Genomic DNA, 57,671 nt, shown 5'->3' with positions numbered 1-57,671 from the left:
TGAGGCTCCTCTGTGGCAGGCTCAGTTGGTGGAAACTTATTTGTTGAATGCGATAAATTATCAAACTTTGATTGCGACGCGGGCTGCACGGCTCCGGGATGTGGCGGGCCCTGACGCTAAGTTGCTGGAATTCGGGACGCGCAGGGCTTTTGGGCCGCAAGCTGCTGTGTGGGCGGCGAGGGCTGCTCTGGCTGCTGGGTTCGACGGAACTTCTAATGTTTTGGCTGCTTTGAAGTTGGGCCGCAAACCTGTAGGTACTATGGCTCATGCTTTGGTAATGGCTGTGGCAGCCCTCGAAGGTAGCGAGAATCAGGCGTTTGCAGCTTTTCACCGCTGTTTTCCGGGGGCACCACTCCTGATCGATACTTATAATACTGTGGCAGCGGCGCGGATCTTGGCCGATCGAGTAAACAGCGGTGAAATGCAGTTGGAAGGCGTGCGGCTGGATTCGGGTGATTTGGCGGTGCTGTCTCGGGAAGTTCGATCGATCCTGCCTGGGGTTCCAATTTTTGCTAGCGGCGATTTGGACGATCGAGAAATTGCTAAATTAAAAAGTGCGGGTGCTTGCATTGACGGTTACGGTTTGGGAACCAAGTTGGTGAGCGGTTCCCCTGTGAACGGTGTTTATAAGTTGGTGGAAATTGACGGGATTCCGGTGATGAAAGAGGCAAGCGACAAGGTAACATATCCCGGAAAAAAGCAAATTTTTAGACATATTGAAAATGGGCAAATTCTCGGAGATTGTTTGGGATTGTCGGGAGAAAATATTAATAATTGCGATTCTCATATACCATTAATGAAATTGGTTGTCAAGGACGGCAAACGAGTGCAAAAGCCTGAAAGTTTGGACGATATCGCGAAACGAACTGCTGCTTCTGTCGCCAGTCTTCGCCCCGAAACTCGCCAACTTGACAACCCGATTTCGCTGCAGGTGGAAATTTCTACAGATTTGCATAGTCTCACCCAAAAAACGAAAAAGAGTCATTAGTCATTAGTCAGTAGTCAGTAGTCATTAGTCAGTAGTCATTAGTCAACAGTCATCAATCAACAGTCAACAGTCAACAGTCAACAGTCAACAGTCAACAATTACCGATTCCCTATGCAGAAGATTGCTCTTTTTGGAACCAGTGCCGATCCACCCACAGCAGGACACAAAACAATTCTGAGTTGGCTTTCTCAACATTTTGATTGGGTAGCAGTTTGGGCATCGGACAATCCTTTTAAGTCGCACCAAACTTCTCTAGAACACCGATCGGCAATGCTGCTGTTAATGATTCAAGAAATTAATTCGCCGAGACACAATCTTTGCTTGCATCCAGAACTCAGCAGTCCGAGGACGGTGGAAACCGTGGAACAAGCAAGATTGCTGTGGCCTAATGCAGATTTGACACTGGTAATCGGTTCTGATTTAGTGGGGCAACTGTCTCGCTGGTACAAATTTGAAGAATTGTTAAAACAAGTTGATCTGCTGATAGTACCGCGACCCGGTTATCCATCAGAGCAAATAGATTTGTGGCAGTTGAGGCGCATGGGTGCAGAGGTGGCGATCGCATCTTTGAGTGGTCCCAATGTTTCTTCTACCTTCTATCGCGAAACAGGAGACACCCAAGCCCTGACTCCGACCATCGAAGATTACATAAATAGGGAGCATTTGTACGCATGGCACGAGGCACAAAAAAGAGCGAAGGTTGCTCATTAGCTGACTTTAAAGTAGGAGTAGATAATGTGATTTTCTCCGTCGATACCGTGCAGAACCGCTTGTTGGTGCTGTTGGTAATGCGGCAAGACGAACCGTTTATCGACTGTTGGAGTCTTCCCGGTACTTTGGTGCGACACGGAGAGTCTCTCGAACAAGCAGCTTACCGAATTTTGTCTGAAAAAATCCGGGTTAAAAATTTGTATTTGGAGCAACTGTATACTTTTGGAGAAGCGGGGCGCGATCCTCGGGAATTTACCAGGGGCGATCGCTATCTTTCGGTGAGTTATTTTGCTTTGGTTCGGTTTGAAGAAGCTGAATTAATTGCTGGGAGTGTAGTTGCCGGTGTCAGCCACCGCGTCGGCGGCATTGCTTGGTATCCCGTCCAACAAGTTCCTAAGCTAGCTTTCGATCACAATCAAATTCTCGAATACGGATACCGGCGACTGCGTAACAAACTTGAATACAGTCCCGTAGCTTTTGAAGTTTTGCCGGAGCTTTTTACCTTGAGCGATTTGTATCAACTCTATACTACTATTTTAGGAGAAAATTTTTCGGATTATTCTAATTTTAGAGCTAGATTGTTGAAATTGGGTTTTTTATGCGACACCAAAGTTAAAGTTTCGCGGGGGGCCGGCCGCCCTGCTAGTTTGTACCGCTTTGATGCGGCAGCTTTTGCTCCTTTCAAAAATAAGCCACTGGTGTTTATCTAAATGTTTCTTGGATGACAAAGCCCAAAAACGACAGCCCCCGACTTATAGCCTTTTTCAAAAAGGTGAGAAGTATTTGTATGGTGTGTGGCTATCCAAAATTATGCCGTTCGTAATGCGGGCGACCGTCCGCACTGCGAACCTTTAGGAACCTTGCTGATTGCGGTCAATCGAACGGACAGGATATTACTTATCGGGAAGAATAAACGAGCCTAACAATTGTTTTGTTCCGCGAGTTTTGAAAAATGATATTAAGTAGTGGAAAGCCTAATTTTCAATTCTTGTTCAATGTCCCAGATTCATCTATGGAATCAATCTAAAATTCTTCAATCTAAAATCTAAAATAGACTGACATTCGGGGATCGATTTAGTAAGATAAGAATAGAAGCTATGAAGGAGTGACGGTTATGAAAGACCCTGATGAATGCGCCAATATTCACGAAGTGCGGGAGGAAATCGATATTATCGATCGAGAAGTGATCGACGCTTTGAGCAAGAGATTTAAATACGTCATCGCAGCAGCAAGGTTCAAAACGAGTGAAGCTAACGTTAGAGCAGCCGATCGCTTTCATGATATGTTACAGCAGCGGCGCGAGTGGGCTAAAGAATCGGGTTTGAACCCTGATGTGGTAGAAAATATTTACCGCGATTTGGTAAATTATTATATTGAAGAAGAGTTGAAACATTACAAGTCTGACTAATGCTTCCCTAAATTCACATCTAGAACTATTAGGAAATTGAGTCCGCGCCGGCGGACTGTTAGCAATATTTATGAGGTGAATTGGTAATATGAAAATTGCGATCGCACAACTCAACCCTACTATTGGTGATATCTTGGGCAACTCCAATCTAATTCTGGAGTGTGCGAAAAAAGCCAGGGTGGAAGGTGCAAATTTATTGCTAACACCGGAACTTTCTCTGATTGGTTATCCGCCGCGCGATTTATTGATCGAACCGAGTTTTATTGCAGCCGCCGCCGCACAGTTGCAGCACCTGGCGCAGAATTTGCCGCCGGATTTGACGGTTGTAGTCGGTACTGTCGTACCTAATGCTCATGCTGTTCAATTAGGCGGAAAAGCATTGTTTAACAGCGCTGTTTTGTTGCAAGATGGTGCTATTAAACAAGTTTTTCATAAACGCTTGTTGCCTACTTATGATGTATTTGATGAAGATAGATATTTTGAACCGGGAGAAAGTAGCAATTACTTTACTATTGGCGAGTTGAAAATTGGCGTGACAATTTGTGAAGATTTGTGGAACGATCGGGAGTTTTGGGGTAAACGCAGTTACTCGGGCGATCCGATTGCTGATTTGGCAAAAATGGAGGTGGATTTGGTGGTAAATTTGTCGGCATCGCCATATTCTGTTGGGAAGCGGAAAGTGCGATCGGCGATGTTGCAGCATAGTGTCATTCGCTGGGGAATACCGATTGTTTACGCTAATCAGGTAGGGGGAAATGATGATATTATTTTTGATGGCAGCAGTTTGGCGGTGAATCGAAAGGGTGATTTGATTCAGGTGTTGAATTCTTTTGAAACGGATTTTGCCGTGCTGGAATATCACGAAAAAAAACAAGATTTAATTAGCAGCGGGAAGGGGCAAAATTCCAGTTTTGCAACTGATTTAAGTTTCGATCCGCCCTTGGAAGATCCAGAAATTTGGGCTGCTTTGGTTTTGGGAGTGCGAGATTATGTTCGCAAGTGCGGTTTTTCTAAGGTTGTACTCGGTTTGAGTGGCGGGATAGATTCGGCTTTGGTTGCGGCGATCGCCAGTTGCGCGATCGGGCCCGAAAATGTTTTAGGGGTATTAATGCCTTCTCCTTACAGTTCGGATCATTCGGTTAATGATGCTTTGGAATTAGCCCGAAATCTGGGTATGGCGATCGAACTGTTGCCGATCGGCGACTTGATGAAATCCTACGATCGCACTCTCGCCGATTTGTTTGTCAATACAACTTTCGGGATTGCTGAGGAAAATATTCAATCCCGGATTCGAGGTAATCTGTTGATGGCAATTTCTAATAAGTTCGGACATTTGCTGCTTTCCACTGGTAATAAATCAGAAATGTCGGTGGGTTACTGCACTCTCTACGGCGATATGAATGGCGGATTGGCGGTAATTTCTGACGTGCAGAAAAGTCAAGTTTATTCGCTTTGTCGGTGGCTGAATGCTGGCGGATATGCAGGGAAAGTGCCTCCATCTCCTTCCCCTAATAAAAAAATAATTCCGGTTAATATTATTAGTAAAGCCCCTAGTGCTGAACTGAAACCTGGACAAGTTGACCGAGATTCTTTGCCGGATTATGATATTTTGGATGATATCTTGCAGCGATCGATCGAATATCACCAATCTGTCTCAGAAATTGTGGCGGCGGGACACGATGCAGCGGTGGTTAAATTTGTAGTAAAATTAGTCAGGCAATCGGAGTTTAAACGGCGACAAGCAGCCCCTGGCTTGAAAATTAGCGATCGAGCTTTTGGTACCGGTTGGCGAATGCCGATCGCCAAAGCTTCCTTTTATTAAAGCCATCATTAAAAACTAAATGGTTAACATCGGCGGTACTTTCGGCTTCGATTTTCTCCTAGGAAGCCCCAGCAGCGATACGATTAGAGGATTTGCAGGTAATGATACGATTCAAGGTTTGGCGGGAAATGACCTGATTTTTGGCGATCGCGACAATGACTTGCTCGCGGGAAATGAAGGTGCTGATACCCTGTTCGGAGGTCTTTCAAACGATACAATCTATGGAGGACAAGATTCGGATTGGATTAATGGCGATCGGGGTAGCGATTTACTAATCGGCGGTGAAGGTAAGGATATCTTGACAGGAGGCGCGGGCGATGATTTATTTGTGATTGACACAACTTCCGCCGCACCTACTATTAATGAAGCTGATGTAATTACAGATTTTGGCAGCGGCAATGATAAAATTGTCTTGACTGATAACATAAAGTTTAGCGATTTGAACATTTTTGTTTCAGACAACCAAACTGTTATGCAAAATAAAAATTCTGGCAACTATTTAGGAGTTGTTTCGGGAAACCCTAATCTGACTGAATCCAACTTTATTGCGCTGTTTGGCGGACTAGATATGGGTCAGCTTTTGCCAATTTCGGTTAACACGATTATAGCCGATCGCGCGATCGGACTGGAAGTGGCGAAAACTCCCCAAGAACAAGCGACAGGTTTAATGTTTCGCACAGAATTGCCAGACGACAGGGGAATGCTTTTCCCCATCGAACCCGCGCGAAACGTGCGTTTTTGGATGAAAAACGTGTTTATTGAGCTCGATATGGTTTTTCTGCGGGAAGGCGTAGTGCAGGCGATAATTCCTAACGTACCGCCGTGTTTGAGCGAAACCTGCCCCAACTACGGCCCGGATGTTCCCGTTGACGGAGTTATTGAACTCAGAGGCGGAAGGGCGGCCCAATTGGGACTCAAAGTTGGCGATCGGATTCCCAATTTACCCTAAAAAGCATATTATTTTACACAGCATTCAACATTATGTGCGTCCCATGAATCCTATTGAATTAAAAATCATCCCCAATCAAACTCAAGACGGTTTAGCTTACCAACATTTGCGTTTGCGAATTGCCACTCAAGATGGTATTATCACACCCGATGATTTACAAGGTTTGAAAATTCCCGAAGGCGTTCAATTCAGCCAAGGAATTGTCATTGAAGGTAGAGGAGCTATTTGGCTGTACGGGTATTTAGTGCACGAATGCCATCCTGCAGCTTGGGTTGGATGTTACGATCCGCGATTGGAAGGTGCGGTGGTGGTAGCAACTCACAAGCACGAAGTATTAGTCGGACAGGTATTGAAATTGAGTTTGCCAAATTAATAAATTAGATAATGTTGGGTAAATTACCCTTAGTATTTATAGGGGCGGGTTTTACCAACAATCTTTCAATCACATCCACAATGTTTATTAACCCGCCCCCTCTCCCCACCTCATGTTAATTATTTGTAATAGCCTACTTACTAAACTGCTGTAATTAAAATTTATCCTTTCACCGGCAAAACGATCGCAAATTCAGTCCCAATTCCGTGTTCCGCACTCACCTCAATGCTGCCGCCATGTTTTTCTACCGCAATCTGATGGGCAATGGTCAACCCTAATCCAGTGCCTTTTCCGACGCATTTCGTCGTAAACAAATGGTCGAATATATACTTTTTAATTTCCTCTTGCATCCCAGTGCCGTTATCAGCAATTTTAATTTGAATCTGTCCTTCCCCTAGTACCTCAGTGCAAATAGTGATGCGGTTGGGATTGGTGGCAATTTCGCTAAAACTGCGTCCTAAGTTTGACTCTTCTAAGGCATCAATCGCATTGGCCAGCAGGTTCATAAAAACTTGATTTAATTGACCTGGGAAACATTGAATTTTAGGGAGATTGCCGTATTTAGTTATTACTTCGATCTGCGGGCGGCATTCGTTGGCTTTGAGGCGGTGTTTCAAAATTAAAATAGCGCTATTAATGCCATCATGAATATTAAAAGGAACTTTGTAGTCTTTGTCTCCTCGGGAAAAGGTGCGGAGGCTGGTACTGATGCTAGAAATGCGATCGCACCCGACTTGCATTGAATCAATCATCTTCGGTAAATCTTCCAAAAGATAATCGATGTCTACCTCTTCGGCATGATTAGCCTTCTCCGATTTTGGTGCATCGGAGCGATACAATTCTAAATGTTCTATAACATCTGCCAAGCTTCTTTTAGCTTCGCTTAAATTGCCAGAAATAAATCCAATTGGATTGTTGATTTCGTGGGCGACTCCGGCGACTAAATTGCCCAAAGCCGACATTTTCTCGCTTTGTACTATTTGCAGTTGCGCTTGCTGCAAATCTTTTAAAGTTTGTTCTAGTTGTTGATTTTGCTTTTGCAAAAGTTCATCTGCTTGCTTGCGACCCGTGGCATCAACACCCAAGCCAATAATCCCAACCGTCTCGCCTTGGGAATTTTTTAACTGCACTTTCGTGACTTCTATATAGTGTTGTTTGCCGTCAACTAATGTGAGAGTTTCACTGGAGTAATGCGGTGAATCTTGGACAAGACAGGCGGCATCTGAAACCAAACAGTTTGCTGCATTTTCCCCCAATATATCTTTGTAATGCTCGGCAGCTAAAAAAGCGCTTAGAGGCGCGCCGACATCTTGACAAAAAGTATTGTTAAAAAAATGTACTTTACCCTTCGGATTCACCATCCAAATCCAAATCGGAGCGACATCCAGTATCGCTTGCAACATTTGTTTCTGCTCGGCAAGCTGATTTTCAGTGCGGCTAAATTTTGTTAGCAATCGCTCTAATTGTTGACCGTAATCTTGAGATTTTTGATGAAGTATAGCGTTTGATAAACTGATTGCTGCTTGGGAACACAGGAGATTGAGAAATTGCAAGCGATCGCGCGTAAAAACTCCTGCTGTTAACCGATTTTCTAGATACAAGATGCCGACTAAGTTGTCTCGATCGAGAATCGGCCAACATAACAGGCTCTGCGGTTGGTATTTCTGGATGTAGGAGTCGGAATCGCGATCGCAATTTTCAGCAATGTTCCGCACAATCACAGGTTTCAACAAGTTTTTAACGCAGTCAACAATTTTTAGGGGCAGGATATCGCTGTTTTTATCGAGTGCTGCTGATGGTAAGCCGATCGCCCTTTCGACGCCCAAATTGTCGATCGCGCTTGCTGCAGCCACTTCCCATTTACTGCCGTTTGGTAACAGCAGCGCTACTTTGTCAGCTTCTATATTTGCGATCGCCAGTTGCATCAGTTTGGCAATCAGCCGATCGAGTTCAATTTCACTAGAAAGCGCTTGACAAGCTTTTAGCAGAGTTGAAAAAACTCCGAAATCCGACAGGTGACGCGACACAGATGAATGAATAAATGGATGCACCGAGTGATGTTGATTAGGAGATATGACGACAGTTGCTAATGGATTTACAGCGACTGTTGCTGGCGGCAAAATCGGCGATAACAATTGAGGATAGCGTTTTTTTAAGTCTTCAATTTTGACTGCATCTCCGCAGCGAGCATAGCAATCGCAGGCATCTATCATGTAGACTAGGGCAATTTTTTCTCTACCGTGGGAGAGGTAAAACTTAGCAGCGAGTTCGCAGGCGAGAGCTTCTTCATTAACATATTCATTAGCTTTAGCTCCAGCAATAGCTCGATCGTACAATTCCATTGCTTCTGCTTTCTGCCCCAAAAGGCCCCGCAATTCTGCCTCAACCAGATCGAACTTGTGCTGGTAATCTATCGGGGTAAGGTGCGCGGATTCTTTGAGTTTTTTCTGACTCGTCTCAACGCGCTTCAGGATTTGTTGGCGCTCCGTCGGTGCGGCCTCTGTATAGGTTGCCAAATGTGCCAGCGCATCGTAAAAGTCGTGCATCATTGTTACTAGCATCACAACAAAATTTTCCAAATAAAGTTTGTCTGCATCCCCCCTATCGATCTGCTTCGGATTACGGCGACAATATATCGCGCATCTTTCGCATTTTTTAAACCGATTTTATACCGCTCTATCTGGCTGACAAGAGTCAAGATAAATTGAAATATTTGGAGGTTTCATATATTAGTAAATGACTCTGATTTTTTCTAGTTAATCTAGAATTTCTGTTTGCTTAAGGACTATTTTGAGCAATGCAATTAACAACTGCGATGCAACTCAGTTTTGCATTTATAGTCCGAACACCTCAAGAATTCGCGTATTTTACAGATTGCGAGATCCCGAGGGCACTGTAAAAAAATGCTTCTTGCAAAACACAGATGCTCCCGTTTGCTGCTAGCCGGTTGCGAGTGTTTTTCGGGTGCCGCCGAGACAGCAGCCGATCGACAATCGGCGTATAATTGCGCGATCGGGCAATCTCCGGGCATTACTGTCAAATTTACTACCTCTACTGTTGCAGCCATTTTGACCGCTCCCAGTCGAGAGTTTAACTTTACCATAGTTAATGTATCTATCTTAGGGTATAAACAGCATAATTTTCTAGTTGCCGATCGCAAATTATAGTTATCTACCAAACAACATTTTATACTTAGGCGATCTAAATTGGAGCCTTTTACTTACGTATAAATTGCTGCTATCAATCTCAAATACAGTTAAATTAGCGCAAAAACAGTAGGAATACGGAAATATAGCGTCTTGAAAAATACAGTGTATAATTAAGTAAGTTTAATATAGTTCGATCGTGAAATCAGTAAAATGGCTCCTGCAAAAAAATACAGCGTATCCCAGGTTTATATGAGGTGTACATCATAAACCTGGAACACGCTGTATATTGCTGGTTCTTTGCGAACAACGAAGCAATCTCCAAAAGATAAATATTGCTTCGTTTCTCAACGTTATTTGAAATTAGTCTATCGCGTCTGCCGCTCGTTGAGTTCTGTCAATATCTCGATTCACTTTCGAGCGAAAATTGTCCGAGGCATCTTCAGTGTTCTATTTTGCATTTCGCGCTGCATCTGTGACATTCTCTTGGCCGCCGCTGGTATTATATCTCAGAGACTCAGTACCCTCTGCTGCTCTTTCTTTTGCTCCCTGGGTGGCTTCTTTAACAATCTCTTTTGCTCCCTTCAAGCCGTCGCGAGTGTTTTCTTTCAGGTTAGCAAAGCCTTCCTTGGTTTTGTCGCCAAAGTTATCAGCTTTGCGCTGAACCGTGCGAGAATTCTTATTCACCTTGTCGCCAATTTCGTCAAGTTTGTCAGACGCGTCTTCTTTTACCCGCCGCACATTTTCGCCCACATCGCTGCTAGATTTGGTGTCGATGCGACGCTGGGCTTCATCTTTGAGAAGCTGAGCTTTTGCTTCTGCTCCTGTAACAGTTGTGTTTCTTGGATCGTCATCGCTGTATTGATTCTGGCCGCCTTTATATACCGAAGTTACAGCCTCAGAAGGCACTTCTTCTCTAATTTGGTCGGAGGTTTTTGCTGCCATCACATCAGTTTTTGTTGCGCTCCCATCAGTTTTTGTTGCGCTCATATCAGGGCTACTGCAGGCCGTACTCACTAATACTAAAATGCCAGCCAGAAACACTGTTAAAATTTGTACAGCTCGAATTTTTTTCAGAAATGCAGTTAGTCTGTTCATAAAAATGATCCTTTCTATTTCTATTGTGATATGCTCTAATTCCTGGTAGTTGTGTAGATGGCTAGCATTACAAACTAGAGGAACTTAAACACTTTTTAAAATATATAAATAATAACAGGATCTTTTCATCTACCTCAAGTTAGATTCCTCAAGTTGTAGCAGGTATAGATGGAAGATGGAAGATCGAAGATGGAAGATCGAAGATGGAAGAAGAAAGATGGAAGATGGAAGATGGAATATTTGACAGCAGACAGCAAACAGTTGACAACTTGGCCGAAAAGCCCGTCGTTAGGTTGACAGTAGATTGATACAAGAAGCAAGATGGAACAAAAAACGGACAATCCTCCATCTCATACCAATTATTAAAAATCGTAGTTGTGTGCGCCGGATACGGCAATGCCTTTTCCCTGCTTGGCTGAGCGTTTGGCGGGAAGTGCGCGCTGGGTTGAAAGGTTTTGCGTTTTATGAGTAAAAAAAACCTTCTGGTCAAGAACCAGAAGGAAGGAGGTGTATGATCTCAAGTACAACAAGGTCTTTAATCCCAATTGTGGCGACACGGGGCGATCGCCCGCATCTGTCTAATGGCTGAAAGTATTTGCACAGTTGCTATCATTCAATCGCTGTTTTTAAGCTCTTGCAGAATTCGCCTATTGCTGCTAAACCCTCTTCTGGAGTGCCTTGGGCCAAGCGTTTAACAAAAGCACTGCCAACAATCACAGCGTCTGCACCCCATTCTTTGACTTGTCGAGCGTGTTCCGGTGTCGAGATACCAAAACCGACACCGATGGGTTTGTCGGTGATGCTGCGAATTTCTTGCAGCAACTCTTTTGCTCGCGTTTCTAAACCTTCGCGCACTCCCGTAACCCCGGTTACGCTGACTAAGTAAATAAATCCTTGAGACTGGCGGGCGATCGCTTCTATGCGATTTTTGGGACTTGTCGGAGCAACTAATAATGTTAGTTCAATCCCTAATTTGTTGGCAGGTTGGATGAGACTGTCAGCTTCTTCTAAGGGCAAATCGGGTACAACCAATCCCTGAACTCCAGCACTTTTGATTTGCTGCAAGAACGTTTCTATACCTCGGTACAAAATCGGGTTGTAGTAGGTGAATAGAATAATGGGCGATCGCAAATTCGGACTAACTTTAGCTACCATTTCCAGCACCGGATCTAACCGCGTTCCCCGCTGCAGGGCCCTAGTAGCGGCGGCTTGAATCACCGGCCCGTCAGCTAGCGGGTCAGAATAGGGAACGCCAAGCTCGATCGCATCTGCACCGTTATCATCCAAAACTTGCAGCGCTTTAGCCGTTGTCTCCAAATCTGGGTCGCCAGCAGTAATAAAAGGAATTAATGCACATTTGTTGCTCTTTCGCAACGTTTCAAAACAATTAGAAATAGTCATTAGGCAGTTGGCAGTTGGTTGTTGGCAGTTGGTTGTTGGCAGTTGGTTGTTGGCAGTTAGTTGTTGGCAGTTGGTTGTTGGCACTTGGTTGTTGGCAGTTGGTATTAGCTAATAACAACTAATATCATGTCCGAGCGATTAACCATAATATCCCGGTCGGGGCGGGTTTTTGAGATTGTCAATTATTAGCAGGTATTGTTGGTGAACCCGCCCTTACAAAAATCGCGGTTGCTCGACCGGACATGATACAACCACTGACAACTGACAACTCACCACTAACCACTGACAACTGACAACTAACCACTGACTAATTATCTTTTTCCTGCTCAATTTCGGCTTGAAGTTTGGCTAACTCTTCAGGAGTGAGTGCATCTAGCTGCTTCTGCAAGACAGCATCTTTGTACTCTTTCAGTTGCTCGCTGTAGGTCATACTTTGAGTCAGGGCTCGAAATAAATAAGTCACCAGCCAGCCAATCAAGCCGGCAACCAAAAATAACTGACTCCAAATGCCTGCATTCATGCTGTCGAGTCCGGCGAATTGCAGTAGCAAGTAGACCAAGCCACCTGCTACAAAAAAGCCGAGACTGATTCCAATTACGTCAATACGTCGCATTTAGGCTTCAATCTGCCGCCGCTTGGGGCGAAAGTTCAAAAAGGGAGCTAGGAGAAACATACCGGGGAAGAAGAAGAACATCAAGAAGTACATGAAGCCGCGCTCAAAAGACGTGGCCACGTACCAGCGGCTGTTCAGGTAAGCGTAGGTGGCGGCCGGTACTACCAGGAGGTAGGCTCCTGCTAACACGGCGTAAAGCAGCAAGGTAATATACATAGATTTGCTTTAGGGGAATAATAACAGCGGTAAGGGGGCACAGACGCTCCGCTAGCTGGTTAACTATTGTACCGCTTGGGGAGATGCAGCGCGAGTTTTGAGAATTTTTAGATTAGGGGTTGCGTAAATTGGGGTTTTGGTTGTAGAATAAAAGGCTGTTGCTGTCAGTGAATCAAATCCACAGCAATTTGACTAAAGGGGGGTGTGGCGGAATGGTAGACGCTACGGACTTAAAATCCGTTGACCCGAAACGGTCGTGTGGGTTCAAGTCCCTCCACCCCCATCAAATTTAGGTTGAAAGTGCGATACACGCCGATTCTCGACTTCTGAAAAAAATCGTGAATTTGTGTGTATCGTATTTTAGGCAGCCACAAGCAAAGCAATCACAAATTCCGCACCCTGTCGGATTTGGGGATGGATCTCAATTTTGTCTTGATGCTGGGCAAGAATTGCAGAGGAAATCGATAAAAAATTTTACCTGGCAATTAGTATTTTCGCTTAATTAGGGGCTGTGGGCTCAACTATGGGCTGACCTTGTTTTTCGGTTTCTGCCAGTTCTAGGTTCAATTCCAGCAGTTTTGCTAAAATATCGTCGCTGTCAGTAAATCCGTAAGCTGCATTACATTCGCGATCGAGCTTAGCATGGAGTTTAAAGAGCTGACTTGTTGGCTCTTCAAAAAATTTATTGTAAAGTTGAGTAATTCCCCACTGTTTTGCTGACATTTGTTGAGTGCGGTAAAGTGAAGTAGTAAAATGAAGCGCCATAGCCTTACTCATTCCTAAACATTTTCCGTTTTAATACTGTAACAACAGGTTTTAATCATGGTAAAGTCTCAGTATGAGGGATATTCCGCAGGCAAAAAAAGTATCCTACTCCGGGAAAATTTTGGAACTGCCAAAGTGTATGCACAAAATGCACAGTCATTGCTCAACAAAGCGACTGGATTTATCAGCGCTTACGATTTTACGCTAAATCCTTATCGCGGCTGTCAGTACGGATGCAGTTATTGTTATGCTGCTGCTTTTAGCCCTAATTCACAGATGCGGCAGGATTGGGGAAATTGGGTAATTATTAAGAAAAATGCTGCGGAAATTTTAAATAAAGAACTGCAAAGTTGGTCTAAAAAAAATCCCGGACGATCACCTACAATTTACATGAGTAGTGTCACAGATCCGTATCAGCCGATTGAATCTAAAGAACACTTAACTAGGCACTTGTTAGAAGTGATGGTTCCCTATCAACCAACGCTAGTTATCCAAACTCGCAGTCCTATGATAACTAGAGATGTCGATATTTTACAGCAATTTCAGCGGTTGCGAGTTAACATGAGCATTCCCACTGGTAGCGAAAAAGTCAGGAAAGATTTTGAACCAAAATCGCCTAGTATTCCTGCTAGACTCAAAGCTATTGAAAAACTGAGATACAGCTTTCCTTACCGAGAAAATTGCGAAGTCAGATTTTCTATAACTGTGACGCCACTCCTCCCTACCTTACCGGAAGATGAAGCTAATTTTATTAACAAGCTGGAAGTTGTAGATCGGGTGGTGATTCAGGATTTTCATGCCAGCAACGGGCGATCGCTAATTGCGTCAACTCGCGAGGAAGCATTAGCTCTTAAACAAAAGTACGATTGGTGGTACAATAGCGAACAACAGAGTTATCGCAAGTTTAAAAATAAATTAACTGCGATGCTCCCGGATGTTGAGATTATGGAAGGTAAAGAGGGATTTGGCTATGAGTAATCCGCTAGTAAATTGGTGGCGTTCCCATCAGTTTAACGAAGCCGTTAAGAGTCAAAATAATCGACTTGCCAAACAACTGTTAAAACAAATAGAAAATTCCGGGGCAAAACTCTCATGGCAGGAGAAGCTATTTAAAGAGCGTCTACAGCTTGAAAAGTTATTGCAAAAAAAAAATGACCGCATCAAAGAAGGCGATCGGCATTTAGCAGAATTAAAACTGCAACTAAGCTTCGGGCAACTTGACGATTCTCTGGCGCGGATTGATGAATCAACCTTGTTTCCGGACAAAAAGCTTATTGAATATATTTCCAAAGCTTTCAAGTTGATAGAATGCGATGCAAGTATGATTCAATGCACTGGCATTGATGAGAAAGTTTTTAATAATTTTGAACAACATTTGGCTGGCTTTATCAAAAATGAGCTTAATAAGTCTTACCGCGAAAAAAGCAATGTTGATTATTTACTTAAACAAGCTATTGACGACATACAAAAACTGAAAGAAGGACAAGATCCTCAATACAGTTTTGAGCTAAGTCCTCATATTTATTTAATGAGATATTTCCTAGATAACGTCTATTGTACATATCTAGCTTGGTTCCTGGTTTACAAAGCAGGGTTGTTACCAACTAAACTCAATATCCTCGATATTGCGGCGGGGCCGGGTACTGTTGCTTACGGACTTGGTTTGTTGCTACAAAGCAGTAGCGACTTTTTTTCAATGCCACCAATGCACATATCCTACTACTCTTTGGAACAACAAAAAGCTTTTCAATATCGCGGACTCCAGTTTTGGCGGCAGTACATGGAACCCCAAGCGATGAATGCTTACTTTCGTTTTGATACTTCTAGTATCTTTGATGGGGAAAATCAATCTAAAAGACTGCCCAAAAAATTCTTTGATTTTATAGTGATTTCTCACTGTTTTTTTAACGATGAGGAGAGAAGAGAAAAATCCCTTCAAATTTACAAGGATATATTTACAAGCAGTCTGAATGATTTTGGTTACGTTTTGCTAATTATTCAAGAAAAAAAGTTGCTGAAATCGTACAATATTCGTCGAGTTGATGATTGCCAACAAGAGCTAAGTGTAGTACAAAATTTTCTTGATGAGCTGGGATTAAACTTAGTTTGGTATAAATATTTAAGTTCTACTGGCAGCAGGAAATTCCATCCTAGTTTTGCAAAATTTGCTAGAAAAAATCTACATTGCCAGCAATTTATTAGTCCTCTTTTTCGCCAGCACTTTAAGTTACCTTATGATTTAAGTTATGTAGTGGATGACTATGTAATATTGGCTAATAAATAAATTTAGAGAAAAAGTAAAAAACATAAAGTTAGCGACAAACAAGTATCAAATTAAACAATAATTCTAAAAATCTGTGATTCAAAACTCGACTGAACAACCTACAAATAACATTCAAACTGGATGGCACGGCTGCCTCAATTTAGTCTACGCCAACCGCAGCGGCTCAACTCAAATCATCCACAATCAAATGCAAGCGCCCCTCAAGGTGCAGCGCCCGTTTTATCCTGAAGGGAAAGAGGTTTGTCACAGCGTCATTTTGCACACGGCTGGGGGAGTTGTCGGGGGCGATCGCCTTTCCAGCAATTTTCATCTCCAACCCAACACCAAAGCCTTGATTACCAGCGCCGCTGCTAGTAAAATCTATCGCAGCAGCGGACTAAAATCACAACAAAATATCGACATCAAACTAGAACAAGGTGCTAATTTAGAATGGCTACCGCAGGAAACAATTGTTTTCGACGGTGCAATTTACCAGCAAAATCTGCGGGTAGAATTAGCACCGACAGCGAGGATTTTACTCTGGGAAATTACCCGGTTCGGACGCAGTGCTAGGGGTGAAAAGTTCTTGTCGGGAGAATGGCGATCGCACACCGAAGTCTGGCAACAAAACAGCCCTCTGTGGATTGACAGACAAATGCTCAAAGGTGGCTCAGAAATGCTCGAAAGTCCTCACGGTTTAGCAGGAAAATCCGTAGTCGCCACCCTCGCTTGGATCGGCGAACCAGTCACTACAGAAATAGTAAAAAAAGTGCGAAATTTGCCCTCTGAAGCAACAATTTATCCGGGTAATTCCACCGCCGGCGTGACTCGTATTCCTAACGGTTTGCTGTGCAGATATCGCGGTTCATCCACCACCGCAGCGAGAGACTGGTTTGTCAGCATTTGGCACTTGTTGCGCTTATCTTTTTCAGAACGCCCTTGCTGTTTGCCCAGAGTTTGGATAAAATAGGGTTTTCTGAATTCAAAAATTGTATCATTGACAGCTACTTCGATATCAAATTTGATGTATAATTGATAGCCGAACTGGAGCAAATAATGCGATCGCCCTTACCAGAATAAAAATGCAACTCACCCCCCAAGAAAAAGACAAACTGCTGATTTTCACCGCCGCCCTCGTAGCAGAGCGCCGGAAACAAAGAGGCTTAAAATTAAACTATCCAGAAGCACTAGCCTACATTTCCGCCGCAATTTTAGAAGGAGCTAGAGACGGCCTCACCGTCGCAGATTTAATGAGCTACGGGACAACTCTCCTGACGCGGGAAGATGTCATGGAAGGGATACCGGAAATGGTACACGAAGTGCAGGTTGAGGCCACTTTTCCCGACGGCACTAAATTAGTGACAGTGCACGATCCGATTCGTTAAATATTCCACCGCAACAACTCGTAGGAGATAGATATGATTCCGGGAGAAATGATTGTTTTAGCAGGCGAAATTGAATTAAATGCAGGGCGTAAAACAGTGCACTTGCTAGTAGCAAATACGGGAGACAGACCGATTCAAATCGGCTCCCACTATCACTTTTATGAAGCGAACGAAGCCTTGGCATTTAATCGAGAACAAGCAAAAGGAATGCGGCTGGATATCCCCGCAGGTACAGCAGTCCGATTTGAACCCGGAGATGAAAGAGAAGTGCAATTAGTACCGTTTGTCGGCAGTCGTGAAGTCTACGGCTTTAACGGGAAAGTGAACGGTAAGTTAGATGGATGAGACTTGTTTGCCGAGCTTAAAAAGAATAATTAGTAGGATTATAATTCGATATGTCAGATCAAATTAGATTGTGGCAAATATCACAGGATAAATTGAATGAAATTACCGAATCTAAGTTAGACTTAGAATCGCGTTTAGAAACCTGGCTAGAGAATGATATTTCAATCCTAGCAGATGATCTCTTGGTCATTGGTCGGCAAGTGATTACTGATTATGGTGGACAACTTGACCTTTTATGTATAGATAGGAACGGAGATTTAGTCATTGTTGAGTTAAAGAAGGACAAAACATCAAGAGAAGTAACAGCACAAGCCTTGGATTACGCCTCATGGGTTAAGGATTTGTCAAAGGAGAGAGTTACAGAAATTGCCAATGCTTATTTACTGACTAAAAATGGCAGTAACTTAGAAGATGCTTTTTGTGATAAATTTAGCTCAGAATTCCCTGATATCTTGAATTATCAGCACAACATTATAGTTGTAGCTGCACAGATAGATAGTAATTCTGAAAGGATTATTAAATACTTGTCAGAAACTTATGGTGTGAGAATCAATGTCGCAACATTCCAGTATTTCCGTGACTCAAGCGGTAGAGAGTTACTAGCAAGAAAATTGTTGATTGAGGCTGAAATAAAACCTGTAAATACATCCAAAAAAAATCCCAACTTGACCCTAGAACAATTATCTGAAATGGCAGATAGCAATGAAGTTGGAAAAGTGTATAGACTACTTTATGACGAAGTTGTACCAGATATATTTTGGATAAATACAACAACAAAAGGTCTGGCATTGAGAGAAAGATGTCGAAATGGCAAACTTATCTTAAATCTTTTGTTAACTGAAAGCACGCCTAGGGATGGTCTAAAAGTTAAGGTATACATAGAGAGAGTTTCAAACTATTTAAACATTGATGCAGAAGAGTTGGCTAATTTGTTACCTAACTATCAAAAAATATAACCAAATGATTCCTTTGGTTTAATTGCTGAAGGATTCTTTAAAACAGAAGAACAGGTTAACCAGTTTGTGGCAAAATTCAATCAAGTAAGGAGTGCATTAATATGAGTTACAGAATGGATCGTCGCGCCTACGCGGAAACTTTTGGGCCGACAACGGGCGATCGCGTCCGGTTAGCCGATACAGAATTATTCATAGAAGTTGAAAAAGATTTCACAACCTACGGGGATGAAGTTAAATTTGGTGGCGGTAAAGTTATTCGCGATGGTATGGGACAGTCGCCTATTTCTAATGCTGACGGTGCTGTTGACACGGTAATTACTAATGCTTTAATATTGGATTGGTGGGGAATTGTTAAAGCAGATATCGGGCTTCAAGACGGCAAAATTTACAAAATTGGTAAAGCCGGAAATCCTTACATTCAAGATAGAGTAGATATTATTATCGGGCCTGGTACAGAAGTGATTGCCGGTGAAGGAATGATTCTCACGGCTGGGGGAATTGACTCTCACATTCACTTTATTTGCCCGCAACAAATAGAAGTGGCGATCGCCTCTGGAATCACTACAATGATCGGCGGCGGCACTGGCCCCGCAACGGGTACAAACGCCACCACTTGCACTCCCGGCCCTTGGCATATGTACAGAATGCTGCAAGCAGCCGACGCTTTCCCGGTGAATTTGGGATTTTTAGGTAAAGGAAATAGCAGCCAACCTCAAGGATTAGTCGAACAAATATTCGCCGGTGCAATGGGTTTGAAACTCCACGAAGATTGGGGAACTACGCCATCGACGATCGACAATTGTTTGAGTGTAGCTGACGAGTACGACGTGCAAGTTGCAATTCACACCGATACTCTCAATGAAGCTGGATTTGTGGAAGCGACAATTGCTGCTTTTAAAAATCGGGCAATCCACACTTACCACACCGAAGGTGCAGGCGGCGGACACGCACCGGATATTATTAAAGTCTGCGGCCAAGCTAATGTTTTGCCTTCGTCTACTAACCCGACTCGCCCTTATACTGTCAATACTTTGGAAGAACATTTAGATATGTTGATGGTTTGTCACCATTTGGATCGGGGGATTCCTGAAGATGTGGCTTTTGCTGAGTCGAGAATTAGAAGGGAAACGATTGCTGCTGAGGATATTTTGCACGATTTAGGTGCGTTTAGTATGATTTCTTCTGACTCGCAGGCGATGGGAAGGGTTGGGGAAGTGATTATTCGGACTTGGCAAACGGCGCATAAAATGAAGGTGCAAAGGGGGATTTTGAACGGGCAAGATGCCCGTTCCACAGGGAATTTGGACGGGCAAGATGCCCGTTCCACAAGGGGAGAAAATGACAATTTTCGGGCGAAGCGGTACATTGCAAAATATACAATTAATCCGGCGATTACTCACGGAATTAGTCAGTATGTGGGTTCGGTGGAAGAGGGGAAATTGGCGGATTTGTGTTTGTGGCGGCCGGCGTTTTTTGGGGTGAAACCGGAACTGGTAATTAAGGGAGGGGCGATCGCCTACGGGCAGATGGGAGATGCTAACGCCAGCATTCCCACGCCGCAGCCGGTGCATATGCGGCCGATGTTTGGCAGCTTTGGGGGGGCGATTGGGGCGACTTGTTTGACGTTTGTTTCTCAGGCGGCGCGCGATCGAGATATTGCCGCACAGCTCGGTTTGCAAAAGCCAACTGTAGCAGTTTCGGGGACGCGACAAATTAGTAAAAGAGATATGAAACTGAACGATTATTTGCCGCAGATGGAAGTCGATCCAGAAACCTATGAAGTGAGGGCGGATGGGGAATTGTTGACTTGCGAACCGGCAACTGTTTTGCCAATGGCGCAGAGATATTTTCTGTTTTGATTGGGATACCAAATCCGGCTTTGTTATTCCCTCTTCGCAGACTAAAATATCGAGTAGGAACAGGCTTTTCGGCCTGTTCCACAAGCAGTAAATTTAATTGTGGAGTGTCCCGCCCGCCCCGAAAGCCCCATTGAGCGATCGCACGATCGAACCCTGACACACAAACCAAAAATAAAGTGCAATATTAATCCCGCTCAACAACTTCGGAATTCCCTCCAACAAGCTCGAAACAATCTCGTTTTTTAAAGGCAGCGCTTCTGCACAAAAGGCAACAAATAACAACCCAACGCCGCTCAACAGTAAAGGATAGGGAGTTAATTTAATTTGCCTCCTAAAAACCAATCCGTATACAATTGCCAGCACCGCATAAAATATGACAATTGTCACTTTAGGAAAACCCGCACGCCCCAGATGAACGTGGGTGCGAAAAACTTCATTGAACAGAAAGCAACCTGTAAACAGTGCCGAATATAAAATAAATCTATTTTCTGGGCGATTTGGTTGAATAATTCTCAGCAATCCAAAGGTAAAAACGCATACCATTACTGATAAATAAAATAACATTTGAAACGCCAAGAAAAAGAAACCAGCACCCGGATACGTGGTAGAGCAAGGCGGCAAAAATAACCCTTTTACCGAAGAACCGAATAAACTCAAGCATCCAGTCACCAACCCAACTAATAGTAAGGTTAGGCTGTTGAACAAAAAAACTGTTTTATAATTTCCCATGACTCATGAGTAAAAACTACTGTCACGCTCAGCTACTGTGGATTTAAATTGCACCTTGCAGTATGCGTCAGCTAGCTGTTTGACAGCATTGATAAACTAATCGCTGAGCCACCCTAAAAATTACCAATTCCCCTTACCAATTCCCAATTACTATCCGTGCAATTCTCCACTTGGCATAATTGTACCGCGCCACTGAGCTCCCGCTAAATTAGCAGTGCTCAAATCGGCTCTCATCAAATTTGTGCGGTGCAAAATTGCCTCCCGCAAATCTGTTCTAGCCAGGTAAGCATCAGTCATATCGGTTTCAGTCAAATTTGCTTGATTAAAATTAGCTCGACTTAAATCAGCCCTCACCAAATTAGCTCGACTCAAATCAGCCATAACTAAATTAGCATTGCTCAATTTAACATCAGGAAGAAATGCACCGCGCAAATTAGCACCAGCCAATTCAGCATCAATTAAAATAGCTCTTTCTAACTTAGCATTTGTCATAACAGCCCAAGAAAAATTTGTTTCTACCAAAGTTGCTTCAGTCAAAAATGTGCCATTTAAAATAGCTTCGCTCAAATTCGCCTGAGTCAAATTTGCTTCCCGTAGAGATGCTTCAGTCAAATTCGCTTGACTGAGATTAGCTTTAGTCAAATCTGCACCTAGCAAATTGACGCCCCGCAAATCTGCACCTTGCAAATTTGCACTCCGCAAATTTGCACCCTCAAAAATTCGCGGCTCCTTACGCAAATTTGCACCGCGCAAGCAAGCGCCTCGCAAGTCTGTAGCTTGCAAATTGACTCCTCGCATATCTGCATCGCTCAAATTTGCATCGATAAAAATTGCTAAAGAGATGTTGGCTTTGCGAAAGTCTGCACCTTGCAAAGTCGCTCCGTGGAAGTCTGCATCGGACAAATTTGCTCCGCTCAAGTTGGCCTGATTTAAGTTAGCACCGCACAACTTGGCATTAGTTAAATTTGCGCTCTGAAGGTTAATTCTGCTCAGGTATGACATCGTTAAGTTTGCACCCCAGAGGTCAGCACTGCTTAAATTTACGCCAATTAAATCCGCGCCGCTGAGGTATACGCCTCTGAGGTTCATACCTTGAAAATCTAGTTCTCCTGATGTATATCGCCTTAAAATTTCGCTGGCATTCATATTTGTTTTGAATCTGGGTAAAATATGCTATTACTTGAATTTTTGAATTTCAGTCTTTGTCTTGCAAACTTAGTTTTTGTGGCCGCAAACTTCTGTCGGGAGCATCTCAGTTTAGCCTTTTATAGTGCGAGCATCCCGATCTGGGACGCTCGCAGGCTCAACAAAAAAAAGCTTTTTGCCAAACTGAGATGCTTCCATTCTGTCGAGGGAATGTAATGAGTTTAATTCACAAATTCTTGAGTCCAAGCGACTGTTTTGTTGCCTACCTGTCGCCCGTGAATTTTCACGCGAGTCAGATATTTTGATTTTAAAGTACACAGTTTTTTGTGAATGTATGTAGCTGTAGTCTCTTGGTTTGGTGATTCGGCAGACTCTAAAATAACGTGGAGCCAACCATCTTTAAATCCGGCTATAGCGGTAATTCCTTTAGGCTGTAGCAATTGATTGATCAATAGGGCGATCGCCTTTGGCTTGCCTTGTTGTGCCATTTCCACAAGCTGATACTGATTTGGTTTATCTGGGGAATTTGGCGGCTCTGTTGCTGAACTATTTTCGGCAATATTTTCGGAGGTTTCAGAAGGAGAGTACCCGCTTTCTTTTGACTCTACTTCCTTCAGAATTTCAATTAATTTGTCGGTAAATCCCTGAACTTGTTCTACATAATCTCTGAGATTTTTATATTTCAAATACAAACGTTCCTCTGGACTTTCCGTAGAAAATTTGCCGTTCAAAGCAGCTTCTAACTCGCTGAATATCTTTTCTATTTGATCCGTTGCTGAGTTAGCGCTTTGACTGACCAATCCTGTCATTTCTTCTTCCAATCCCAACTTACGCTTGATGGAATCGCTAATATTGATAGTAACTGGAACGATCGGCTCGTAAATTTCGATAACTGTCGGGGTTTCTGAAACTGGTAAGGTTTCTACCAAGTCCTTTCCGAAATTAGCCGTAGAATTATTGCTGCTGGTTTCGGGTTGTTTAAACTTGGTATGTTCTGCCGCATCTGGCACTAAGCAAGTCTGCTCTGGGTCATAATAATAGTGAGTGGGAGCAGCTTGAATGATTTGAGTAATATCGCCAGACTCAAAATAATCGTTGTCCCTGTCAACCGGCTCGTTTTCTTGATAAAAGCTGTTGTTTAAATGGGTTCGATCGTAATCTTCGGTAACGGAATCTTCGGCTCGATCGTGTTCTTTCTGTGGAAATTTTGCGTAACAATAATTCATCGCTTTGATAATCACGCTAGCCACTTGGTCGGATTCGTCTGTGTTGTCGAGACTGCCGGCAGTTCTGTACAACTGAGATTCGAGTTCGGGCAGACTGCTGCAGACTTTAAACAGTTGTCGCAGCAGATTGTCAAGTTCTTGGCTTTTTAGCAGCATCCAGTCGCGCTCGCTAAAAGTGAACTGGTGATAAAGAGTAGAAAAAATAAGGATTTTCGCCCTCAGCGGATTTGTTTGCTGTAAAATTTTTTGTCGGACATCAAATAGATCTCCGGGGTCTCTTTCGTTCAACTCCTCTGGTGGCAGTTCCGAACTGAAGTGTTCGTCAAATGCAGGTGCTTCGTAACCGCCAAAATTAGATATGTTTGTTTCTAATTTTGTGAAGTCTTGGTATTCGTAAAGCCTGCTCAGTTGGCAGACGATTTGATCTGCCATTAAAGCGTACTCGGTTTTTTTATTTACCTTAGCAACTAGACTGCTTAAAACTGCTTCAATATCTTCTAACTTGTTGTATTTAGCGCAGAGTTCTTGGATTAAACTCTTTACATCGGCGCTAGCGAGTTTGGTCGAATCGTTTTCCCAACACTCTTTACAAGCAAAAAATATAATTTTTTTTATGCGCGAGAGATTGATGTCTTGTTCTAATTCGCGAACAACTTCATCTAAAATAGATAAAGCTTGCATAGTTTTCCTCTCCAAAAAATACCCTGTCAGTCGATTTGAGATTTGAGATTTGAGATTTACTTGCATCGCCAGTGATTCACCGGCGCCCCAACTTGAGTCTAAAATTTTAGGAGTTCCACGACTGTCCTGCGGGGGCTGCCGTTTTTGGGCGGGTCAAGATGCAGTGGATTTTCCATTTTAGATTTTTCGACTTTGCGAGCGAACAAGTTTGAGATTTTGGATTGACTTGCAGCTTTGCGAATCACCGGATTTCAGCAAGGGTCTAAAATTTTGCGATAATTCACTACTTATAGCAGTTCTCACTCTCGATGAGGTATCGATAGATCCCTCAATCTAAAATCTCAAATCTAAGCCTGTTGCTCACCTTTTTGAAATAGGCTATAAGTCGGGGCTTGTACTTGTTTCTGGCGGGTCAGCAATAAATAATACAATTATACCACATTTGATAAATGCAAGACTTTGATGCGATCGTAATTGGTAGCGGTATTGGCGGCTTAGTCGCAGGCTCGATGCTTTCTCGCTACGGGAAGCGGGTACTCGTCTGCGAGAGCCACACCATAGCGGGCGGGGCGGCTCACAGCTTTTGGCGCGGGGGATTTCACTTTGATTCTGGGCCTTCTTTTTATTGCGGTTTGAGCGATTCGCAGTCGCTCAATCCTTTGTCGCAAGTCTTGAATGTGTTGGAGGAATCGATCGCAGTAATTGCCTACGATCCGCTGGGCCATTACCATTTTCCTGAAGGAAGTTTGCCAGTTTATGCTAATGCGAGAAATTACTTAGATGCTGTAGCTAAATTCACACCGCAAGGCGCTATAGAATTGCAGCAATTTCAACAAAATCTATTAGTTGTGTATGACGCTTTGCGTGGAATTCCGGCTTTGGCGCTGAGATCGGACTGGCAATTGATACCTGTGTTGCTGTCTCGGTACTCGCCTGCTTTGCTGAAGCTGTTACCGTCATTGGGGGCGATCGCCAGTTCGGCTGGTACATTAATGGATAGAGACGTGCGCGATCCTTGGGTGCGGCGTTTGATCGATTTGGAATGCTTTTTGCTGTCGGGCTTGAAAGCCCACGAAACTGTCGCGCCAGAAATTGCTTTTATGATTGGCGAACGATCGCGAGTGGCGATCGAATATCCTGTAGGAGGCAGCGGTGCGATCGTCGAGGCCTTAGTTCGAGGCTTGCAGCGGTGGGGAGGAAAATTGCGATTGGGAACACCAGTCGAGCAAATATTAGTTGAATCCGGCAAAACCACGGGCATTCGCTTGCAAAACGGCGAAATTATCCGCGCCCCAATTGTCATTTCAAATGCCACCGTTTGGGATACTTATACAAAGTTACTGCGGCCTGAAGATTTGCCGGCCAACTACCGAAAAACGGCTTTGTCGGTGCCAGCAATAAACAGTTTCATGCACCTGCATTTAGGCATTAAAGCAGACAAACTCGAAGGATTGACCGGCCACCACGTCGTCGTTCACGACAGTACAATTGACATTACAGTACCCGGAAATACCTGCATGATTTCGATTCCGACAGTGTGGGATAAAACTCTAGCGCCGCCCGGACATCATGCCATTCACGCTTATACATTGGAACCTTACGCAGGTTGGGAATACGGCGGCGGTTATCAGGAAAAGAAACAAGGGCGATCGCAATCTCTGTTCAAAGCTTTAGAAAAAATTATACCGGATTTGCGATCGCGAATAGTCTTAGAGTCGATCGGCACACCGCTAACCCACGCCCGATATTTGCGCCGATATCAAGGAACCTACGGGCCTGCAATCGCCGCCGGAAAAGGCACATTTTCCGGGCCGCAAACCCCAGTCAAAGGCTTGTATCGGGTGGGAGACAGCACCATGCCGGGAATTGGCGTTCCCGCCGTCGCAGCATCGGGTATTTTGTGCGCCAACACCCTGGTAAATTCCGATGTGACTGCACAATTTTTGTAAACTAGCAGCAACAGGTTTGTAGTGAAGACTTTAGTCCTCTTTAAAATTATCAGAGGACTAAAATCTGCAGGATCGAACACTTTATCCACCAGCGGCAAAACTGCCCATAATTGCGATCGACAAAGCCAAACCTGGCAACAGCAGCACTACTAACATCAAAGCATCGTGCGAACTCATAACTTTCTCCTGATACCAACGTTCGACATCCTATCACAAGAGCCCAGATTTCGCCACGTCCTTAACAATTAAAACCGACATATAGATTCAGGATTGACAGGACAAATCTTATTCACAATCGGATTTCCGCGCAAGTCAAGCGCCGTCAACCTTTGCAAATATTGCAGCCAACCGATTTCAGAAATTTGATTATTGTACAAATCGAGCAAAAATAAATTATTCAAAGCTTGTAGCGCCCCAGCCTCCGAAATCCGATTGTTGAACAGATAAAGTTGAGTCAAATTAGTTAACGATTTCAGCGGACTGATGTCTGATATTTGATTGTTACCTAGGTTTAGTTCAACTAAAGCAGTTAAATCTGCCAAAGGACTAATATCAGATATTTGATTTTGGAATAAAACTAATTTTTTTAAATTAGTTAAAGCTTTTAGCGGAGTTAAATCAGATACTTTATTCTCGAACAAAAATAGCGTGTGTAGATTTTTCAAAGAAGCCAGCGGGCTGATGTCTGATATTTTATTTTGGTAAAGATAGAGAACTTTGAGCTCAGTTAAATTTGCTAAAGGAGCGAGATTGTGAATTTTATTTGTGTAGAAAATTAGCGATTTTAACTTGATTAAATTTTTCAAGGAACTGATGTCGGATATTTGATTGTCAAACAAGACAAGTTCCGTAAGATTAGTTAAAGCAGCTAGGGGAGTAATGTCTGATATTTGATTGGTATCTAGAACGAGTCTAGTCAGATTAGTAAGAGATGAAAGCGGGCTGATATCTGATATATGATTGACATCCATTACCAGAGTTTTCAGTTTAGTTAAAAATTGCAGGGGAGTGATGTCAGATATTTGATTGCTGTCGAGTATCAAACTCGTAAGTTGAGTGAAAGATGAAAGGGGACTGATATCGGTAATTTGAAGTTGTTTGAGGTTGAGTTCTGTTATACTAGAAAGCAGTTCATCGGCTCGATCGCATTCGGCAGTATCTGATATTTGCAACAGTATATCTACGGTATGTTTCGCACCGGGAGAGAGATTTTCTTTATGTTTGCACCAATCAGGAAAATTACTGTAAGTTGTTGTCATGGAATTTGATATAGCCTTTCTTAGAAAGATGAGGTACTATCCGGCATAGGGGATAGGGCATGGCGCATAGGGCATAGGGCATATCTCACCACGCTTGAGAACCGCTATATTTCGGATTTTAGATGTCATTCCTAAACGCATCAGCACCTTCCAAATATAGTTTTCTAAGGTTCGTAGTGCGATTAATCGATCGCACATGACACAAGTCTTAGATTTGGGATCAGTATAGCAACTCTTTTTAATTTGTGAATTAAATTTTTGGCATATTTTGATAATTTTTAGCAAAAATTGTGTAAAGTAATCTTAACAGTCTTGATTCTATCGCATTTTGCAGGAGCAAATACCAAACTATGACACCAGAACTAATTTTCAATGCGGGTAATCTGTTTGTTTTACCTTTTTGGGCAATTATGATTTTATTACCAAACTGGGGAATTACCAGAAAAGTAATGAATTCCTTTATTCCGTTTGTGGTGCTCGCCCTCTTGTACATATATTTATTTGGTAGCAGTCTGACGGCGGAAAATGCGGCGGCTTTGTCCAATCCAAAACTAGCAGATATTGCTAAATTTTTGGGAGAAGAAACGGCGGCGGCTACGGGATGGATTCATTTTTTAGTGATGGATTTGTTTGTCGGGCGATGGATTTATTTGGAAGGACAGCGGACAGGAGTTTGGACGGTTCATTCTTTGGCTTTGTGTTTGTTTGCAGGGCCGATGGGATTGCTTTCCCATATTGTAACTGCTTGGATTACTGCCAAGTTTTTTCCGAATTCTGAGGCGGCGGCAAGTGTTATATCAAATCCGTTAGCATCGGAATAGTAAATTCAGGCGTTGACTGTTGACTGTTGACTGTTAACAGTCAACATCATGAGGATTGCAACCGGAATTGATATCACTTCACAGGACATTATCTGCGTTTATCGGTGTTGCATCTACCTGACATCTGCGGTTGCTGTATCAATTCAGTGATTCATGCAATTGTTCGTTTATTCAACAGTAGACACAAGGCGCGCCCTAGGAAGTCAACAGAATTTTAAGAAGTGGCTAGGGGCAGGACTAAGCGGGCGACAATTGCATTATTTTCTAACCTTTCTAAGGAAAATTCTCCCCCCATTAAGCGTACCACTCGCTGACAAATTAAAAGATTTTGGACGATCGACCTATGTGACGAAACGGCCAGTATATCGTGGTGGGAACCGCCGTTGAAAGCAGCAATTAACTGTCGATCGCACTTTCGACCGCTATCGAGCACAGACACCTCTAACAAATCTTCCCCCAACAGTACAGAACGAATCTCAATCTTGTCACCAACTCCAGAGCGCCTGCAAGCCAACGCCAGCAATTCGCACAGGATCAAATCCAGCTTGATGCTGTCAGCGCGAACGCTCAAAGTCTTGCCCGCAGACACCGACACAGCAGCCTCCGTGTTGACTTCCAGCAAGACTTGCGACTGTTTGATACCGGCGGCCGCGCGATCGAGCGATCGCCTCAACCAAGCGCTCACAGACACCGCATCTTGTGCAAATTGCAGCCGCCACTGTTCGTGTTTCAACATCAAATGAGTTGACCCCAAAGCATTGCCCATTTGTCGCAAAACCTGTTGGTAGCGCAAAGTTTTCAGAGCATCCTTTTGTTCCTTCGCCGACTGCAAAATCGACTGGCTCAACTCCCCCAACTCCTTCATCCCCGCTCCCACAGTGCGGTAAAAATCCTCAAAACGTCGCAGCTTGTACCAGTTGAGCATTTCCAGATCCAATCGCTGCGACTCAGTGGCAGATTGCACCGCCAAATACCTGTGCCACCAAGCCAACTGAGACACCATCGAACTCAGTAAATTCACCGACAACTCAGACCACTGGCGGCCCTGAGCGTCGGCAACCACCACAATACCCGTCGGAGCGTGTTCTGGGGCTGTCTGCAGTGCCACCGCCATAATTTCGCCAATTCCAGGACTGCGGAGCCACCGCTTCGTCGCCAGCGGGACTTGGCTCAAGTTCAGTTGCAGCAAGCCTCCTCGCGCCAGGGTTTGCTGGATCAAAGCATCCGTTTGCACGGGAATCTCGGCATCGGGATTGAGGGCAAATACGGGATTGGCCGCTACCGCTGCAGAGATTGAACCCAACTCCTGGCCCGGATGCCAAGTAATGATGGCTACTAAAGGACAGGAAATTATCTGGGAAATTTGTTGAGCAAAGTTACCATCGAGCTTTTGCAGCGGCAACTCTGGGAAAATTACAGGCGAAGCAGATTTCTGTTGCCCGAATTGCACCTCGCCAGAATGCTGCAAAACCGCTAACCCTGATTTGAGCGATCGCGAGAATTGCTGATATTTATCGATTTGGGAACTTTGCTGCCAAGAGTGCAAGATTAATCCTAGCTGTTGGCTGACTATTTCAACTAACTCTCGCTCCGCGCGCTTCCAAGTACGAGTGGCGCTGTGCCCAACAACCAGCAAACCCTCGATCGATTTTTGATTTTCGACGGGCGATTTGGGATGGCTGTTTTCGGACTTTGCCGTTTTCCCCCTAGTGTTCGATGCCAAAAGCGATCGTACCCCCGACTCCGCCAGCACTTCCCGCCAAGCTCCCAACCGCCCGTCTTCCTCCCAATTTTCAATCCCCAGAGGTTCCCCGCACTCTTGCAGCAGCAGCCTGTCAGCCGCATCGAGAGCTTTGAGCGGCGAAGGCACTGGCCTGCGGTTGCGGGGCAGATTTTGGGAGACAATTTCAAAGCAATTTTGTTCTTCACCGTACAGCAACAGCAAAAAATATTCGCATTTGAGCCGAGAGCACAACTTTTCGGCAGTATTTTTCAAAGTCGCCTCCCAGTCAGCATCGCTGTAAATGGCGCGAGCAATGCCGGCAGTTAAATCTCGATCGAGCTGTGTTTGCTCAATCTTCTCCTCCATCTCCGACAGAGGAGCAGTCAAAGCCACCAACTCCGCCACTCCCCGCAAGTAATGTTTTTCATTGTCTTGCCAAATCCGCGCCTCCGTCGCTTCCACTGCCAGAAATCCCAACAATTCGCCTTCGGAAACAATCGGCGCAGCCAACAGAGAGCGAGCGCGGATTTGCTGCATCAACCGCCCAGTCAGCTCAGTTTTCAGAGAACTGTGAGATTCACCGATCCAAACCATTTGTTCTGCAGTCAAAGCCTGATAAAATTCGCCCAAGTCTTGCACCGTGATGCCCGAAGCCGGTCGCTGGGGGCCCAAACCCGGAGACACTTGGCGGTTGCTGACTCTGCGCCAAAAATAGCGCCGCTCTGCCTCGAACCAATAAACATTAGTCCGCGCCGGCTCGATAAATTCATGGGCCTGTTCTACTACCGCTTGCAAGTATTGATCGAGCGATCGCAATTCCCGCAACTGCGAAATCAGCGCTAATAGAGACTCATCTGGGTGTTTGACTTGTTCTCGCTGCCAATCTTTTTCTATTTGATAAAGAGCAGTTGCCAGCGCTCCAAATACGATCGCCAACTGCGTTTTTTCCTCCGACTTTGGCGACGCTCCCCACTGGTCTGTCCCCAGTAAAATCACGCCGTAGCAGCGGTCTTTGTAGCGCAACGGAAACAGAGTCGTGCCTTGAACGTTGAAAGTTTGAGCTGCCTTGCGCCATTCTCCCGCTCTATTTTCCGATCGCAAATCCGGGACTCCCACCGGGCGCAGTTGAATCACCACTTGTTCGAGCAAATCCCCCGGATTCAGGGCAAACCGCTGTTTTAGAAAAGACAAGTCGCCGTTAGGAGTCATGCCGCCTTTCCCGAACAATCGGTGAGCTTGTCGATCGTACAACCCGATCCAAATCAACCGCCAATCAAATTCCGCTTGCAAGTAACCCAGAGTGGTTTCCAGCAACACTTCCACATTCTCCTCTTCTCGCAGAGTTTGGAGAACGCGCTCCAGGCCCGCCATTTGTTCGTCTAAATCCTTCGATCTTTGCTCATGCCCCATTTTCCAACTTCCCCACACCTTTGTCCAATTTCAAATTACCAACTCAAAAAAATTAAAAATTAAAATTAAAAACAATCAACCTATAATATAATCGTCTCAATTATGATTCAATCTCAAACATTAAATAAAGTCGATCGCAAGTTGAAGTAAAAATCTTCGCTTCATTGTCGTCGGCTCCTGAATATTTTTATTTCCCTTCTAATTTCTCATTTGTCAAGTGCCCCAGGACAAGTCATTGGATATATATCAATCGAGCGTGCGCCCGTTGTTGTTTTCCGTATTGAAAACCGATGCCGAGTGGCTGCACAACCGCACTCTCCAAATTCTCGAACTCGCAGCCAGAACCCAGTCAAACCCAGCAACCAGCCAAATGCTCTGGCGATTGCAAAAATCTTTGGGAGTGCAAGATTCTCGCCTCGAACAATCGAAGTGGGGAATAAGCTTCAAAAACCCTGTCGGTTTGGCCGCCGGATTTGATAAAAACGGCCAAGCAGCAGACATTTGGGCAAATTTTGGCTTTGGCTTTGCCGAAATGGGTACAGTCACCAGCCAAGCGCAGCCGGGAAACCCCCAACCTCGCTTGTTTCGCTTAGAGGCTGACAGCGCAGCCCTCAACCGCATGGGCTTTAACAATCAAGGAGCCGCAGCAATGGCCGCCCGGTTTAAGGCTTCCCAGAAACACTCAAAATCCGAGGCCTCGCGTTCCATGCCTCAGTCACCTTACCCGATCGGCATCAATCTCGGTAAATCTAAGGTAACACCGTTAGAGCAGGCAGCCGCCGATTATTTGGAGAGTTTTAAGCTGCTCAAAGATTGGGGGGATTATTTTGTAGTCAACGTTTCATCTCCAAATACGCCTGGATTGCGATCGCTCCAAGATGCTGCGGGGCTTAGCACAATTTTGGAAATTTTGCAACAAGAAAACCGGGGAATCAAGCCAATTTTAGTCAAAATTGCGCCGGATTTGGAGATGGAGGATATCGCATCAATCCTCGACATCGCCAAAACCTACCAACTAGCAGGAATTATCGCCACAAACACCACCATCCGGCGCGACGGATTGACAACCCAAATATTGCCAGAAACCGGCAAACCCATCACCGAAGAAGCCGGCGGAATTAGTGGAATACCAGTGCGGGGGCGATCGACAGAAATCATCCGATTTATCTGGCAATATACAAAAGGCGAACTACCCATAATAGGAGTTGGCGGCATTTTCACCGCCCAAGATGCTTGGGAAAAAATCGCCGCCGGCGCGAGTTTAATTCAAGTCTACACAGGTTGGGTGTACGAAGGCCCTTGGATGGTGCGCCGAATTTTGGAAGGTTTGCTGCAAAAATTAGATGAAAAAGGATTTAATTCAATTTCCGAAGCCGTTGGTTGCGAAAATATTAAATAATTCCTCCTTACCAGGAAGAACCTGGTAATGCACCAGAGGCGAGGCTATGCCTCTATTTGCCGGATACAATATCAATTTTATCCATCTTATTAAAATCAGGAAAATAATTATGAGCGCACAAGAAATAGGAGTTCCCAGAAACACCATGTCAGGTAGCTTGTTGCTGGCTAAAAACTTAGGTTTTGAACCTAAAACAGTCATAGATGTCGGCGCGGCATTGGGAACTTTTAACCTCTACGAAACCTTTCCGAATTCGCGACATTTACTAATTGAACCCATCGCCGAAAATGAACCTTATCTCGCCAAAATTTGCCGGAAACTCCCAAGTGCAGAATATATTATTGCTGCAGCCACCAAAAAATCGGGAGTTTTCACCCTGAATGTCAGTCCATCTATGTTGCATTCTTCAATTTCAGAAAATCGCGTTACCGACAGCAGCAATCCTTATTTGAGAAACATACCTGCAATTACGCTAGACGGAATATGCAGAGAAAGAAATTTACCAGGCCCGTATTTAATTAAAGTCGATGTAGACGGACAGGAATTAGATGTTTTAGCGGGAGCAGCGGAAATTTTGCAGCAGACGGAATATGTAATTGTTGAAGTTACTTTATTTGGTCAAATGTATGATGTCATGAGTTTTATGAAGTCCCAAGGATTCGTAGCTTACGATATTGTTGATTTGGGATATCGTCCGATTGATGCAGCTTTGTGGCAAGTTGACATGGCTTTTGTCAAAGAATCTGGGCGCTTTAGAAGAGATAGTCATTATGCGACAGGAGAGCAGGATATCGAACAAGTTAACTCGTATCTCAAAGCTTATCGGGAAAGTTTCATCAAGCATATTGAAACTCATTACAGCGATGCTGTAGAGCCGAAACTGCAGGTGAGTCAAGCTGTTTTGAACGATGAATATGTAATCATTTAACTCAAGTTTCTCGGAATGGGGAATTAATATCATTTCCGGTTAAATCGGCATTGTTCAAACAGCCAACAGCCAACAGTCAACAGCTTGCTAACTTAAAAAAGGTATATTGACTACTTCTCCGGCAATTTCTCCTAATTGCACTTTTAGCCCTGGGCCGCCTGCTTTTGTGCGGATGTAAGCAAGACCAAAAAAACCAGATTCTGTTTGCACAAAACTGGTGAGTTTGCCGACTTTTTCTTCTGCGATTGTGATGATTGTTCCGGGTGCAACTGCGCCGCTCAATTCCACGCCCCAAAGTTCCTGTTTTACTCCTTTGTAGGTGTTCAATCTGGCAATGGTTTCTTGACCGATGTAGCAACCTTTGTCGTAGGAAATGGTGTTTGACAAACGGGCTTCTAGGGGGTTGTAATCGTCGGTGAGTTCAAAATCGGGGGCGGGGCGACCTTGTTCGATTCGCAGTTGTTCCCACACGCGATCGCCCATCGGTACAGCCCCAGCTTGGACTAATTCATGCCACAAGCTTGCTGCATCGCTTGCTGGCGCAATTAACGTGTATCCGGGAGTTGCTAAACCGCTACCAACCGCAACTCGGACTTCCATACCTGCAAAATTTATCAATTTGTGAGTAGCGTAAGGTTGATTTTCTAGTTCGGTAACTCCGATTTTTTCTAATAGTTGAGTGCTTTCCGGGCCGAGGACACTGAAAGCAACAGTTGTATCGGTTAAATCTGTTAACTCGACGCGATCCATTGGGAAAATATAGCGATCGAGCAATTCCAGCAATTGGCGGCGGCGGTTGGCTGAAACTAACAACAATACGGCATCTTCTGTCGCGTAAGCGGTGGCGAGGTCGATCGTCCGGGCGGTGGAAGTCACGAAAACGGTGTCGCAACCTTGACCGGGTTTGAGTATGTTAAAGTTATTGGTGCTTTGATTGTGCAGGAATCGCAGGCGATCGCTGTCTGAGATTTGAATGCGTCCCCAGTGAGTGCGATCGTACAAAGCCACACCTTGTTTCGTTGCTGCGATCGCTTCTGCGTCGTTACCAAAACTGACTGGCACAATTTCTTTGGTTGTTAACTCTGCAAAAGTAGCACCGGCCGCTGCTTGAATGTCGTGCAATTCTTGAATCATAAGATTTTGTTTACTGTTAACTGTTGACTGTTGACTGTTGACTGATGACTGTTCGCTGTTGGCTGGAAAGCTCATCACTGACAACAGATAACTGACAACTGTCAACTGACTATTTGCCCAAATTGGCGAATATTTCTTGTATTAATTGACTGGCTTTGGCATCAAGACGATTCCAATCTACATCGCCAGTGTCTTCTTCAATCAAGCTAGTGTCAATTACAACTTCTTGGCTTTGGATTTGACTGTGGGCTGGCGGGTAGTTGACAAAGCAGATTTGATAGCAAAGTTCCCAAATATCGACGGATTTTTGCTCGCCTTGATGCTCTAAAATTAGTTGATAGCCGGGAATTGGAACCTCCACGTTTTGATAAGTTCCCGTCCAAGGGGACTCCTCTAATTGTTTGCGGATGTTGTCGAGGACTCGGATCATGGCGGGCTGCATGAGCAGTTCAGCTTGCTGCCACGCGATCGGGCTAGTTATTTTAGGCTTCATATACAAGGTTCTAAAAAAGAAAATCATTGACATCCTCACCGCCCTAAAGGGAGGGTGATTCCCAAGAATCACTTCTTGAGTTTTCTGCTTCGTCCCGTGCCAGCTAGACTGACTTTACCACCAGTCCCCGCCGCATCCAGTCCACAGACAGTTTGTTTTACTTCCAGGCTATGCCCTAGCCCAGAAATTAGTTCCAACCCACGATTTCTAACCACCTGTGCCGCTGCCACATCACGCGATGCAGTAAAGAAACACACTGGACAAGAATGAATTCTTTCGTCTAGGTGCTTTTTGCCCGTATGCGTCCCACACTCAGGACATTGTTGTGATGTGTAGTCCTTGTCTACCTTGGCAAAGAAAACACCTCGTTTAAAGCACACCCATTGCAGTATGTTGACGAATTGACCGAATCCAGCATCGGCACTATGTTTACTCAACATTCCTCTGGCCCAAGAGCGAAAGTCGATGTCTTCAACAAATATCATCCCTACGCCGTCACTCATACGGTGGGCTAACTTAAAGTGCCAGTCTTTCCTGGTGTCAGTAATCTGTTGATGAATTCTGGCTATTTTTTGATTGAGCTTATGTCTGTTATTCGACCCTTTCTTCTTATGCTTTAATCTACGTTGCAGTAATTTCAACTCGCGTTGTAGAGTTTGCAGGAAGCGAGGTCTAGCAATTTGCTCGTTATCGCTAGTAGCTACAAACTTATCAAACCCTAAATCCAAACCTCGCGGATGACCGGATATGGGTGTATCTGGCACTGATACATTTAACTGTAATGACAACATGACAAAATATCCCGATGCCCGTCGTACAACCCTGGCTTGTTTAATTTCAAATCCCCCTGGGATTTGGCGTGACAAGCGCAAACGAATCCACCCTAGTTGAGGCAATTTCAGCAAACTTCCATTGATGGGATTTTTGCCCAATTGAGGAAACACAAACGATCGCATTCGGTATTTGTTCTTGAAGCGAGGGAAGCCTAGTTTCTTCGCTCTCATGTCCTCAAATGCCCTGTCCAGCGTTCTTAAGACTTGTTGTAATACTTGCGAATGTACGCTCGTGAGGAGGGGAAATTGCTCTTTGGCAAGAGTCAATCGTTTAGCCTGAGTGTGGTAACTAGGGTAGGGCTCGTCAGCCCTGAGTATGTACTCCTGTTCGATGGAACAAGCATTTACAGGCGACTTGCGGGAATTCAACCAGTCTTTGCGCTCCCGCAAAGCAAAGTTCCATACAGAACGACACACAGCGAATATCCGCTCGATAGTATCGACCTGTTCTGGAGTTGGTTCTAGTTTGAATTCCCACGTCATGTTTAGCATGAAATTATTTTACACACTTACTGAGTATGTGTAAAGCCGTCCTCCACTTCGTTAAAGGACGGGGTTTTAGACCCAAATTTTCGATAAATTAATTTTCTAGCATTGGGTGCCAACTTTTGAGACATCCGCCACAGAATGTTAAATTTAGTCGTCACCCAATTTAACAGTCAACTCTCAACAGCAACAGCCGTTCTCGGCTTGACGGCTAAAAACGGCTGAAACTGTTGATATTGAGTTATCGGATGGGTAATGTAGGATTTGAACCTACGGCATCCTGCGTGTAAAGCAGGCGCTCTACCACTGAGCTAATCACCCAATTGCACTCACCGGGATTTATCATATCACAGTAACTCAGAAAGATCAAGTAAAAAAAATCCTAAACTTTAAATGCCCTCTGGCCGCACCCACGATCAAATAACCCTGTGGAGTTTGCCCTTGGTGGCAGCCCTCACCTTTGGCCAGACTCAGAGCAGCAACCTGACTTTGCTCGTTTCCGGCAGTTTCTTATTCGGCGGGCTGATGTTTGGCCCCGACTTGGATATCTACTCCTGCCAGTATCAGCGCTGGGGATGGTTCAAACCGATTTGGCTCCCGTACCAAAAAAGCCTGCGCCACCGCTCTTTTTTGTCCCACGGCCCTCTGATTGGCACTGCTTTGCGAATCTTGTACCTCGCTATCTGGATCGTGGTTTTCGGATTGTTGGGATTGGCAATTGCCGAAAAAGTCGGAAACTTCGGCGGGAATTGGCAGGATGTGGTTTTGAGTTATGGGCGATCGATCTGGGAACACCACATCGAAATTTTAGCCGTTTACATCGGTCTAGAATTGGGCGCTATGAGCCACTATCTGAGCGATTGGGGCGGCTCTGCTTACAAAAGATTCAAAAAGAAAGGATTGAGCGGATTGCGCCCTCCTGGCACAATTAAGAGGCGCAAACGCCAACCAACCCGTCGCACTTCCAGCAAATCTATAGCAGAAGGAAGAAGGAAGAAGGAAGAAGGAAGAAGGAAGAAGTAATAAAATCAATAGTTGGAGCCATTAACAACGTTATAACCGTCTTGGCGGTGGATATAAAAGGTAAATTATTATGTCTAATTCCCACAGCCGATCGCTCACAGCACTCGAAGAACTTATAGAAGTTGTGGCTAAATTGCGATCGCCAGACGGCGGATGTCCTTGGGATTTAGCCCAAACTCCCCAAACTCTAATTCCTCACATCATCGAAGAAGCTTATGAAACCGCCGACGCGATTCGCAAAGGAGATAAAGATGCGATCGTCGAAGAATTGGGCGACTTACTGTTACAGGTAATTCTGCAAGCTCAAATTGCCAGCGAATCCAATCAGTTTACCTTCGCCGAAATCGCTGCGGGCATTACAGAAAAACTAATTCGGCGACATCCCCACGTCTTCGGCGATGTCGAACTCAACAGCGTGGATGAAGTCAACGAAAACTGGGAAAAAATCAAAGCCGCAGAAAAAGGCACAACTTCGGAAAAACCGCCAACTTTAGCCTCGAAAATGAGCCGTTATGCCAGCACTTTGCCGCCGATAACCGCCGGGATGAAAATCTCTCAGAAAGCTGCGGAAGTGAGTTTTGATTGGGACAATTTAGAGGGCGTTTGGGATAAATTTCACGAAGAAATGGCAGAATTTGAACACGCTCTCAAACACGAGGATAAGGCAGCGCAGCAGTCAGAATTGGGAGATATTATGTTTGTGTTGATTCAATTAGCTCGGTGGTACGATTTAGATCCGTCGGCTGCTTTGCAAGGAACAAACGATCGCTTTGTGCAGCGGTTTGCTATGGTGGAGGCTGCGTGCGATCGACCTTTGTCAGATTATCCCGCAGAAGAGTTAGAATCTCTGTGGCAGCAAGCTAAAGCTTTAATTGCTAAACAAAAGGGCGATCGGTAATCAATCACCGCAGATAAACACAGATAAAATGACATCAGCGTTCATCAGCGTTCACCCGCTAATATCTGCGGTTCAAAACTCCCCATCTCAAGAATTTGGTTGCATCAGTTCAGATGTCAGCAATCAACTACTCGTAAAGCTTCGCATCGTTGTACGGCGGATGTTCGCACGCAATGTAAAGCGCATTTGTCGGTTCGAGGGCTTCCCCTGTCACCGGGTCGATCGGCTTGAGGACAAAGCATAACAGAGAGAGCGATCGCCAATCCAAACTTTCTAACTTCCCGCGTTCGTAGCGACTAACAGTAGCATTACTAATACCGACATCTTTTGGTACAGGATCTCCGGCTGTCCGAAACAGAGCGGCCTCGTATTCTTTTGTGACCATTTCTGTTTCAATAATTGACCAGCCCCGAATCTCTCTAGCTGCTTTCAGAAGTTTGCCCAATCTACCGCGTCCCGTATCCGTAAATCGCACAGGGCGCAGTTTTTCCCGATCGACGACAGCCTTAAAGTCAAGAAATCCCGGCATTTTACAGATCCAATTTAACTCTTAAGCTAGCTGTACTTTTGCCTTGCTCAAGGCAGCACAGAGGGTTTGAGCATTACACATTTAGAAACATTACTGCAACTTCTCTGCATTCGTGTAGAATGATATGATATAGTAAGATCCAAAGACGAACACAAATTAACTCACCCAAGTTCAGGAGTGACTCAGCTATGACAGCACTGTTTCGCCGCATCCAACCCTCGAAAAAGCTCCGCATCACCGTAAAGTCGATCGCCCAACTGCTCAAAATCAGCCAAAACCTGATTAAGCGAGTCGAATCCTGGGCTTTCGTGGTTTTCGTGCATCGGCGGGACAGAGGCGGACAATTTATCTCGTACCGCAGGCTGGAAGAATGGCAAAATGCGATCGCCCATCAGATCCAAACCTGCCCTACCCTTGGAGAACTCTCGCAGCTCAAAACATCCATTCTGTACGACAGCCGGAAATTCAAAAAACAATCTCTCCCAAAAACCCTTGACTTTTTAAATCAAATGTGCATTGAAAGACAAGACGAACTCAACATCTGGGAAAGCTTAAACAGCATTGCTTCCTAGCAGAAATGAGGCAGATTTCCTTGCCAAAAAACAGAAGCGAAACATTTGCGAGCAATTGCGAGATCAAATCACCCCAAAAATCACCCGCGAATGCTCCGCCACATTCATGAAAGCAATCACCAAAGCAATTAAGACATTGCCTGAGCGATATAATCAAAATAAGGAGCTGCTTCCTTAGCATCATCCTGATTGAGCAAAGCCAAAGAAGCTTCCTTCAAACAGCGGATAGCTTCGACCATGCCAGGAACAGGAACGCCCAGAGAATTATACATTTCCCGAACGCCAATCAAACCGATGCTTTCGATCGGCTCCTTGTCACCCGCCAAGATACCGTAGGTAATCAGGCGCAAGTACCAACCGTAGTCGCGCAGACACAAAGCCCGTTCGCGCTGGCCGTAAGCATTGCCCCCAGGAGAGATAAAATCAGGTCGTTTTTTCCAGAGTTTTTTACTAGCTTCTTCAACAATTTTCTTCTCACTGTCAGACAGCGCAGTAGCAATACGCACCCGCTGTTCTCCGGTTTTAAAGAAATCATTGATACTTTGGAGTTCGCCGGTACTGGGATAACGAAGTTCGTCGTCGGCTTGGAGAATAAATTGGCTAACTACGCTCATTGTTATTCAAATTTGAGGATAACATTAATAAACATTCCCATCCGTTGGCGACGGGATTCTTGGTTCGCAGACTTGCCTTGCTCCTAACATTTATCAATCCTAGAAGTAGAGGGTAAATCTCCCCAAGCGTTATGCTTGATGTTCAAGCCAGTTTCCTTGTGTTCCAGGGTACTGCGGGAAAAACTCAAAAATTGCGAGTGAGAGTTTTGATGTCGGCAGACACTTTGACTGTTTAACGAGTTTTTGCTAAATCGCCCCAACAGCATATCGCACCGACGATATCGAGGCCACTCGCGACAAGCTCGACTCCCCGGTTGAAGTTTGGCTTTAGCAGCAAGACGTTCAACAGCAGGAAGACAGCCTGCAATTGAGTTTGAGTGCGATGGCTTACGCCCCGCTTCTTCGCTACGACTTATCTCAGGAAAGAGAGAGCGATATTGCATTACCATATTAAATCCTACCACGACTACTTGTGACCAAATCTAAATTCCCGACCCCAAACTCGACGAAATTGGCAAACCCTTGCCAGCAAGGTCAACTGATTGAGATAGAGATTACCGACTTGACAGACACCGGCGACGGAGTTGGTCGTTTTGGTGAGTTAGTGGTGTTTGTGCCCGATACCGTGACGGGCGATCGAGTCCTTGTGCGCCTCGTGCAAGTCAAATCCACCTATGCTACAGGCAAGCTGGACACACTTCTCGAAACATCCGAACACCGCATCCGAGCTAACTGCATTGTCGCCGACAAGTGCGGCGGCTGTCAGTGGCAGCACGTAGATTATCAATATCAGCTTGCAGCCAAGCAAAATCAAATCATTCAAGCCTTGGAAAGGATTGGCGGATTTAGCAATCTGCAAGTCGATGAAATTTTAACGGGAAAAATCGAGGGATTTTCCCAATTTTTGGGATACCGCAACAAAGCGACTTATCCCGTGGCACTATCTGCAACAGGTCAAGTTCAAGCAGGTTACTATCAAAAAAGTACCCACAAATTAGTCAATCTCAATCAGTGTCCGGTGCAAGACCCGCGCCTCAATCCTTTGTTAAAAGAAGTCAAAGAAGACATCCACTGGCGGGATTGGCCAGTCTACGACGAAAAGAAACATACAGGAGAATTGCGTCACTTGTCCTTGCGGATCGGACGGCGCACCGGCGAGATGCTGCTAACTTTAATAGTTCGCACTGGAGAGTTGCCGGGACTCGAAGAGCAAGCATCAGAGTGGCTGAAACAATATCCTCAACTCGTAGGTGTTTGTTTGAATATAAACCCCGCTCAAACTAATGTGATTTTTGGTTCCGAAACTCGCTGCATTGCGGGTCGTTCTTATCTGCGAGAAAGATTTGCTGGGATGAATTTTCAGCTAAGAGCCGATACTTTTTTTCAGGTTAATACAGAGGCGGCTGAAGCGTTGTTAGAGGTGATGGTAGGGGAATTAAGTTTGCAGGGAAACGAGGTTTTGGTTGACGCTTACTGCGGCATTGGTACTTTTACTTTACCCCTGGCAAAACAAGTAAAAATAGCGATAGGTTTAGAAGTGCAACCGGCGGCGATCGAACAAGCCAGATTAAATGCTGAGTTAAATGACGTGAGAAATGTCGAGTTTCAGGTGGGAACTGTAGAGAGTTTGCTGCCATCCTTGGGATTGACACCGGATATTGTGCTGCTAGATCCGCCAAGGAAAGGGTGCGATCGCGCGGTTTTGGAAGCTATCAAGGAAATCAAACCAAATCGCATTGTTTATGTTAGCTGCAAGCCTGCTACTTTGGCTCGCGACCTGAAGATTTTGTGCGAAAATGGGGATTATAAGTTAGCGCGAGTGCAGCCGGCGGATTTCTTTCCTCAGACTTCTCATGTTGAGTGTGCGGCGTTTTTGGTGAGGTGAATGAAAGGGCGATCGACCCACTAGACTTATTGCATAAATCTTTGATTTATAGGGAAACCCCAGAGGCAACGCAGATAATTTAAAGATTTTTTGCGAATGTATGCAATTTAAGCCGAGTGAGTAAGTGAGTACAAATAGATATAAACTGGGGTGGGGGTTGAGCAACTGAAGCAGCGTTTACTATCTTAGAATACGGGTTTAAAACTCTCGGAATCGATCGCATTGTAGCGCTTCCTAAATCTTAAAATAGTGCTTCCCGGCGGGTGATTGTAAAAATGGGAATGCAGTAGAAACAGAAGGTGGATTGCTGGGGTCAAAACTAGATCCAGTCCCGCCTGAATCGCGGGGAGCCCAGAAGTATAGAATAGAGGTTGCGGAACCGGCACACCGCCCGATCGCTCGCCCCCAGCAATTTGTTACCCTAAAAGTAGAATCTCCCCTCCCTCAACTCCCTCCCATGAACAACGCTTCTCCACTAATTCAAACCGTCACACCCGAACGCTGGGCCGGCTTTAGCATGGACTTTATAGGGGCGGGTTACACGGGTTTGTTGGTCAAAAACGGCCGCGCCGTGCGTACCCTAAAACCCGGGCGACATTTCAGCTTTGCCCTTCCCCTGCTGGAACAGTCTCAAATTGTCCTCGTAGACACCAAACTCCGCAATTTGGATGTACAGTCGCACGGAGATTTTTTGTCTAAGGATCGATTTTTAATTGATGCTACTCTGACTGTTATTTATCAAGTTATAGATCCGAAACGGGTAGCTTTGGAATTGTCAGATCCTATAGCTGTTTTAGCAAGTGCAGTTAAGGATTGTATGGGATTAGCGATCGGGCAAATACCCCTACAACAGCTTATCAGTCAAGGACGGCTGTTGCTGCGCCAAAATTTGCTCGATCGCGTCCAAGATTTTTATACTCTAGGTTTTAACTTAGAAGACGTGCGAATTGGCGATGTCAGCTTTCCCGAAACCAACGGAGTTATTCGCCAAGTTGAAGGAATGAGTGCCCGACAAGAAGCAGAAAATGCCGCCGCCCTGCAAATGAGAATTGCCGAAGCAGGCCGCCCGATTGTTCCTCAATCTCCCGTACAGCAGTTAAACTTAATTTCAGGTAATTCTCCTGCAAGTCTTCCAGCTTCAGACACAGCAGCCGGGTTCGATCGCGATTTGCAACAACTGACAGAACAACTCGCCCAAAACAGTCTCCCACCTGCGAGAAATTCACCTTCACTTGCACCGACGGTACTCGCCAGTAGCGATCGCAAAAACACCGCATATTTAATCTACAAATTTTCGGGACAGGCGATCGGTTTAACGGCAAATCCTTTTACAATTGGACGCGAACCGACTAACACTTTAGTATTGCAAGATCCGCAAAGTTCGCGCTACCACGCCCAGATTCGCAGGGCCACTGACGAAGTTGGCAAACAGCGATATCAACTTGTCGATAGCGGCAGTTCCAACGGCACTTTTGTGGGCGGACAGAGGTTGGCTGCTAACGACCCTTTTTGGTTGGCGAACGGTTGCGAAATTGCGATCGGCGACCAAAAATGGGTGTTTCAAGATTCGTGATTGAAAGATATGAAGATTTGTTTAAACAGGAGATAAACACAGATAAATCCCATCAGCGTTCATCTGTGTTTATCTGTTAACATCTGCAGTTTAAAAATCCCAATCTAAGTAACTTGCTTTAATCACAATATACAACTAATAGATGAAGATTTGTTTAAACAGCAGATCGACGCAGATCAACACAGATTAATTCCATCGCCTTTCATCTGTCAGGTTTCTGTAGGGGCGTTGTCAAGAGTCCCCGCCTTTGGGACACAGATTGACAAATTGTCCCTCCCCAATTCCCTATACTCCCAGGTAGAAGTCTCTTCCCAATCTTAGGGGGGATATCTCCACAAGCGTTTCGAGCGATAATTTGTCAAGATTGAAAATATAACGAGAGGACAACCCCATGAACTTTTCTATACAATCTGTTTACAACTGGTATCGCGACACCCTCCGCAACCCCAAGTACCGCTGGTGGATTATTCTGGGAACGTTGGCATATCTGGTAAGCCCGATCGACATAGCCCCAGACTTTCTCCCCGTCGTCGGACAAATTGACGATGTGGCAATTGCTGTTTTGCTGATTTCCGAAGTTTCGCAAATGGCGATCGACTACTTTAAATCCCGCCAAACAGACACAGCCTCAGCATCCGAAGCCACCGGCAGCCCCTCGGACACTACAGCGAGTACCGTTGATGTAGATGCAGTTTCCGTTCAATAGTTGACAAAAACAATCGATCGCTACAACCCCGATTTCTGTGAGAAGTCGGCGTTTTTGTTTTTTCAATGCCAACTGCTCGGATCGTGCTCCAAAGCTGGTACTTTTAACTATGATCCATCTGTGTTAACAACAAATTTTTATAAATGAAGTTTAGCGAAATAGTACGAAAACTGAATTTAGCCAACAGTCGCAGCCTCACAGCGTCGGTTGCTGCCGATCGAGAAATTACAGGCCCCGCCCCAGTCGATGAAGCTGAATCGGGCAAAATAAGTTACATAGAAGGAGCTAAATTTGCCACTCATACAGCCACTACAAACGCTTCGGCTTTAATTTTGCCCTTAGATGAAAGCCTCCAAGCTCAATGTACGGAGCGCAACATCGCTTGGATTGCCGCAGCAGATCCGCGATTGCTGTTTGCTGAAACGATCGCCCTTTTCTATCAACCGTTTCGCCCACCATCCGAAATTCATCCCTCAGCCGTCGTTCACCCCTCAGCAGAAATTGGTGAAAACGTCTATATCGGCCCCCACGTCGTTATTCAAGCAAAAGTCAAAATTGGCAGCAACGTTTGCATTCATCCAAATGTCGTAATTTACCCAGATGCGGAAATAGGCAAAGGCACTGTTTTACACGCTAATTGTGTCATCCACGAACGTACTCGCATCGGGTCAAATTGCGTGATTCACAGCGGTGCGGCGATCGGTTCCGAAGGTTTTGGGTTCGTGCCGACAGCCTCCGGGTGGGTAAAAATGGAGCAGTCTGGCTGCACTGTATTAGAAGAGGGTGTTGAGGTTGGCTGCAACAGCACGATCGACAGGCCCGCTGTTGGAGAAACCCGCATCGGCCAGAATACAAAAATCGACAACTTAGTACACGTAGGTCACGGCTGTCAAGTAGGAAAAAATTGCGCGTTTGCTGCTCACGTTGGCATGGCTGGAGGAGTAAAAATTGGCAACAATGTAATTTTGGCAGGTCAAGTGGGAATTGCTAATCAAGCCAAAATCGGAGATGGGGCGATCGCCACAGCTAAAGCCGGAATTCACAGCGACGTGCCCGCAGGTGCGATCGTGACGGGCGTTCCAGCAATTCCCCACAAACTATTTCTCAAAGCCGCAGCCGTCTACAACCGCTTGCCAGAAATGTACCAGTCTCTGAGACAAATTCAGCGCAAGCTCGATCGGTAGTCATTAGTTATATACTTAAACATCTTGATTCATTCTTGTATAATGTCAAGTTGTGTAGGGGCGGATTCACGAGTATTCTTAATTTTAAAGCCCACAGCTTTATAAACCCGCCCCCCATATAACTACGAATCAACCGGACATGATATCACCTGTTAAAAGAAGAAGATTTAACGATCGCCCGCAAGGATTTTTCGACGGTTTGAGGGTCTTATTCACGCGCGCCTGACAGGGTACACTTAATTCAGTATACCGAAATTATTGACTATCCATTTCAGAGCTAGTCGCAAAGAGAGCGATCGTTCTTCTGTAAATTCGGGTTATTCTTCAGATAATTCCGTGCTTTCTGACAACCGATACCTAAAAGATCATTGAGATTCATACTCCAAAGCAAGGGTTTACCGTAATAGTAATTCTCTTTGTCCCGAATCCAGGCAAAAATCTGCTGCCCATCAGAGTTGAAGCTGATGTTATCACCAGCCAAACTTTCCTGGTTAAAACTTTTTAGCATTATCCCATCACGGCTCCAAATTTTAACTGCACCACTATCATCAGCCGAGGCAAGCATCTCACCATTTGGGCTGAAACTAAGACTTTTAACAGACGCACTGTGTCCTGATAGGCGATGCTCAAGCTTGCCACTTTGATAATCCCAGAGGATAACAGTGCTGTCATCGCTAGCTGAGGCGATCTTTGAACTATTCGGATTGAAAATTACATCCCGAACAGGACTTTTATGTTTTTCAAGAGTTTTAATAAATCCACCTTTTAAGTTCCAAACTTTTACGGTTTTGTCATCACTGGCAGATGCAAGTATCTTACCGTCGGGACTAAAACGGACGCGATTAACTTTATCTGTATGCTTGTCTAAAATATGCAGTGAATTACCATCAAAATCCCACAGTCTCACTGTTTTATCATCGCTGGCAGAGGCAACTAGCTGACTGGTAGGGCTAAAACTGACACTATTGATGCGATCGCGGTGTCCTTTTAAGGTAGCAACTATCTTTTTGTGTTCCCTATTCCAGAGTTGCACCACATCTTCAACACCGGAAACAGCAAATGTCTTGCCATCCGCTCCAAAATCCACACGTTCAACCCGGTTCCCGTGTCCCTGAAGATTTAGAATGAGTTTACCATCGCTCTGCCACAGCTTTACGGTATTATCTTTGTCCGCAGTGGCAAGCATCTTACTATCTGGGCTAAAACTGACTAAAGTAATTTTACTGTGATGTCCCTTCAGGGATTGGATAAGCTTGCTATTACTACTCCAAAGCTTTACTACATTATTCCTCTCAACAGAAGCAATTAGTCTGCCATCTTGACTAACACTAATGTTAGGAACGTCAGCACCGTCATTATTAATAGTTCTAATTAACCCACCTGCTCTGTTGTAAAGTTTGACGTTATCCTCAGCTCTCAATATAATGGTTGCGCTATCTGGACTGAAACTAATTTTAGGAGAATCATCGCTATTATCTGCGAGAGTCGCGATTTCTTTACCGTCAATACCCCAAAGTTTGACACTACTAGAACTAACTGAGACAACCTGTTGGCTGTCAGGGCTAAAACTGGCATCAGCTTTATAAATTTTTTCCAGTAAAGTGGTAATCAAAGTCCCATTTCGCCTCCAAAGTTTCATCTTGCGAGCGGAACTTATGGTAGCAATAATCTGACTGTTGGGGCTGAAAATCGCGCTATAAACGGGTCCATCATGCCCCTTGAGGGTTTGAATCACTTTTCCATTCCGCCCCCAGAGTTGCACGTCATTGTAATTGCTAGGGACAAATAACATCTGACTGTCGGGGCTGAATTTTACTTGACTGCTATCGGAAGAAATCCATGGATTTAATCTCTCAGTCGACTTCTCAATTGTTTGAATCAGTAAACCGTCGCGATTCCACAGCTTCAGTGTGTTATCCCAACTGACAGTAGCAATAAGCTGATTGTTACCACTAAAAATAACGTCTGAAATCTTCTTTGTGTGGCCTTGCAAAGTGCCTATCAACTTGCCATCATGGTTCCAAAGCTTTACTATATTGTCTTGGCTGACAGTAGCAATAAGCTGACTATCAGGACTAAAAAATACCTTGGTAATACGTGCTTTCAGATCTTGCAGACTTGCAATTAGCTTGCCATCCGATCTCCACAACTTGGCTGTATTATTTCGCTCTACAGTAACCATGAGCTTACCATCAGGACTGACATCGGGAAATGACGAATTTAGCTCAAAGGTATTCAGTAATTTTTCTGTACTCTTCCAGATTTTTGTGGTAATCTGAGTACCGGTTAAAACAATTACCTTAGCGTCGGGACTGAAACTTGCGTTTTCCATACGATCGGCAAGTTCTAGGGAACTTTTCATTGTCCCGTCGCTGTTCCAAATTTTCAAATGGTTATCATCAATAGAGACGGGCAAATTGTCAGGGCTTAGCCCTACAATATTGCTTTTATTCATTCCATCTTCATGAATATCAAAAGTCTCTGAATCAAGACTCACAAGTTTTACTACATTATCCTTACTAGCTAGGGCCATAGTTTTAGCGTCAGGACTGAAACTGCCACTTGTCGCAAGCGGAAGCCTAAAATCTTTTCCCAACTGTTCAATTTTACTACCTTCTATCTTCCAAAGATTCCCATTATTCCATTTATCAAAAGTGGCTAGCCACTTACCATCAGGACTGAAACAGGCAAAAAAAGAATTGCTAAAAAATATTGGATTAAATGTTGTGAGTAAAATACCATCAAATTTCAATATTTTGACGGTAGCATCCCTACTGGCTATACTCAGAGTTTTGTTATCTGGACTGAATGCCAAGTCAAGAACGCCAGGACTACTTATAGATTGAAGTTGCTTGCCCTCTAAACTCCACAGTTTGATAGTACCATCCTCACTAGCTGAAGCAATCCTTTGACCGTCCGGGCTAAAACGCACGATGTTAACAGTAGAAGTATGCCCTTTCAGCTTTTTACTCTCAGTGCCATCGATTTTCCAAAGTCTTACACTATTGTCCCGGCTAGCAGAAACAATCGTCTTACCGTCTGGACTAAATCGAATATTTGTCACCCAATCGCTGTGTTCTGTTAAAGTTTTAATTAATGTGCCATTCAGGCGCCAGAGGTAAATTTTACTATCCTTGTTTCCAGCGGCAATAATTTGACTGTCGGGGCTAAACGCGACGCTTGTAAATTCATTCCCATATTTTCCTTGCAAAGCAGGTTTTTTCTCGCTACCGTCGCGGTCCCAAAGCTTCACAGTTTTATCTTTACTACCAGAAGCAATAAATTTGCCATCAGGGCTAAAACTAATATCTGTGATAGTATCGGTATGACCTTCCAATCGGTTGCGCTCTCTTACGTTATAAACAACCTCTTGCAATCTCGACACTACTTGATTCTTAGTATTCGGTTCTATTTTCCATCCATATTTAAGCTTTTTTCCAGCTTTTAAACCTTCTACTAGCGCCTCTAACTCTTTATTTGAAGCCCAGAGAGATTCGGAATTGGCGCTAATTTGCTTGAGTTCAGCATTAGTTTCACCGATTTTTGCTTCAACTCCAAATATACCTGCGAGAACTGCGAGAACTGCCATCATAGCTCCGCCGGCCATCGCCAGTTTTAATTGTCGTTTTAGCACCCGATTTAACTCAGCTTCACTGCGCTTTCTTTGCGCTCTTTCTTTTTCCAATTCTTCTATCAGTTCATTATTTTTTTGGCGACGCACGAAATCAGCCAAATAATCGTGAACCAGTTGATAGCGATTGTCGGGAAAACTAGGTAACAGCAATACCAACCCAGACTTAACAAAAATTTCCAGAACTAACTCTAAGTGACTGATCTCTGTTAGTAAGTCTTCTAAACCTTTTTTTAAATCATCACGAGTTCTGAGGGGACGAGTGCTATTTTCATCTGTTAGTAACCACAAAACAAGTTCAGCAAGCTGCTTATTCTCTGAACCGCAATCTTTAATAACTTCTTCTAAAAATCTCGCTACCAGTGCTGCTTTCGGCCCTTTTTTTTGATATTGGGCTAGGGTCGTAATATTCTCAGATTGTAATTGTGCACCCACAATTTGCAGTTCGACTGGACGCACCTCGTTAACTTCTCCTGCTAAATCTTTGACAAGTTCGTCAATCAAAGCAGGTTCTAACTCAAACTGAGTTCTTTCAGTTAAACTTTGAATTACTAACTTGGCCTCATCTGGCTTAAAGTTACCTAAGTAAAAAATAATATTTTTATCCAAAATATTATCATGAATTACATCAAATCTAGTGAATCGCGTACACTCTAATAAATAATGCAGGTAATCTTCTCGAAGGGAAAGGATTACTTTTACATAAGGGATCTCTAAGCAAGCGCGCAAAAAATCATAAAACTTTTTTCTTTGTCCGCTGTCTTTACAAATAAAGAAAAATTCTTCAAATTGGTCAAAAATCAGAATGGTTAACAGATTATGCTCCGCATTTTTTCGCAACTGAGCGAGCAGAGAGTCTGTTAAACTCAAGGTAGGAGAGTTAAGCCCAAAATCAGATTCGTCATCTTCTCTTTCTTTGACACTAGAAATAATTAAAGAAAATCCTTTTTGAATAGTTGCCAGTTCCTTTGCCAAACACTTAGCCAGTTCATCAGCCCAATCTGCATAAACCTGCTGTAAAACTGGCAGAACACTGCGGGCATTTATCGGCTTTTGTTTTAAAGCAGGGATTAGTCCAGCCTGCTCAATCGAGCTTTTGCCAACCCCTGATTCCCCGTGGATGATCGTGAGTTTGCAGTCATCTCGCTCGATGCGTTCCAGCAAGCGTTCGACACTGTGCAACCGTCCCGAAGCAGCTATTTCCTGGGCAACTTCGTCTTGCGGTTCAGCAGAGGGTAACGCTGGGTTGGCAATCTGTTGTTTTGGCTGCAACCTCCCTGCACCGATAAAAGCTCGAAAACCAAACTGACTTTCGATCGCCTGTCGCTCTTGTTTAATCCGAAAGGCATTGAGGTATTGTCCTTGTTGGAAATAGTTTTCTCGCAAACTTGTCAAAATTTGGATGTAAAGCTCTGGGTCGTATTGAGGTTTGGTTTGACTTCTTGCAGCTTCTAAAGTGGCGATCGCCTCTGATAGCTGACCGAGTTGCTGTTGTGCTTTCGCTAGGGAAAACAAATACCAACCCTGATGAAAAAAAAGTTCTAAATCCAATAAAGCACTTTGTTCCGGTGATGGATTTGATATAGTCTCTGTAGCATCATTTAGTATAAACAGAGCCTGCCCGGCCGCTTGTTTTGCCTCAATCCACAAGGATTTAGACAATGCCACTTCAGCGAGAAAGCCATGAATGCGAGCTTGTCTGAATTGGTCGTAATGGGTTTGATGGAGAACTAAGGCTTTTTGCGCCACGAGTTCTAGTTCGCGCCAATGCTTCAGCCGATGCAGCACCTCTGCCAAGAAATTGATAAATTTAGCCGCTAAGTCGGGGCGATCGGCTTGTTCAAAAGCCTCTATTGACTGCTGAAAATAGTCTCGGGCGCGATCGGCAGCTTGCTGATACTCCACGCGATGTCGTGCTGCATAATTTCGCCACCACAGTCCAATATAAAATAGTAAAAGTCCACAACGAGCGCGATCGCCTGTTTGCTGCCACAAAGCCAAACTCTGTTCGTAATGCTGGCGAGATGCAACATCGGAATTATCCGCAACTCGACCCAGGATAAATTCTAAACCAGCTTCCAACTCAGAGTCTAACGTCACCCCTCGATGTTGCAATTCTTCACAAGCTGACTTCAGCTCAGCGCAACGCGGAGAACCATTTTCAATATCTAGTGCAGCATTATCTAAAAATACGTTCTCGCGAGAATTTAAAACCTTAGCAAACACCTCATCAACAGTTTGCCGAATGAATTGAATCAACTCGTCCACGGTCATTTGAAACTCCACCGTCGTTGCCCAACTGTGGAAATCTGGAATCAACCGAATCAGCTTGCACAGGATCGCATCTGTCACCCATAGCACTACAGGAAAGTTAAAGTTGCGAAACTCCTCTCGAATCTGATTGGTGGCCGTCAAAACCGCGTCGAGTTCGCGCACTGACTCCAGACCAACTATCATTAGTGCATTAGGTTGTTCTGTACCCAGTTCTTCTTTAATCCTGGTGTAGAGAGTTTGAACGGACTTTTCTAGCACCAATTCCCGCATCTGAACCGGACATTGTTCCCGCAACTGCTGCACAATTTGTTCCCGCAATGTTCTGTAGTTGCAAACGGCTAAAATTAAGGAAAACTCTTCTTGAAAGCAAGTAATTCCCCGGATCAGGGTTTTCAAAGACTCTTGATTAATCTGTATTAATTCGGGTGACGAATCATTCATAATTGCAACTCCTTTGCCTCTGCTAAAATAGGGTTGATATCAAACCAACTTTCATCTGCATCGCGATACTCAAAGACAAATAAACTCCGCAGTAAAGTTTGATATTCTTCCTCACCTCTGACAGTTTTTTGTTGCGCTACCAGCCGTAGCAGTTCCCATTCGTGGGGCGTGATTGCTTTACTCAGTTCGCTGCGCCGCTGGCTAATGACTCGCTCTACCAAATCGCGCGAAAAAGGCGGGTCGTCTTTTTTCATACAGCTATTAAGCAGCACTAACAAGTTTCGCACATGACCGCCGCTGACTTGACAGAGGTAATCTAACGTTTCTGATGCGTCAAACACTTCTGAGATTAAGCTGATGCGTTGCTCTGAATCTACATGAGGGAAAGCTCTTGCTAGAATCATTTTTCGGAGCAAAGCAATGCCTTCAGAGCATTGACTGCCATCTCGTTCATGCACTCGCACCATCGGCAACAGTTGAGGATCTGAGCCAAAGCGATTAGTCAAATTTTCTTTGTCATTGGAGAAAGCTAGAACTAAGGGGACGGTGTAGACAACGTGGCACTTGAGTTTGTTGAGTTGTTCTCCTCGGTCAACAAAAAGGTACTCAGGTTGAGTTCTTCCTGATGACCTTGGCTTGCTATCAATCCGGTCTAGATTGTCAACAATCACGACCATTCCGGCTTTGCCTTGCTGCTTTAGCTGCTTTTGGGCGGGTTCAATTAGTTCCTGATTAATGGCTTCTAAGATATTATTGACTCGCGGCTCCAAGTGTTGTCTTAACAGAGAGCGAATATCTTTACTATCCTTTGCTTTGGTGGTGATTTCTCCTATTCCTACTGCTAGGGAAAACTTTCCTGGTTCTGCATTTATCCCGATATCGCCCACGACAGGAACTTTAGCTTTGATTCCCGTGATTTCTGAGTTTAAAAGGTTGGCAGCTCCTTGGAGTAAATTCTGGAAACGGGTTGGTTGGAGTTGGATTTGAGCTGCCTCCAAACTCTGGCTCACTTGACGGGCGATCGCCAGTAAGATATCGCTGATATCCACATCTGCCATATCTAAGTCTTGAGAAGACTCGAAATAGACTACGTGGAAGCCTTTTTGTTCTAACTCTGCTTTTAGTCGGGATAACTCGGTGGATTTACCGCAACCGATATGTCCGGTGAATAACTGACAATTTGGTTCATCTTCAGAGAAGATTATAGCGCGTCCCAGTTCTTTAATTAAATTGCTGCCTCGCACTTCTGAAAAATCGATGTAATACTGTCGATCTTCAGGTTGGCTGATATCGAGAGTCCGGCTGGGATTGGATGCTTTAAAGAATCTGTGTAAATCTATTGCCATCAAACCCTCACTTATATATTATGCTCGATTATATTCTGCATTTAGGTTCTCAGCACTCACTGGCTCGATGCTGGCTGTGTGGGGACACTTACACCCCTCAAACTCCAAGTGTCGAAAGTTACCGTCAGGAAATCGGGTGCTTTTGATTTGACGGTGGAAAAGGTATGCTTGCAGAGTATTCGTTGGAAACCCTGCCACGCCCATTCACCATTTTGATGGTTACATTTATTGCCATTTGTCCAGTAATGTCAAGTTTTTCACTGATTAGAAGCGTACCGATCGCAACCCATTAAATGTGGAATAGTATAACTAACCTGCGACTGCTGTCGCCGTCAATACCAGCAATTGTCAAAATAATCTTGTTTTTCTCGACTTGGATTGTTGTGTGGCTTCCCGCAGCGATTGTGCTGGCGATCGCCCTCAAATGGCATCCACCCCAACCCCTGGGAAACAAAAAACTACCTTTACTCGCTTCTCTATACCTGATTGTACCCTTCATTTTGTGGGCGACAAGTTGGATCGAAAACACAACTTTTGCTAGTTGGGGTTGGGATTGGCAACCCGCAGTTGTGATATCATTAGTGGGGGGATTAGGATTAGGAATAATCAGCTTAGTAATTTTATTCGGTCTGCAATTAACCGTAGGCTGGATCGAGTTAAAAAAAGGTGAAACTTCCACCGAAATAGGCGAAAAAAACATTAATTTTTGGGCATTAATCTTTAATCCTGCTAGTCTGCTGACTCTGTTATTAGGACTGTGGATTAGTGCCACAGAAGAGTTAATCTTTCGCGGCTGCTTGCAAACAATCCTCCAGCAAGATTACTCAATATTAATAGCAAGTGCGATCGCCAGTTTCATTTTCGCGATCGCCCATCTAATTTGGGCAGCCAAAGAAACTCTACCGCAACTGCCCGGATTGTGGCTGATGGGGATGGTTTTAACATTAGCCCGCATCGCCGACAATGGCAGTTTAGGATTGGCGATCGGCATTCACGCAGCTTGGATTTGGGGTATAACTACCGTAGATACAGAAGGCGCAATTAAACCTACTTCTAGGGTATCAGAATGGATTACAGGAATAGCCGCAAAACCCCTAGCCGGTGCAGCCGGAATATTGCTACTGCTAGCAACAGCAGCCGTACTTTTGTTAATTAAAAATTAAAACCTAATATCCCCAACCCCTTGAAAATTACCTATTCTCTTCCTCTGCGCCCTCTGCGCCCTCTGCGGTAAAAAAAAGATTAGATTCAATAAAAAAACAAAACATAGATAACACAGCCATTAATCTGCGGTTAAAAATCAGACATTAATTCAAATGTCGATCGATAGTCACAATCGAAATTGGATTCAGTGCCTCAAAACGAGTCAAACTGCCCGCAGAAATAGAACGCGACAACTGCACCTGCAGAATTCGGTAACTCCAGTGCGGTTCCCGGCGCACCCGATCGCCAATCCAGCTCAAAACAGTAGCAATATCCTCAAAAACATCCAAAGCTAGGACGATCGAGCCTCCAGCGAGCAGCCGCAGGGCGCAAACGCCCAAAATTTTGGTCAGCCCTTCACCGCAGCAGCCAATAAAAATCCGGTGCGGCGGGCGCAAGCGGTGCAAAATTTCCGGTGCCCTGCCATGAATCGAAAGCACGTTTTGCAGCTCAAAACGACTACAATTGAGTTCGATCGCAGAAGTACCAGAAACCGTTTGTTCGATCGCGTATACCTCAGACTGCGGGAATAAACGAGCAATCTCGATCGACACAGAACCGTTACCAGCGCCCACATCCCAGACAACTTGTTCCGGCCGCAAAGCCAACTGTGCCAGCACCAACACCCGCACCTCCCGTTCCACCGTCAAACCAAGCCTGTCACCGCCACCGATAAAAGCTGCATCGGGAATCCCCAACAAAGGCAAACTTGCCAAATCCAAAGCTTCTGCAGGCGGGAACACCCTCTGCATTACAACCACGCTCAGAAGTGAAAAAGACTCTCGCAGCAAAGCTTCTAGAGAATACAAGCCAACCTTCTCCTCTGGAGAACCCAAATTTTCGCAAACCCAAAACTGATAGCGTGCCGGCAAATCTAGAGCTTTCACCAAATTTGCTAAAGCCGCCGGAGTGAGAGTTTCGTCCGCGAGCACGGCAATTTTTTCCACACCTAACTTGAGTTTTGCCGTCAATTCCTCAAAATAACGTCCCTGGGAGGCCACAAAATGAGCATCCTGCCACGGGATTTGCAAGCGGTTGAAGGCCAGTTGCACCGAGCTCACATGGGGGTGAAATGTCAATTTATCTGGCGGAATTTGGGAAATTAGTAACTTTCCCCAGCCGTGGAACATGGGGTCGCCGGCTACTAAAATGACGATCGAACCTCGGCCCCTTTCCACAGTTTCCGCATCCGCCTCTAACTGCGGTACTTCCGCCAGCCAGCGCCGAATTTCGAGAATTGCTTCGGTTAAATCTTCCAACACCCAGCGCTCTCGGCCGCGATCGGGAAAATAGCTCAAATGCCGATCGCTCCCTACCAGCAGAGCGGCCGTTCCTACAATCTGCCGTGCCGATTCGCTCAGCCCAGCAGCTCCATCTAAACCAATACCAACAACGTGTACAGTCACTATTTAAGCAAAAAGTAAAAAACCAGAATTACTGATTTTTCCGGGTTTATCATAAATTTTTTGCTTGATTTTGTTACCAAGCCAGAATAATTAAAGCATTTAATAGGCAGTATCCTGACACTTAAAACAGAGGAGATGGGAGAGGCGGAGAATGGAGAGTGGCGAAAATGGAGAGTGGGGAAAATGGAGAGTGGGGAGAATGGAGAGTGGGAGAATTTTCCTTGATTGAGTCCTCTGAATTCTGACTTGTATCCGTTAAAATCCCTACCTAGCTCGTTGCCGAACTTCCCTCTTCCCTCTTCCCTCTTCCTTCTTCCTTCTTCCTTCTTCCTTCTTCCTTCTTCCTTCTCCCCTCTTGCTTACGTTAAAATTCAAAAACAGGCCAATCCGGTTGCCGCACGTAGCTAGTCATATCGTCAAACTTCCGCAGTTCGGCTCGGTGCACGCACAGTTCTTGTGGCGTGTCAAGCCATTGGTCATTTAACTCAGACATCACGGCGACCAAACGATCGCGGTCTAAATTCGGCCCGGTGTCGCCAAAATAAGCCAGAGTAATGTGTGCCGTCAAATGATATTGCTGTTCAATTCCTAAAGCAATTAAATCGGGATTTTGATAGATCGAGCGCCGAAACTCTAGAATTTGCTTGTAAGAGTTTTCGTCAGTCGGTGCCAAACAAACACCCACAGCCCTAGTCATCACCATCAACCCCAGCACAGTCCAGCGAATCTCCGGGCCTCCCGCCAATGGTTTGCAGGTGGCAAAACACTCTTTCATTCGATCGCGCAGTTGCTCTTCAAATTCTGGATTGTTCTCAGAAGCATCTTGAAAAGCGCTGCTCCAAATCAGATCTGCCACGGTTAAATGGAAGCTATCAGGAGGCAGTGCTACGATCGCACCGTCCGCGATTTCCTGCAATAGCCGTTGTTGGACTGACTGCAAATTACTATAAAGAGCAGTATTTTCTGCATCTTCCCCCGCAGGTGGCGTAATCACCGAATAACCCGGAAAAGGTACAGGATTTCTGTGACCGGCTTCATCAGGCTTAAATTTTGGAGATTCCTGGATGTGTTCCATCTGGGACTTATAGGAGTCCAGCAGCGTCATTCGCGCCACCCGGTTTACGTAAGCTTGATAAGTATCATCCAATCTTGATTTCCTCGCGGTGAAATACTCCCACACCAAATTTTATATTATGGTGCGGGCTTCCAACAGTCGGATTCAGGATATGTTGGACAAGCCGACGATCGTGCGACTCAAATTTTTTCCTGTACAGAGCTTTAAATATGCAGTTTTACCTATTTTGGGGGGAAGACGACTTTGCGATCGCGCAAGCAGTCACAAAATTGCGCCAAACAGTCCTCGACCCCAACTGGGCTAGTTTTAACTATGACAAGATAATTGCCGATCGGCCCGAAGCAGTGATCGAAGGACTCGATCGAGCCTTAACACCGCCCTTCGGTAGCGGCAGCCGTTTTGTCTGGCTGACAAATACGACTCTCACCCAGCAGTGTTCTCCAGAACTGTTGGCCCAATTGGAACGGACGCTGCCGGTGATTCCCGCTACAACAGTGTTGCTGCTGACATCCATCAAAAAACCCGACAGCCGGCTCAAATCTACCAAGCTACTCAACAAGTCCGGCGAATTTCGAGAATTTTCACCGATTCCGCCTTGGAATGACAAGGAATTAGCCCAGCGGGCGCGCCAAGTTGCCGGCGAAATGAATGTCAAATTGACCGCCACGGCGATCGAACTTTTGGCCGAATCCATCGGTAGCGATACCCGTCAGCTATACAGCGAATTGGAAAAATTACGACTCTTTGCCGGCAACCGCAGCCAACCTCTCAACCCGGAAGAAGTAGCAGCATTAGT

General features: G+C 44.7%; 50 protein-coding genes and 2 tRNA genes (2 of these 52 cut by a window edge). 30 read left to right on the top strand and 22 right to left on the bottom strand.

What is annotated here, in order from left to right; all coding sequences use genetic code 11:
- From QUA01_RS17555 to crn3, 7 genes are all read left to right on the top strand, one after another.
- Positions 1-988 carry the 3' portion of a nicotinate phosphoribosyltransferase gene (locus tag QUA01_RS17555; protein ID WP_333091301.1) on the top strand. The gene continues 416 nt to the left of window position 1, outside the view, so the window shows 988 of its 1,404 coding nt (coding positions 417-1,404); its start codon lies beyond the left edge, outside the window; it ends in the stop codon at positions 986-988.
- Positions 989-1,099: 111 nt separating this feature from the next.
- Positions 1,100-1,699 carry a nicotinate-nucleotide adenylyltransferase gene (locus QUA01_RS17550; protein WP_333091299.1) on the top strand — a complete coding sequence of 200 codons (600 nt, stop codon included), beginning with the start codon at positions 1,100-1,102 and terminating at the stop codon, positions 1,697-1,699.
- Positions 1,660-2,409 (top strand): NUDIX hydrolase, encoded by a 750-nt coding sequence (locus QUA01_RS17545; RefSeq protein ID WP_333091296.1) that lies wholly within the window; start codon positions 1,660-1,662, stop codon positions 2,407-2,409. Before QUA01_RS17550 ends, QUA01_RS17545 begins: the two co-directional genes overlap by 40 nt.
- Positions 2,410-2,813: 404 nt before the next feature.
- Positions 2,814-3,107, top strand: a complete 294-nt coding sequence (locus QUA01_RS17540; RefSeq protein WP_194012145.1) for an isochorismate lyase — start codon at positions 2,814-2,816, stop codon at positions 3,105-3,107.
- A gap of 88 nt (positions 3,108-3,195) precedes the next feature.
- Positions 3,196-4,929 (top strand): NAD+ synthase, encoded by a 1,734-nt coding sequence (locus QUA01_RS17535; RefSeq protein ID WP_333091294.1) that lies wholly within the window; start codon positions 3,196-3,198, stop codon positions 4,927-4,929.
- 19 nt (positions 4,930-4,948) lie between these two features.
- Entirely contained in the window at positions 4,949-5,878 is a 930-nt protein-coding gene (locus QUA01_RS17530; protein WP_333091293.1) for a DUF192 domain-containing protein, read from the top strand.
- Positions 5,879-5,921: 43 nt separating this feature from the next.
- Positions 5,922-6,251, top strand: a complete 330-nt coding sequence (gene crn3, locus QUA01_RS17525) for a CRISPR-associated ring nuclease Crn3/Csx3 (protein WP_333091291.1) — start codon at positions 5,922-5,924, stop codon at positions 6,249-6,251.
- 161 nt (positions 6,252-6,412) lie between these two features.
- Here crn3 and QUA01_RS17520 read toward each other — a convergent pair whose 3' ends face one another.
- A complete protein-coding gene (locus tag QUA01_RS17520) occupies positions 6,413-8,812 on the bottom strand; it encodes an ATP-binding protein (RefSeq protein WP_333091352.1) in 2,400 nt (799 codons plus the stop codon).
- A 342-nt stretch (positions 8,813-9,154) separates the two neighbouring features.
- Between QUA01_RS17520 and QUA01_RS17515 the strand changes: the two genes are divergently transcribed.
- The gene (locus QUA01_RS17515) at positions 9,155-9,418 is read left to right on the top strand and encodes a hypothetical protein (RefSeq protein ID WP_333091290.1); all 264 of its coding nucleotides are present in this window, start codon (positions 9,155-9,157) and stop codon (positions 9,416-9,418) included.
- Between the two features lie 429 nt (positions 9,419-9,847).
- On the opposite strand, the gene QUA01_RS17510 is transcribed toward QUA01_RS17515, so the two are convergent.
- The 4 genes from QUA01_RS17510 to ndhL all read right to left on the bottom strand — a co-directional run bounded on the left by QUA01_RS17510 (position 9,848) and on the right by ndhL (position 12,725).
- Positions 9,848-10,495, bottom strand: a complete 648-nt coding sequence (locus QUA01_RS17510) for a DUF6658 family protein (RefSeq protein ID WP_333091288.1) — start codon at positions 10,493-10,495, stop codon at positions 9,848-9,850.
- Between the two features lie 609 nt (positions 10,496-11,104).
- Positions 11,105-11,896, bottom strand: coding sequence for a tryptophan synthase subunit alpha (trpA, locus tag QUA01_RS17505; RefSeq protein WP_333091286.1), 792 nt, complete (start codon positions 11,894-11,896; stop codon positions 11,105-11,107).
- Positions 11,897-12,203: 307 nt separating this feature from the next.
- Positions 12,204-12,509 carry a DUF3007 family protein gene (locus tag QUA01_RS17500; RefSeq protein ID WP_333091284.1) on the bottom strand — a complete coding sequence of 102 codons (306 nt, stop codon included), beginning with the start codon at positions 12,507-12,509 and terminating at the stop codon, positions 12,204-12,206.
- Positions 12,510-12,725, bottom strand: coding sequence for an NAD(P)H-quinone oxidoreductase subunit L (ndhL, locus tag QUA01_RS17495; RefSeq protein ID WP_193972727.1), 216 nt, complete (start codon positions 12,723-12,725; stop codon positions 12,510-12,512).
- Positions 12,726-12,923: 198 nt separating this feature from the next.
- Here ndhL and QUA01_RS17490 point away from each other — a divergent pair.
- A tRNA-Leu gene (locus QUA01_RS17490) sits at positions 12,924-13,008 on the top strand.
- A gap of 215 nt (positions 13,009-13,223) precedes the next feature.
- Here QUA01_RS17490 and QUA01_RS17485 read toward each other — a convergent pair.
- On the bottom strand, positions 13,224-13,502 hold the full coding sequence (locus QUA01_RS17485; RefSeq protein ID WP_333091283.1) for a hypothetical protein: 279 nt from the start codon (positions 13,500-13,502) through the stop codon (positions 13,224-13,226).
- 123 nt (positions 13,503-13,625) lie between these two features.
- Between QUA01_RS17485 and QUA01_RS17480 the strand changes: the two genes are divergently transcribed.
- The 7 genes from QUA01_RS17480 to ureC all read left to right on the top strand — a co-directional run bounded on the left by QUA01_RS17480 (position 13,626) and on the right by ureC (position 20,298).
- Positions 13,626-14,468 (top strand): SPL family radical SAM protein, encoded by an 843-nt coding sequence (locus QUA01_RS17480; protein ID WP_333133127.1) that lies wholly within the window; start codon positions 13,626-13,628, stop codon positions 14,466-14,468.
- A complete protein-coding gene (locus tag QUA01_RS17475) occupies positions 14,461-15,774 on the top strand; it encodes a photosystem II assembly protein (protein ID WP_333091281.1) in 1,314 nt (437 codons plus the stop codon). Before QUA01_RS17480 ends, QUA01_RS17475 begins: the two co-directional genes overlap by 8 nt.
- Before the next feature lie 73 nt (positions 15,775-15,847).
- Positions 15,848-16,723 carry an urease accessory protein UreD gene (locus QUA01_RS17470; RefSeq protein ID WP_333091279.1) on the top strand — a complete coding sequence of 292 codons (876 nt, stop codon included), beginning with the start codon at positions 15,848-15,850 and terminating at the stop codon, positions 16,721-16,723.
- Between the two features lie 112 nt (positions 16,724-16,835).
- Entirely contained in the window at positions 16,836-17,138 is a 303-nt protein-coding gene (ureA, locus tag QUA01_RS17465) for an urease subunit gamma (RefSeq protein ID WP_015179363.1), read from the top strand.
- A 33-nt stretch (positions 17,139-17,171) separates the two neighbouring features.
- Positions 17,172-17,483, top strand: a complete 312-nt coding sequence (locus QUA01_RS17460; RefSeq protein ID WP_333091278.1) for an urease subunit beta — start codon at positions 17,172-17,174, stop codon at positions 17,481-17,483.
- A 50-nt stretch (positions 17,484-17,533) separates the two neighbouring features.
- Positions 17,534-18,439, top strand: coding sequence for a DUF91 domain-containing protein (locus QUA01_RS17455; RefSeq protein ID WP_333091277.1), 906 nt, complete (start codon positions 17,534-17,536; stop codon positions 18,437-18,439).
- A 101-nt stretch (positions 18,440-18,540) separates the two neighbouring features.
- Positions 18,541-20,298: an urease subunit alpha gene (ureC, locus tag QUA01_RS17450; protein ID WP_333091274.1), complete on the top strand. Its 1,758-nt coding sequence runs from the start codon at positions 18,541-18,543 to the stop codon at positions 20,296-20,298.
- 93 nt (positions 20,299-20,391) lie between these two features.
- Here the strand turns inward: ureC and QUA01_RS17445 are convergent, their stop codons facing one another.
- The 3 genes from QUA01_RS17445 to QUA01_RS17435 all read right to left on the bottom strand — a co-directional run bounded on the left by QUA01_RS17445 (position 20,392) and on the right by QUA01_RS17435 (position 24,080).
- Positions 20,392-21,027, bottom strand: coding sequence for a hypothetical protein (locus tag QUA01_RS17445; RefSeq protein WP_333091273.1), 636 nt, complete (start codon positions 21,025-21,027; stop codon positions 20,392-20,394).
- A 150-nt stretch (positions 21,028-21,177) separates the two neighbouring features.
- Positions 21,178-22,173, bottom strand: coding sequence for a pentapeptide repeat-containing protein (locus QUA01_RS17440; protein WP_333091270.1), 996 nt, complete (start codon positions 22,171-22,173; stop codon positions 21,178-21,180).
- A gap of 221 nt (positions 22,174-22,394) precedes the next feature.
- Positions 22,395-24,080, bottom strand: coding sequence for a hypothetical protein (locus tag QUA01_RS17435; RefSeq protein ID WP_333091269.1), 1,686 nt, complete (start codon positions 24,078-24,080; stop codon positions 22,395-22,397).
- Positions 24,081-24,529: 449 nt separating this feature from the next.
- Here QUA01_RS17435 and QUA01_RS17430 point away from each other — a divergent pair, with 449 nt between their 5' ends.
- Positions 24,530-26,029 carry a phytoene desaturase family protein gene (locus QUA01_RS17430; protein WP_333091268.1) on the top strand — a complete coding sequence of 500 codons (1,500 nt, stop codon included), beginning with the start codon at positions 24,530-24,532 and terminating at the stop codon, positions 26,027-26,029.
- A gap of 245 nt (positions 26,030-26,274) precedes the next feature.
- Here the strand turns inward: QUA01_RS17430 and QUA01_RS17425 are convergent, their stop codons facing one another.
- Positions 26,275-27,288: a leucine-rich repeat domain-containing protein gene (locus QUA01_RS17425; protein ID WP_333091267.1), complete on the bottom strand. Its 1,014-nt coding sequence runs from the start codon at positions 27,286-27,288 to the stop codon at positions 26,275-26,277.
- Between the two features lie 350 nt (positions 27,289-27,638).
- Here QUA01_RS17425 and QUA01_RS17420 point away from each other — a divergent pair, with 350 nt between their 5' ends.
- A complete protein-coding gene (locus QUA01_RS17420) occupies positions 27,639-28,109 on the top strand; it encodes an ABA4-like family protein (protein WP_333091266.1) in 471 nt (156 codons plus the stop codon).
- A gap of 214 nt (positions 28,110-28,323) precedes the next feature.
- On the opposite strand, the gene QUA01_RS17415 is transcribed toward QUA01_RS17420, so the two are convergent.
- Positions 28,324-31,242 (bottom strand): sensor histidine kinase, encoded by a 2,919-nt coding sequence (locus QUA01_RS17415; RefSeq protein WP_333091265.1) that lies wholly within the window; start codon positions 31,240-31,242, stop codon positions 28,324-28,326.
- 235 nt (positions 31,243-31,477) lie between these two features.
- Between QUA01_RS17415 and QUA01_RS17410 the strand changes: the two genes are divergently transcribed.
- A complete protein-coding gene (locus tag QUA01_RS17410; RefSeq protein WP_333091262.1) occupies positions 31,478-32,641 on the top strand; it encodes a quinone-dependent dihydroorotate dehydrogenase in 1,164 nt (387 codons plus the stop codon).
- Positions 32,642-32,750: 109 nt separating this feature from the next.
- Entirely contained in the window at positions 32,751-33,569 is an 819-nt protein-coding gene (locus QUA01_RS17405; protein ID WP_333091261.1) for an FkbM family methyltransferase, read from the top strand.
- An 87-nt stretch (positions 33,570-33,656) separates the two neighbouring features.
- Here QUA01_RS17405 and ygfZ read toward each other — a convergent pair whose 3' ends face one another.
- The 4 genes from ygfZ to QUA01_RS17385 form a co-directional block, all read right to left on the bottom strand.
- Positions 33,657-34,703: a CAF17-like 4Fe-4S cluster assembly/insertion protein YgfZ gene (gene ygfZ, locus QUA01_RS17400; RefSeq protein WP_333091260.1), complete on the bottom strand. Its 1,047-nt coding sequence runs from the start codon at positions 34,701-34,703 to the stop codon at positions 33,657-33,659.
- A 109-nt stretch (positions 34,704-34,812) separates the two neighbouring features.
- Entirely contained in the window at positions 34,813-35,196 is a 384-nt protein-coding gene (locus QUA01_RS17395) for a hypothetical protein (protein WP_333091258.1), read from the bottom strand.
- Positions 35,197-35,264: 68 nt separating this feature from the next.
- Positions 35,265-36,521: an RNA-guided endonuclease InsQ/TnpB family protein gene (locus QUA01_RS17390; RefSeq protein ID WP_333091256.1), complete on the bottom strand. Its 1,257-nt coding sequence runs from the start codon at positions 36,519-36,521 to the stop codon at positions 35,265-35,267.
- 243 nt (positions 36,522-36,764) lie between these two features.
- Positions 36,765-36,836: transfer RNA gene (locus tag QUA01_RS17385), tRNA-Val, on the bottom strand.
- A 72-nt stretch (positions 36,837-36,908) separates the two neighbouring features.
- Between QUA01_RS17385 and QUA01_RS17380 the strand changes: the two genes are divergently transcribed.
- Positions 36,909-37,538, top strand: coding sequence for a metal-binding protein (locus QUA01_RS17380; protein WP_333091255.1), 630 nt, complete (start codon positions 36,909-36,911; stop codon positions 37,536-37,538).
- A 70-nt stretch (positions 37,539-37,608) separates the two neighbouring features.
- Positions 37,609-38,436 carry a nucleoside triphosphate pyrophosphohydrolase gene (gene mazG / locus QUA01_RS17375; RefSeq protein ID WP_333091254.1) on the top strand — a complete coding sequence of 276 codons (828 nt, stop codon included), beginning with the start codon at positions 37,609-37,611 and terminating at the stop codon, positions 38,434-38,436.
- 127 nt (positions 38,437-38,563) lie between these two features.
- Here mazG and QUA01_RS17370 read toward each other — a convergent pair whose 3' ends face one another.
- Entirely contained in the window at positions 38,564-38,965 is a 402-nt protein-coding gene (locus QUA01_RS17370) for a helix-turn-helix transcriptional regulator (RefSeq protein WP_333091252.1), read from the bottom strand.
- Between the two features lie 188 nt (positions 38,966-39,153).
- Between QUA01_RS17370 and QUA01_RS17365 the strand changes: the two genes are divergently transcribed.
- The gene (locus QUA01_RS17365) at positions 39,154-39,537 is read left to right on the top strand and encodes a hypothetical protein (RefSeq protein ID WP_333091250.1); all 384 of its coding nucleotides are present in this window, start codon (positions 39,154-39,156) and stop codon (positions 39,535-39,537) included.
- A 128-nt stretch (positions 39,538-39,665) separates the two neighbouring features.
- Here the strand turns inward: QUA01_RS17365 and QUA01_RS17360 are convergent, their stop codons facing one another.
- Both QUA01_RS17360 and QUA01_RS17355 read right to left on the bottom strand, forming a co-directional pair.
- The gene (locus QUA01_RS17360; RefSeq protein WP_293336342.1) at positions 39,666-40,151 is read right to left on the bottom strand and encodes an allophycocyanin subunit alpha-B; all 486 of its coding nucleotides are present in this window, start codon (positions 40,149-40,151) and stop codon (positions 39,666-39,668) included.
- A gap of 83 nt (positions 40,152-40,234) precedes the next feature.
- Positions 40,235-40,600, bottom strand: a complete 366-nt coding sequence (locus tag QUA01_RS17355; RefSeq protein WP_333091248.1) for a hypothetical protein — start codon at positions 40,598-40,600, stop codon at positions 40,235-40,237.
- Positions 40,601-40,623: 23 nt separating this feature from the next.
- On the opposite strand from QUA01_RS17355, the gene rlmD reads away from it, so the two are divergent.
- The 4 genes from rlmD (at position 40,624) to lpxD (ending at position 45,499) form a co-directional block, all read left to right on the top strand.
- Positions 40,624-42,036 carry a 23S rRNA (uracil(1939)-C(5))-methyltransferase RlmD gene (rlmD, locus tag QUA01_RS17350; protein ID WP_333091246.1) on the top strand — a complete coding sequence of 471 codons (1,413 nt, stop codon included), beginning with the start codon at positions 40,624-40,626 and terminating at the stop codon, positions 42,034-42,036.
- 304 nt (positions 42,037-42,340) lie between these two features.
- Positions 42,341-43,609: an SPFH domain-containing protein gene (locus tag QUA01_RS17345; RefSeq protein WP_333091244.1), complete on the top strand. Its 1,269-nt coding sequence runs from the start codon at positions 42,341-42,343 to the stop codon at positions 43,607-43,609.
- Between the two features lie 391 nt (positions 43,610-44,000).
- A complete protein-coding gene (locus tag QUA01_RS17340) occupies positions 44,001-44,315 on the top strand; it encodes a YkvA family protein (RefSeq protein ID WP_333091243.1) in 315 nt (104 codons plus the stop codon).
- Between the two features lie 143 nt (positions 44,316-44,458).
- Positions 44,459-45,499, top strand: coding sequence for a UDP-3-O-(3-hydroxymyristoyl)glucosamine N-acyltransferase (lpxD, locus tag QUA01_RS17335; RefSeq protein WP_333091242.1), 1,041 nt, complete (start codon positions 44,459-44,461; stop codon positions 45,497-45,499).
- Between the two features lie 277 nt (positions 45,500-45,776).
- On the opposite strand, the gene QUA01_RS17330 is transcribed toward lpxD, so the two are convergent.
- Positions 45,777-50,879, bottom strand: a complete 5,103-nt coding sequence (locus tag QUA01_RS17330; RefSeq protein WP_333091241.1) for an nSTAND1 domain-containing NTPase — start codon at positions 50,877-50,879, stop codon at positions 45,777-45,779.
- A gap of 104 nt (positions 50,880-50,983) precedes the next feature.
- On the opposite strand from QUA01_RS17330, the gene QUA01_RS17325 reads away from it, so the two are divergent.
- Positions 50,984-51,193 (top strand): hypothetical protein, encoded by a 210-nt coding sequence (locus QUA01_RS17325; RefSeq protein ID WP_333091240.1) that lies wholly within the window; start codon positions 50,984-50,986, stop codon positions 51,191-51,193.
- Between the two features lie 648 nt (positions 51,194-51,841).
- Here the strand turns inward: QUA01_RS17325 and QUA01_RS17320 are convergent.
- Positions 51,842-53,191: a P-loop NTPase fold protein gene (locus tag QUA01_RS17320; protein ID WP_333091238.1), complete on the bottom strand. Its 1,350-nt coding sequence runs from the start codon at positions 53,189-53,191 to the stop codon at positions 51,842-51,844.
- Positions 53,192-53,484: 293 nt separating this feature from the next.
- Between QUA01_RS17320 and QUA01_RS17315 the strand changes: the two genes are divergently transcribed.
- Positions 53,485-54,354: a CPBP family intramembrane glutamic endopeptidase gene (locus QUA01_RS17315; RefSeq protein ID WP_333091237.1), complete on the top strand. Its 870-nt coding sequence runs from the start codon at positions 53,485-53,487 to the stop codon at positions 54,352-54,354.
- A 144-nt stretch (positions 54,355-54,498) separates the two neighbouring features.
- Here the strand turns inward: QUA01_RS17315 and cbiE are convergent, their stop codons facing one another.
- Together cbiE and QUA01_RS17305 are read right to left on the bottom strand one after the other, a co-directional pair.
- A complete protein-coding gene (gene cbiE / locus QUA01_RS17310) occupies positions 54,499-55,800 on the bottom strand; it encodes a precorrin-6y C5,15-methyltransferase (decarboxylating) subunit CbiE (RefSeq protein ID WP_333091236.1) in 1,302 nt (433 codons plus the stop codon).
- Positions 55,801-56,164: 364 nt separating this feature from the next.
- Entirely contained in the window at positions 56,165-56,905 is a 741-nt protein-coding gene (locus QUA01_RS17305; RefSeq protein WP_333091350.1) for a DUF1868 domain-containing protein, read from the bottom strand.
- A 179-nt stretch (positions 56,906-57,084) separates the two neighbouring features.
- On the opposite strand from QUA01_RS17305, the gene holA reads away from it, so the two are divergent.
- Positions 57,085-57,671, top strand: the 5' portion of a protein-coding gene (gene holA, locus QUA01_RS17300) for a DNA polymerase III subunit delta (protein ID WP_333091234.1). 391 nt of this gene lie beyond the right edge of the window; only the first 587 of its 978 coding nucleotides appear in the window; the start codon lies at positions 57,085-57,087; its stop codon lies beyond the right edge, outside the window.

This window comes from Microcoleus sp. S36a_B3 (assembly GCF_036700745.1).
Classification (GTDB): domain Bacteria; phylum Cyanobacteriota; class Cyanobacteriia; order Cyanobacteriales; family Microcoleaceae; genus Microcoleus.
Note: the sequence above shows the minus strand (reverse complement) of the source record. Positions and strands in the feature narration are given on the sequence as shown.

Bases quoted from the DNA above. Each gene is read 5' to 3' on its own strand.
- QUA01_RS17380 (WP_333091255.1), top strand. From the start codon at position 36,909: ATGCCCTCTGGCCGCACCCACGATCAAATAACCCTGTGGAGTTTGCCC.
- QUA01_RS17530 (WP_333091293.1), top strand. From the start codon at position 4,949: ATGGTTAACATCGGCGGTACTTTCGGCTTCGATTTTCTCCTAGGAAGC.
- QUA01_RS17430 (WP_333091268.1), top strand. From the start codon at position 24,530: ATGCAAGACTTTGATGCGATCGTAATTGGTAGCGGTATTGGCGGCTTA.
- lpxD (WP_333091242.1), top strand. From the start codon at position 44,459: ATGAAGTTTAGCGAAATAGTACGAAAACTGAATTTAGCCAACAGTCGC.
- QUA01_RS17515 (WP_333091290.1), top strand. From the start codon at position 9,155: ATGCTTCTTGCAAAACACAGATGCTCCCGTTTGCTGCTAGCCGGTTGC.
- QUA01_RS17500 (WP_333091284.1), bottom strand. From the start codon at position 12,509: ATGCGACGTATTGACGTAATTGGAATCAGTCTCGGCTTTTTTGTAGCA.
- ureA (WP_015179363.1), top strand. From the start codon at position 16,836: ATGCAACTCACCCCCCAAGAAAAAGACAAACTGCTGATTTTCACCGCC.
- QUA01_RS17390 (WP_333091256.1), bottom strand. From the start codon at position 36,521: ATGCTAAACATGACGTGGGAATTCAAACTAGAACCAACTCCAGAACAG.
- QUA01_RS17535 (WP_333091294.1), top strand. From the start codon at position 3,196: ATGAAAATTGCGATCGCACAACTCAACCCTACTATTGGTGATATCTTG.
- QUA01_RS17355 (WP_333091248.1), bottom strand. From the start codon at position 40,600: ATGGTAATGCAATATCGCTCTCTCTTTCCTGAGATAAGTCGTAGCGAA.
- QUA01_RS17460 (WP_333091278.1), top strand. From the start codon at position 17,172: ATGATTCCGGGAGAAATGATTGTTTTAGCAGGCGAAATTGAATTAAAT.
- trpA (WP_333091286.1), bottom strand. From the start codon at position 11,896: ATGACTATTTCTAATTGTTTTGAAACGTTGCGAAAGAGCAACAAATGT.
- QUA01_RS17550 (WP_333091299.1), top strand. From the start codon at position 1,100: ATGCAGAAGATTGCTCTTTTTGGAACCAGTGCCGATCCACCCACAGCA.
- QUA01_RS17405 (WP_333091261.1), top strand. From the start codon at position 32,751: ATGAGCGCACAAGAAATAGGAGTTCCCAGAAACACCATGTCAGGTAGC.
- QUA01_RS17440 (WP_333091270.1), bottom strand. From the start codon at position 22,173: ATGAATGCCAGCGAAATTTTAAGGCGATATACATCAGGAGAACTAGAT.
- QUA01_RS17520 (WP_333091352.1), bottom strand. From the start codon at position 8,812: ATGCTAGTAACAATGATGCACGACTTTTACGATGCGCTGGCACATTTG.
- mazG (WP_333091254.1), top strand. From the start codon at position 37,609: ATGTCTAATTCCCACAGCCGATCGCTCACAGCACTCGAAGAACTTATA.
- QUA01_RS17315 (WP_333091237.1), top strand. From the start codon at position 53,485: ATGTGGAATAGTATAACTAACCTGCGACTGCTGTCGCCGTCAATACCA.
- QUA01_RS17435 (WP_333091269.1), bottom strand. From the start codon at position 24,080: ATGCAAGCTTTATCTATTTTAGATGAAGTTGTTCGCGAATTAGAACAA.
- QUA01_RS17485 (WP_333091283.1), bottom strand. From the start codon at position 13,502: ATGAGTAAGGCTATGGCGCTTCATTTTACTACTTCACTTTACCGCACT.
- QUA01_RS17395 (WP_333091258.1), bottom strand. From the start codon at position 35,196: ATGAAGCCTAAAATAACTAGCCCGATCGCGTGGCAGCAAGCTGAACTG.
- QUA01_RS17475 (WP_333091281.1), top strand. From the start codon at position 14,461: ATGAGTAATCCGCTAGTAAATTGGTGGCGTTCCCATCAGTTTAACGAA.
- QUA01_RS17360 (WP_293336342.1), bottom strand. From the start codon at position 40,151: ATGAGCGTAGTTAGCCAATTTATTCTCCAAGCCGACGACGAACTTCGT.
- QUA01_RS17510 (WP_333091288.1), bottom strand. From the start codon at position 10,495: ATGAACAGACTAACTGCATTTCTGAAAAAAATTCGAGCTGTACAAATT.
- QUA01_RS17340 (WP_333091243.1), top strand. From the start codon at position 44,001: ATGAACTTTTCTATACAATCTGTTTACAACTGGTATCGCGACACCCTC.
- ygfZ (WP_333091260.1), bottom strand. From the start codon at position 34,703: ATGATTCAAGAATTGCACGACATTCAAGCAGCGGCCGGTGCTACTTTT.
- QUA01_RS17305 (WP_333091350.1), bottom strand. From the start codon at position 56,905: ATGACGCTGCTGGACTCCTATAAGTCCCAGATGGAACACATCCAGGAA.
- ndhL (WP_193972727.1), bottom strand. From the start codon at position 12,725: ATGTATATTACCTTGCTGCTTTACGCCGTGTTAGCAGGAGCCTACCTC.
- QUA01_RS17445 (WP_333091273.1), bottom strand. From the start codon at position 21,027: ATGGGAAATTATAAAACAGTTTTTTTGTTCAACAGCCTAACCTTACTA.
- QUA01_RS17370 (WP_333091252.1), bottom strand. From the start codon at position 38,965: ATGCCGGGATTTCTTGACTTTAAGGCTGTCGTCGATCGGGAAAAACTG.
- QUA01_RS17415 (WP_333091265.1), bottom strand. From the start codon at position 31,242: ATGGGGCATGAGCAAAGATCGAAGGATTTAGACGAACAAATGGCGGGC.
- QUA01_RS17455 (WP_333091277.1), top strand. From the start codon at position 17,534: ATGTCAGATCAAATTAGATTGTGGCAAATATCACAGGATAAATTGAAT.
- QUA01_RS17425 (WP_333091267.1), bottom strand. From the start codon at position 27,288: ATGACAACAACTTACAGTAATTTTCCTGATTGGTGCAAACATAAAGAA.
- QUA01_RS17320 (WP_333091238.1), bottom strand. From the start codon at position 53,191: ATGGCAATAGATTTACACAGATTCTTTAAAGCATCCAATCCCAGCCGG.
- ureC (WP_333091274.1), top strand. From the start codon at position 18,541: ATGAGTTACAGAATGGATCGTCGCGCCTACGCGGAAACTTTTGGGCCG.
- QUA01_RS17420 (WP_333091266.1), top strand. From the start codon at position 27,639: ATGACACCAGAACTAATTTTCAATGCGGGTAATCTGTTTGTTTTACCT.
- QUA01_RS17545 (WP_333091296.1), top strand. From the start codon at position 1,660: ATGGCACGAGGCACAAAAAAGAGCGAAGGTTGCTCATTAGCTGACTTT.
- QUA01_RS17365 (WP_333091250.1), top strand. From the start codon at position 39,154: ATGACAGCACTGTTTCGCCGCATCCAACCCTCGAAAAAGCTCCGCATC.
- crn3 (WP_333091291.1), top strand. From the start codon at position 5,922: ATGAATCCTATTGAATTAAAAATCATCCCCAATCAAACTCAAGACGGT.
- QUA01_RS17540 (WP_194012145.1), top strand. From the start codon at position 2,814: ATGAAAGACCCTGATGAATGCGCCAATATTCACGAAGTGCGGGAGGAA.